This window comes from Paracoccus acridae (assembly GCF_014642735.1).
In the GTDB taxonomy this organism is placed as follows: Bacteria; Pseudomonadota; Alphaproteobacteria; order Rhodobacterales; family Rhodobacteraceae; genus Paracoccus; species Paracoccus acridae.
Genome location: NZ_BMIV01000014.1, coordinates 1 through 55859, shown reverse-complemented (window position 1 = coordinate 55859; position 55859 = coordinate 1). Strand labels below are relative to the sequence as shown.

At 62.2% G+C, this 55859-nt stretch carries 53 protein-coding genes and 5 pseudogenes (1 of these 58 running past the window's edge); 45 read left to right on the top strand and 13 right to left on the bottom strand.

Annotated features, from left to right (window positions below; translation table 11 throughout):
* From IEX25_RS15945 to IEX25_RS15890, 12 genes are all read left to right on the top strand, one after another.
* Window positions 1-498 carry the 3' portion of an SDR family NAD(P)-dependent oxidoreductase gene (locus tag IEX25_RS15945; RefSeq protein WP_229665326.1) on the top strand. It extends 240 nt beyond the left edge of the window, so the window shows 498 of its 738 coding nt (coding positions 241-738); its start codon lies beyond the left edge, outside the window; its stop codon occupies window positions 496-498.
* 55 nt (window positions 499-553) lie between these two features.
* Entirely contained in the window at window positions 554-982 is a 429-nt protein-coding gene (locus IEX25_RS15940) for a cupin domain-containing protein (RefSeq protein WP_188716297.1), read from the top strand.
* Between the two features lie 44 nt (window positions 983-1026).
* Window positions 1027-1551 carry a TRAP transporter small permease gene (locus IEX25_RS15935; RefSeq protein WP_188716295.1) on the top strand — a complete coding sequence of 175 codons (525 nt, stop codon included), beginning with the start codon at window positions 1027-1029 and terminating at the stop codon, window positions 1549-1551.
* A gap of 1 nt (window position 1552) precedes the next feature.
* Entirely contained in the window at window positions 1553-2836 is a 1284-nt protein-coding gene (locus tag IEX25_RS15930) for a TRAP transporter large permease (protein WP_188716293.1), read from the top strand.
* An 8-nt stretch (window positions 2837-2844) separates the two neighbouring features.
* Complete coding sequence (locus IEX25_RS15925) at window positions 2845-3681, top strand: IclR family transcriptional regulator (RefSeq protein ID WP_188716291.1); 837 nt, start codon at window positions 2845-2847, stop codon at window positions 3679-3681.
* Between the two features lie 31 nt (window positions 3682-3712).
* Window positions 3713-4498 (top strand): AttM family quorum-quenching N-acyl homoserine lactonase, encoded by a 786-nt coding sequence (gene attM / locus IEX25_RS15920; RefSeq protein ID WP_188716290.1) that lies wholly within the window; start codon window positions 3713-3715, stop codon window positions 4496-4498.
* Between the two features lie 41 nt (window positions 4499-4539).
* Window positions 4540-5382, top strand: coding sequence for a fumarylacetoacetate hydrolase family protein (locus IEX25_RS15915; RefSeq protein WP_188716288.1), 843 nt, complete (start codon window positions 4540-4542; stop codon window positions 5380-5382).
* Window positions 5383-5408: 26 nt separating this feature from the next.
* The gene (locus tag IEX25_RS15910) at window positions 5409-6182 is read left to right on the top strand and encodes an SDR family NAD(P)-dependent oxidoreductase (protein ID WP_188716286.1); all 774 of its coding nucleotides are present in this window, start codon (window positions 5409-5411) and stop codon (window positions 6180-6182) included.
* Window positions 6183-6214: 32 nt separating this feature from the next.
* Window positions 6215-6922 (top strand): SDR family NAD(P)-dependent oxidoreductase, encoded by a 708-nt coding sequence (locus IEX25_RS15905; RefSeq protein ID WP_188716284.1) that lies wholly within the window; start codon window positions 6215-6217, stop codon window positions 6920-6922.
* A 313-nt stretch (window positions 6923-7235) separates the two neighbouring features.
* Window positions 7236-7574: a helix-turn-helix domain-containing protein gene (locus IEX25_RS15900; protein WP_188716283.1), complete on the top strand. Its 339-nt coding sequence runs from the start codon at window positions 7236-7238 to the stop codon at window positions 7572-7574.
* Between the two features lie 161 nt (window positions 7575-7735).
* The gene (locus tag IEX25_RS15895) at window positions 7736-8425 is read left to right on the top strand and encodes a hypothetical protein (protein ID WP_188716281.1); all 690 of its coding nucleotides are present in this window, start codon (window positions 7736-7738) and stop codon (window positions 8423-8425) included.
* A gap of 92 nt (window positions 8426-8517) precedes the next feature.
* On the top strand, window positions 8518-10179 hold the full coding sequence (locus IEX25_RS15890; protein ID WP_188716279.1) for a BCCT family transporter: 1662 nt from the start codon (window positions 8518-8520) through the stop codon (window positions 10177-10179).
* A gap of 80 nt (window positions 10180-10259) precedes the next feature.
* On the opposite strand, the gene IEX25_RS15885 is transcribed toward IEX25_RS15890, so the two are convergent.
* Window positions 10260-11183 carry a LysR substrate-binding domain-containing protein gene (locus IEX25_RS15885; protein WP_188716277.1) on the bottom strand — a complete coding sequence of 308 codons (924 nt, stop codon included), beginning with the start codon at window positions 11181-11183 and terminating at the stop codon, window positions 10260-10262.
* Between the two features lie 110 nt (window positions 11184-11293).
* On the opposite strand from IEX25_RS15885, the gene mbhE reads away from it, so the two are divergent.
* The 15 genes and pseudogenes from mbhE to istB all read left to right on the top strand — a co-directional run bounded on the left by mbhE (window position 11294) and on the right by istB (window position 26082).
* Window positions 11294-13537 (top strand): hydrogen gas-evolving membrane-bound hydrogenase subunit E, encoded by a 2244-nt coding sequence (gene mbhE / locus IEX25_RS15880; protein ID WP_188716275.1) that lies wholly within the window; start codon window positions 11294-11296, stop codon window positions 13535-13537.
* Window positions 13534-13935 carry an MnhB domain-containing protein gene (locus IEX25_RS15875; RefSeq protein ID WP_188716273.1) on the top strand — a complete coding sequence of 134 codons (402 nt, stop codon included), beginning with the start codon at window positions 13534-13536 and terminating at the stop codon, window positions 13933-13935. Before mbhE ends, IEX25_RS15875 begins: the two co-directional genes overlap by 4 nt.
* Window positions 13935-14297, top strand: a complete 363-nt coding sequence (locus IEX25_RS15870) for an NADH-quinone oxidoreductase subunit K (RefSeq protein WP_188716271.1) — start codon at window positions 13935-13937, stop codon at window positions 14295-14297. Before IEX25_RS15875 ends, IEX25_RS15870 begins: the two co-directional genes overlap by 1 nt.
* Entirely contained in the window at window positions 14294-15796 is a 1503-nt protein-coding gene (locus tag IEX25_RS15865; RefSeq protein ID WP_188716268.1) for a Na+/H+ antiporter subunit D, read from the top strand. Before IEX25_RS15870 ends, IEX25_RS15865 begins: the two co-directional genes overlap by 4 nt.
* Window positions 15793-16278: a Na+/H+ antiporter subunit E gene (locus IEX25_RS15860; RefSeq protein WP_188716265.1), complete on the top strand. Its 486-nt coding sequence runs from the start codon at window positions 15793-15795 to the stop codon at window positions 16276-16278. The genes IEX25_RS15865 and IEX25_RS15860 overlap by 4 nt, the downstream gene beginning before the upstream one ends.
* Entirely contained in the window at window positions 16275-16571 is a 297-nt protein-coding gene (locus IEX25_RS15855) for an MrpF/PhaF family protein (protein WP_188716264.1), read from the top strand. Before IEX25_RS15860 ends, IEX25_RS15855 begins: the two co-directional genes overlap by 4 nt.
* Window positions 16564-16899, top strand: a complete 336-nt coding sequence (gene mnhG / locus IEX25_RS15850) for a monovalent cation/H(+) antiporter subunit G (protein ID WP_188716262.1) — start codon at window positions 16564-16566, stop codon at window positions 16897-16899. The genes IEX25_RS15855 and mnhG overlap by 8 nt, the downstream gene beginning before the upstream one ends.
* A complete protein-coding gene (locus IEX25_RS15845) occupies window positions 16896-17816 on the top strand; it encodes a hypothetical protein (protein WP_188716260.1) in 921 nt (306 codons plus the stop codon). The genes mnhG and IEX25_RS15845 overlap by 4 nt, the downstream gene beginning before the upstream one ends.
* 518 nt (window positions 17817-18334) lie before the next feature.
* Entirely contained in the window at window positions 18335-19336 is a 1002-nt protein-coding gene (locus IEX25_RS15840) for a TAXI family TRAP transporter solute-binding subunit (protein WP_103174713.1), read from the top strand.
* Window positions 19337-19416: 80 nt separating this feature from the next.
* Window positions 19417-21480: a TRAP transporter permease gene (locus IEX25_RS15835; RefSeq protein WP_188716258.1), complete on the top strand. Its 2064-nt coding sequence runs from the start codon at window positions 19417-19419 to the stop codon at window positions 21478-21480.
* Window positions 21481-21697: 217 nt separating this feature from the next.
* Window positions 21698-21811, top strand: a pseudogene (locus tag IEX25_RS20690) (integrase core domain-containing protein); the annotation flags it as partial.
* A 395-nt stretch (window positions 21812-22206) separates the two neighbouring features.
* Window positions 22207-22824 (top strand): DUF2231 domain-containing protein, encoded by a 618-nt coding sequence (locus IEX25_RS15830; protein WP_188716256.1) that lies wholly within the window; start codon window positions 22207-22209, stop codon window positions 22822-22824.
* 653 nt (window positions 22825-23477) lie between these two features.
* A complete protein-coding gene (locus IEX25_RS15825; protein ID WP_188716254.1) occupies window positions 23478-23834 on the top strand; it encodes an Hsp20 family protein in 357 nt (118 codons plus the stop codon).
* A gap of 107 nt (window positions 23835-23941) precedes the next feature.
* On the top strand, window positions 23942-25474 hold the full coding sequence (gene istA, locus IEX25_RS15820; protein ID WP_188716252.1) for an IS21 family transposase: 1533 nt from the start codon (window positions 23942-23944) through the stop codon (window positions 25472-25474).
* Window positions 25475-25517: 43 nt separating this feature from the next.
* Window positions 25518-26082 (top strand): annotated as a pseudogene (istB, locus tag IEX25_RS15815) (IS21-like element helper ATPase IstB).
* A 261-nt stretch (window positions 26083-26343) separates the two neighbouring features.
* Here istB and IEX25_RS15810 read toward each other — a convergent pair.
* The 4 genes from IEX25_RS15810 to IEX25_RS15795 all read right to left on the bottom strand — a co-directional run bounded on the left by IEX25_RS15810 (window position 26344) and on the right by IEX25_RS15795 (window position 30216).
* Window positions 26344-28020, bottom strand: a complete 1677-nt coding sequence (locus IEX25_RS15810; protein ID WP_188716251.1) for a chloride channel protein — start codon at window positions 28018-28020, stop codon at window positions 26344-26346.
* 402 nt (window positions 28021-28422) lie between these two features.
* On the bottom strand, window positions 28423-28899 hold the full coding sequence (locus IEX25_RS15805; protein WP_188716249.1) for an MgtC/SapB family protein: 477 nt from the start codon (window positions 28897-28899) through the stop codon (window positions 28423-28425).
* Between the two features lie 308 nt (window positions 28900-29207).
* Window positions 29208-29624, bottom strand: coding sequence for a DUF2238 domain-containing protein (locus IEX25_RS15800; protein WP_188716247.1), 417 nt, complete (start codon window positions 29622-29624; stop codon window positions 29208-29210).
* Between the two features lie 190 nt (window positions 29625-29814).
* The gene (locus tag IEX25_RS15795) at window positions 29815-30216 is read right to left on the bottom strand and encodes a four-helix bundle copper-binding protein (RefSeq protein WP_188716245.1); all 402 of its coding nucleotides are present in this window, start codon (window positions 30214-30216) and stop codon (window positions 29815-29817) included.
* Window positions 30217-30499: 283 nt separating this feature from the next.
* Between IEX25_RS15795 and IEX25_RS15790 the strand changes: the two genes are divergently transcribed.
* The 5 genes and pseudogenes from IEX25_RS15790 to IEX25_RS15770 form a co-directional block, all read left to right on the top strand.
* Window positions 30500-31564 (top strand): FUSC family protein, encoded by a 1065-nt coding sequence (locus IEX25_RS15790; protein WP_188716243.1) that lies wholly within the window; start codon window positions 30500-30502, stop codon window positions 31562-31564.
* A 113-nt stretch (window positions 31565-31677) separates the two neighbouring features.
* A complete protein-coding gene (locus IEX25_RS15785; protein WP_188716242.1) occupies window positions 31678-32409 on the top strand; it encodes a hypothetical protein in 732 nt (243 codons plus the stop codon).
* A 238-nt stretch (window positions 32410-32647) separates the two neighbouring features.
* On the top strand, window positions 32648-33064 hold the full coding sequence (locus IEX25_RS15780; RefSeq protein ID WP_188716240.1) for an ion channel: 417 nt from the start codon (window positions 32648-32650) through the stop codon (window positions 33062-33064).
* 37 nt (window positions 33065-33101) lie between these two features.
* The gene (locus tag IEX25_RS15775; RefSeq protein ID WP_188716238.1) at window positions 33102-33779 is read left to right on the top strand and encodes a hypothetical protein; all 678 of its coding nucleotides are present in this window, start codon (window positions 33102-33104) and stop codon (window positions 33777-33779) included.
* A 9-nt stretch (window positions 33780-33788) separates the two neighbouring features.
* Window positions 33789-34034 (top strand): annotated as a pseudogene (locus tag IEX25_RS15770) (DUF421 domain-containing protein); the annotation flags it as partial.
* Window positions 34035-34197: 163 nt separating this feature from the next.
* Here the strand turns inward: IEX25_RS15770 and IEX25_RS15765 are convergent.
* Complete coding sequence (locus IEX25_RS15765) at window positions 34198-35241, bottom strand: IS5 family transposase (RefSeq protein WP_103175182.1); 1044 nt, start codon at window positions 35239-35241, stop codon at window positions 34198-34200.
* A gap of 101 nt (window positions 35242-35342) precedes the next feature.
* On the opposite strand from IEX25_RS15765, the gene IEX25_RS15760 reads away from it, so the two are divergent.
* From IEX25_RS15760 to IEX25_RS15750, 3 genes are all read left to right on the top strand, one after another.
* Window positions 35343-35552, top strand: coding sequence for a YetF domain-containing protein (locus IEX25_RS15760; RefSeq protein ID WP_229665322.1), 210 nt, complete (start codon window positions 35343-35345; stop codon window positions 35550-35552).
* Between the two features lie 416 nt (window positions 35553-35968).
* Window positions 35969-37315 (top strand): PRC-barrel domain-containing protein, encoded by a 1347-nt coding sequence (locus IEX25_RS15755; RefSeq protein WP_188716233.1) that lies wholly within the window; start codon window positions 35969-35971, stop codon window positions 37313-37315.
* Window positions 37316-37906: 591 nt separating this feature from the next.
* On the top strand, window positions 37907-39568 hold the full coding sequence (locus IEX25_RS15750; RefSeq protein WP_188716231.1) for a BCCT family transporter: 1662 nt from the start codon (window positions 37907-37909) through the stop codon (window positions 39566-39568).
* A 159-nt stretch (window positions 39569-39727) separates the two neighbouring features.
* Here IEX25_RS15750 and IEX25_RS15745 read toward each other — a convergent pair.
* Both IEX25_RS15745 and IEX25_RS15740 read right to left on the bottom strand, forming a co-directional pair.
* Window positions 39728-40504: pseudogene (locus IEX25_RS15745) on the bottom strand (amino acid kinase family protein); the annotation flags it as partial.
* 58 nt (window positions 40505-40562) lie between these two features.
* Window positions 40563-40734: pseudogene (locus tag IEX25_RS15740) on the bottom strand (IS3 family transposase); the annotation flags it as partial.
* Between the two features lie 84 nt (window positions 40735-40818).
* On the opposite strand from IEX25_RS15740, the gene IEX25_RS20150 reads away from it, so the two are divergent.
* Window positions 40819-40959: a hypothetical protein gene (locus IEX25_RS20150; RefSeq protein ID WP_229665320.1), complete on the top strand. Its 141-nt coding sequence runs from the start codon at window positions 40819-40821 to the stop codon at window positions 40957-40959.
* Between the two features lie 36 nt (window positions 40960-40995).
* Here IEX25_RS20150 and IEX25_RS15730 read toward each other — a convergent pair whose 3' ends face one another.
* Window positions 40996-41586, bottom strand: a complete 591-nt coding sequence (locus tag IEX25_RS15730; protein ID WP_188716227.1) for an exopolysaccharide biosynthesis protein — start codon at window positions 41584-41586, stop codon at window positions 40996-40998.
* A gap of 95 nt (window positions 41587-41681) precedes the next feature.
* Window positions 41682-41882, bottom strand: a complete 201-nt coding sequence (locus tag IEX25_RS15725) for a hypothetical protein (RefSeq protein WP_188716225.1) — start codon at window positions 41880-41882, stop codon at window positions 41682-41684.
* Window positions 41883-41955: 73 nt separating this feature from the next.
* Here IEX25_RS15725 and IEX25_RS15720 point away from each other — a divergent pair, with 73 nt between their 5' ends.
* From IEX25_RS15720 to IEX25_RS15710, 3 genes are read left to right on the top strand one after another with little or no spacing between them, the layout of a single operon-like run.
* On the top strand, window positions 41956-44283 hold the full coding sequence (locus IEX25_RS15720) for an FdhF/YdeP family oxidoreductase (RefSeq protein ID WP_188716223.1): 2328 nt from the start codon (window positions 41956-41958) through the stop codon (window positions 44281-44283).
* A complete protein-coding gene (locus IEX25_RS15715) occupies window positions 44280-45008 on the top strand; it encodes a cytochrome c oxidase assembly protein (protein ID WP_167623805.1) in 729 nt (242 codons plus the stop codon). Before IEX25_RS15720 ends, IEX25_RS15715 begins: the two co-directional genes overlap by 4 nt.
* Window positions 45005-45520, top strand: coding sequence for a CopD family protein (locus IEX25_RS15710; protein WP_188716221.1), 516 nt, complete (start codon window positions 45005-45007; stop codon window positions 45518-45520). The genes IEX25_RS15715 and IEX25_RS15710 overlap by 4 nt, the downstream gene beginning before the upstream one ends.
* On the opposite strand, the gene IEX25_RS15705 is transcribed toward IEX25_RS15710, so the two are convergent.
* A complete protein-coding gene (locus IEX25_RS15705; protein ID WP_167623873.1) occupies window positions 45487-45996 on the bottom strand; it encodes a DUF2231 domain-containing protein in 510 nt (169 codons plus the stop codon). The genes IEX25_RS15710 and IEX25_RS15705 overlap by 34 nt on opposite strands.
* Window positions 45997-46101: 105 nt before the next feature.
* On the opposite strand from IEX25_RS15705, the gene IEX25_RS15700 reads away from it, so the two are divergent.
* The 6 genes from IEX25_RS15700 (at window position 46102) to IEX25_RS15675 (ending at window position 54566) form a co-directional block, all read left to right on the top strand.
* Window positions 46102-46752, top strand: a complete 651-nt coding sequence (locus tag IEX25_RS15700) for a cytochrome c oxidase subunit II (RefSeq protein WP_188716220.1) — start codon at window positions 46102-46104, stop codon at window positions 46750-46752.
* Window positions 46753-46766: 14 nt separating this feature from the next.
* Window positions 46767-49247, top strand: a complete 2481-nt coding sequence (gene ctaD, locus IEX25_RS15695) for a cytochrome c oxidase subunit I (protein WP_188716306.1) — start codon at window positions 46767-46769, stop codon at window positions 49245-49247.
* Window positions 49244-49564, top strand: a complete 321-nt coding sequence (locus IEX25_RS15690; protein ID WP_188716218.1) for a hypothetical protein — start codon at window positions 49244-49246, stop codon at window positions 49562-49564. The genes ctaD and IEX25_RS15690 overlap by 4 nt, the downstream gene beginning before the upstream one ends.
* Before the next feature lie 555 nt (window positions 49565-50119).
* Entirely contained in the window at window positions 50120-51898 is a 1779-nt protein-coding gene (locus IEX25_RS15685; protein WP_188716217.1) for a thiamine pyrophosphate-requiring protein, read from the top strand.
* Between the two features lie 1346 nt (window positions 51899-53244).
* Complete coding sequence (locus IEX25_RS15680; RefSeq protein ID WP_188716216.1) at window positions 53245-53913, top strand: TetR-like C-terminal domain-containing protein; 669 nt, start codon at window positions 53245-53247, stop codon at window positions 53911-53913.
* Entirely contained in the window at window positions 53856-54566 is a 711-nt protein-coding gene (locus tag IEX25_RS15675) for a DUF4167 domain-containing protein (RefSeq protein ID WP_308421448.1), read from the top strand. The genes IEX25_RS15680 and IEX25_RS15675 overlap by 58 nt, the downstream gene beginning before the upstream one ends.
* Before the next feature lie 71 nt (window positions 54567-54637).
* Here the strand turns inward: IEX25_RS15675 and IEX25_RS15670 are convergent, their stop codons facing one another.
* Together IEX25_RS15670 and IEX25_RS15665 are read right to left on the bottom strand one after the other, a co-directional pair.
* Entirely contained in the window at window positions 54638-55309 is a 672-nt protein-coding gene (locus IEX25_RS15670) for a sugar transferase (protein ID WP_167623792.1), read from the bottom strand.
* 99 nt (window positions 55310-55408) lie between these two features.
* On the bottom strand, window positions 55409-55588 hold the full coding sequence (locus tag IEX25_RS15665) for a hypothetical protein (RefSeq protein WP_188716214.1): 180 nt from the start codon (window positions 55586-55588) through the stop codon (window positions 55409-55411).
* Between the last annotated feature and the right edge of the window lie 271 nt (window positions 55589-55859).

Sequence of the window (55859 nt, the reverse complement as noted above, 5' to 3'; positions counted from 1 at the left end):
CATATTCTGGTCAACTCCGCCGGCGTTACGCAGCCGCGTCGGACGCGAGACATCACACCAGCGGACTACGATGCCGTCATGGACGTCAATCTGCGTGGAACCCTGATGATGTGCCAGACCGCCCTGGGAATGATGCAGCCAGGGGCGTCGATCATCTGCATTGCCTCGATTGCGGCTCAGCGCGGCGGCGGGCTGATGGGTGGACCTCACTATGCCGCTTCCAAGGCAGGAGTGCTGGGCCTCGTCCGGGCCATGGCCCGGGATGTTTCACCGCAAGGCATCCGGGTCAATGCCATCAATCCCGGTGTGATCATGTCATCGATGACACGCGATTTCTACGACGACGAGCTGACTGCCAAGGTCATGCCCCAGATCCTGCTCGGGCGGTTCGGCGAGACCGATGATGTTGCCAATGCGGCCCTTTTTCTGGCCTCCGACCTGTCGTCCTACATCACCGGGTCGAGCATCGATGTGAACGGCGGCATGCACATGAACTGAACTGCCCTGCCACAAGCCAGCTTCTACCGCTTACCCCAAACTCGAAGAGGTCTTCATGTCGGAACCGGTTGTTCCTGTCGTCACCCGAGCATCCTCGTTGGATGACAATACTGGCCAGTCAGGCGACTGCGTGCGTCGCTCTGGCGTCAGTCCACAACACACGCCCGCAACAAAAATTTGGTTCGGCCAGGTGACGAACGAACCGGGTTTCCGCTCGCCGCCCCATCATCATGGCGATGCCGAGACGGGGGGCTATGTCCTCAGTGGCCACGGCCGAATCTATTACGGCGAGGACTATAAGGAGTTCGTCGACATGACGACCGGGGATTTCGTGTTCGTCCCGCCGAACATGCCGCATGTCGAGGCAAACATGTCCACTACTGAAGGACTGACGTGGCTGACCTGCCGCACGCCAGACAATATCGTCGTGAACCTGCCCGATGTGCCAGACGAGATGCTGGCCGATTATCGGCGTCCCGACTGATTTCCAGCGCCGATACTGTCCAGCAACATCCACTGAGGTGAGCGATGCACCGCATCTTCCAGACATACCTGTTGATCCTGAAGTGGTTCATCGTCCTTTGCCTTGCCGGCATGGTCGTCCTTGTCTTCGGCAATGTCGTGCTCCGCTATGTCTTCAATTCGGGCCTGACCGTTTCCGAGGAGTTCTCCCGTTGGCTGTTCGTCTGGATGGTCTTCATTGGCAGCATCGTAGTCTTGCATGAGAACGGTCACCTCGGTCTCGACTTCATTGTAAACAGCCTTCCGCGTCCGCTTCGACGGGTCAGCTTGGCTTTAGCTCATATTCTGATGCTCTATGCGACCTGGCTGGTCGTAGTTGGAAGCTGGGCGCAGGTTTCCGTCAACACGAGAACCTATGCTCCGGCCAGTGGGCTGCCTCTCTCAATGTTCTTCGGGGTTGGCCTAGTGTTTGGCATTTCAACGGGCGGAATCCTGCTTTGGCGGCTCTGGCTTGTGATGACGGGGCGGCTCGACCGCCTTCACATCGAAGATGAAGAAACGGCAGCCCTGCGCCAGGCTGGGGTGAAGTAACATGACCCTGGTCATTTTTCTTGGATGTCTCCTGGGCAGCATGATCATCGGCATGCCCATTGGCTATGCGCTGATCATGAGCGGCATCGGACTGATGTGGTATCTGGACTTCTTCGATGCCCAGATTGTTGCGCAGAACCTCTTGAACGGAGCTGACAGCTTTCCGCTCATGGCCGTTCCCTTCTTCATGCTGGCAGGGGAGTTGATGAATGCCGGCGGTCTTTCGCGCCGGATCGTCAATCTCTCCGTAGCGATGGTCGGCCATGTCCGTGGCGGTCTGGGCTATGTGGCAATTCTTGCCGCGGCCGTTCTCGCAAGCCTGTCTGGTTCCGCAGCGGCCGACGCGGCGGCCTTGTCTGCAATCCTCGTGCCGATGATGATCAAGGCCGGACATTCTCCAGGCCGTTCAGCGGGCCTCATTGCTTCCGCTGGCATTTCTGCGCTGATCATTCCCCCGTCGATCGGCTTCATCCTGTTGGGCGTGGTCGGCAACGTGTCCATCACACGCCTGTTCATCGCCGGGATCGTTCCAGGCTTGCTGATGTGCGCCATCCTGGCATTGACATGGTTTGTCGTTGCCCGCCGCGATCCGGTGCAACCTTTGCCCCGACAGAGCTGGAGCAAGGTCGGCCGCGAGGCCCGTGATGGCATCTGGGCACTCATGCTTCCCGTCATCATCCTCGTTGGATTGCGCATGGGCGTTTTTACACCCACGGAGGCTGGCGTGATCGCGGCCGTTTACGCCTTATTTGTCGCGATGGTCATCTACCGGGAACTGAAGGTGTCGGATCTGTTCCACGTTTTCCTCGGTGCCGCCAAGACCACTGCCATGGTCATGTTCCTTGTGGCAGCGGCCATGGTGTCGAGCTGGATGGTGACGATCGCCGGATTGACCGATCAGATTGCCTCGATCGTGGAACCCTTCGCCCATGATCCCCGCCTGCTGATGTTTGCCATCGTTGTGCTGGTTCTTGTCATCGGTTGCGCCATGGACATGGTGCCCATCATTCTTATCCTCGTTCCGGTGCTGATGCCCACCGTCAAGGCTGCAGGCATCGATCCGATCTACTTCTCGGTGGTGTTCATGATCGCGACAGCCGTAGGCCTTCTGACGCCGCCGGTTGGAGCTGTCCTGAATGTCGTAGCCGGAGTTTCCCGAGTGCCTCTGGGGCGGGTGATCGGGGGCATCTTCCCGTTCATCCTGGCGCAGTTCATCGTTCTGGCGCTCCTGATCCTATTCCCTGCTATCGTGACGGTTCCCGCGCAATTCATTGGCGGACATTAGGAGACCTCATGGAGCACGATCCTTCAAGCGCTAAAACCAACAGTCTGGAGAAGATGCTCGCCATCCTCGACGGGTTTGATGAGCAGCAGGTGGTGATCGACATTGATCGCGCTGCAGAGCTGTCGGGCTCGTCACGGCCCAGCACCTATCGCTATCTTCAGGCGCTGACCCGGTCAGGCTTGCTCACGCCCGCGAGCGGTGGAACCTATGCCTTGGGTTCGCGGGTCATCGAGCTGGAAATGTTGCGCCGGGAAAACGATCCGCTCCATCGCGCATCGCATCATCTGATCCGTCACTATGCACAGACCACGGGACTGAACATCATGGTGTGCAGCTATTACGGGGACAAGGTGCTCTGCACCGACTTCGCCTGGGCTGACCGCAGCATGCCCGACATCTACCGACCTGGTCGTTCCATGCCGCTCTTCCGGGGCGCAATGGCTAAGGTGATCCTTGCCAATCACTCGCAGGCTCGCTTGCGATCGATCTGGACTTGGAATGAGGCTGCGCTGCGCGAGGCCGGGCTGGGGCACACACTGGCTGAGTTTCTAGATGCCATGGCCGCAATTCGATCGGCCGGCGCGATGATTACCAGTGGCGAAGTCTTCGACAGTCTGGTTGGGGTCGCCGCGCCCGTTTTTGATCTCGAAGAGGAGGTGCTGGGAAGCGTGGTGTTCGTTCTGCAGGCCGACCGCTTCGAAGCCTCAGATCCCGAAAAGCTGAGCGAGGAAATCCGGGAGTTGTCGCGCGGCATCCAACGCGGCATCGCGCGGGCAAGCCGTTTCAATGCAATCGCGACAGGTGCCGCTGCCAAGCCACGGAGATCGCCGGTGTATTCAGGCTGAAATCAAGCTCGCCACTCATCAGGGAAACGCCATGTCCGACGTCAAGCTTTACCTGTTCCAGACAGGAACGCTGAAGTGCAAGTATCACGACATCTACCTCAATCAGGGCGAGGGACGAGACTTCGAGATCCCGGTCCCGTTCTATGTGATCGACCACCCTAAAGGCTTGGTCGTCGTTGATGGTGGCACACCCGAGGAATGTGCGATTGACGCTCGTGGGCACTGGGGCCCTGTGGTTGATTTCTTCGAGCCTGTCCTCACTCCCGGTGACGGCTGTGTGGCACAGATGGAACGAGCGGGCTTGGACGTGTCGCGTGTTTCACACGTGGTGCTGTCCCATCTTCATCTGGACCATGTGGGGGCAGTGGGGCGGTTCCCCGGCGCCAAGCATATCGTGCAGCGGGCTGAGATGCACTATGCCCGGACACCTGACTGGTTTCAGGTTCTTGCCTATATCCGGAAGGATATCGACCGGCCGGATGTGGACTGGTTTCTCCTTGATGAAGCCTGGGGCGATTTCTACGACCTGTTCGGTGATGGCTCTGTCACACTGATCCGTTCTCCCGGACATACCACGGGCCACCAGTCCGTTCTGGTCCGCACGGCCCGGCAGGCCGTGCTCCTTGCCGTCGATGCCGCCGACACCCTTGATCACTGGGAAGAGCGGGCATTGCCGGGCGCGTTGCATTCGGCCGTGGATGCCGTGCGTTCGGTCCAGAAGCTGCGAGCGGTGCAGCGCAAAACCGATGCCCTGGTGATTGCGGGACATGATCCGGAGCAGTGGTCCACGCTGAAAAAGGCCCCTGATTTTTACTAATTACGTCACCAGCGGTCACCTGAAAGTCGAAAGGAGAAACTTTGAAACTCATGCGAATTGGGCCGGTAAGGCAGGAGCGACCGGCTATGCTGGACGGAGCCGGCAAGCTACGTGATCTCTCCGGATATGTGGAAGATATTGCCGGCAATGTTTTGGGGCCTGCTGGATTGGCCAAGCTCGCCGTGCTCGATCCGGTCCAGCTGCCGGAGATTACTGGCACCCATCGGATCGGACCCTGCGTCGGAAGCGTCGGAAAGTTCATCTGCATCGGCTTGAATTATGCCGATCACGCCCGTGAGACGGGAAAGGAACCGCCAGATGAGCCGGTGATCTTCGCAAAAGCGGTTTCTGCCATCTGCGGACCCAATGATGACGTGGAAATTCCGCGTGGGTCGGAGAAGACCGACTGGGAAGTCGAGATGGGTGTCGTCATCGGCAGCCGGGCGAAATACGTCTCGGAAGCGGAAGCGTTGGATCACGTCGCCGGATACTGCGTCATCAACGATCTGTCCGAGAGGGCCTTCCAGTCGGAGCGCGGCGGGCAGTGGACCAAGGGAAAGAGCCACGACACCTTTGGTCCCATCGGCCCTTGGTTGGTGACAAAGGACGAAATAGACGACATTCAGGCGCTCGACATGTGGTTGAATGTGGATGGCGAACGTCGCCAGACCGGCAATACGCGCACGATGATCTTCGGCGTGGCGAGTCTCGTCAGCTACCTGTCGCAGTTCATGACTCTCCTGCCGGGCGACATTATCTCCTCTGGCACCCCTCCGGGGGTCGGCCTTGGAATGAAGCCGCCCGTTTATCTGCGGGCAGGGCAGGTCGTCACCTTGGGTATTGAGGGGCTTGGCACCCAGCGTCAGAAAATGGTGCAGGCATGAGCACTCCCGCAGACTGGCGCCATGCCATGACCGATCTGTCCGGCCGCGCGGCCCTCGTTACCGGAGGCTCGCGCGGACAGGGTGCGGCCGAGGTCCGCCTTCTGGCGGAATGCGGTGCGCGTGTGATGATCTGTGATATCCTTGAAGGCGAGGGCATGGCCCTTGCCGAAGAAATTGGTCCCGCTGCGCAGTTCCGCCGCCTGGATGTCACGAGCTTCGAAGAGTGGGCTTCAGCTGCACGTGCGTTGCATGATTGGGCCGGCAGGGCCGACATCTTGGTAAACAATGCCGGCATCATCAACCGCACCCTCATCGCGAACACGGAGCCGGATGCCTGGCGCCGATTGCTGGACATCAATCTTACCGGAGCATTTTTGGGCATCCGCACCATGGCACCGCTCATGGCGGCAGGGCAGGGCGGAAGCATCATCAACATATCTTCGAACTCGGCCTTTTCCGGCCATTCCGATCCCGCCTACACGGCGAGCAAATGGGGTCTGCGCGGGCTGACAAAGTCGGCCGCGATGGAGTTCGCAGCGGACAGCATCCGCGTCAACGCGATCTGTCCTGGGCTGATCGTAACCGGACTGAATCGAGGCTCACCGCATTTGGGACCAATGATCGGACTGACGCCAGCAGGCCGAGCCGGCGAAGTCGAGGAGGTCGCGCAGCTTGCCCTTTACCTGGCTTCCGACGCCTCCATGTTTGTGACGGGTGAAGACTTCGTTATCGATGGGGGCTTCACCGCCGGAGCGGCCTACCGCCGAGTGGGTGTCGAAACCGGCATTATGGCACGCTGAACTGCAACCCATGGGGCATGGGAGGACACCTCATGAACGACATCGATCTTCGGGACCGGGTTGCCATCATCACCGGTGGCTGCGGCGGCATCGGGGCCGCAGTGCGCGCGCGCTTCCAAAAATCAGGCGCAACCGTTTTGTCTTGGGACTTGGCAACGACGGCAGATTCGCAGGTTGACTGCACCGACGAGATGTCTATCGAGCAAGCGTTGCAGGATGCACTCTCCAAACACCGACGAATCGATATCTTGGTGAATGCAGCGGGGATCACCGGTCCCACTCTTCCGATCCAAGACTACTCGCTGGCAGACTGGCGGCGCACGGTCGACATCAACTTGACGGGCACCTTCTTGTGCTGCAGGGCCGTTGTGCCGTCCATGCGTTCTCAGAACAGTGGGCGGATCGTCAATCTGGCCTCTACGGCCGGCAAGGAGGGCAATGCTGCCATGACGGCATATTCCGCCGCAAAGGGTGGGGTGATTGCCATGACCAAGTCTCTCGCGAAAGAGCTGGCCGACACCGATGTCCGTGTGAATGCCGTCGCGCCGGCGATGATAGAGACAGATCTTATAAGCCAGATGGCGCCAAAGGTCCGGAGCGCCATGATCGCGAAGATCCCTCTGGGCCGGCTTGGCAGACCTGACGAAGTCGCCTCCTTGATCGCCTGGTTGTCTTCAGACGAATGCTCGTTCTCGACCGGAGCAGTTTTCGACCTCTCCGGCGGGAGGGCTACGTATTGACGGGCGCATAGGCTGTTGCCGCCGCCGCATGACTCCTCTACCGCTCACGTGAAGCTGTTTAATTTCTTCGCACCCAGCAGCGGTCGTTTTCCGCATACGCGGGAACGAACCGGGGCGGGGAAATGACCGCGACAGCTAAAGCCCCTGTCCACCGCGTGCAGTAGGATAGATTGCAAGCCGCTCCATAAAACCCGTTAGACACTGGAGCGGCTGTAGGCGCAGAGTAGAATTGTCGCGAACTGGCAAAGTTGATTTGTCGCCCTTGCTCTGCTGCCGGAGCCTTGCGCGCAGGATGTGACACAAGGGCATCGGCATGGGACTTCTCCTGATCAGCGAACGCGAGCTTCAGCGGATCGAGGTTGTGGCGCAGGTTCTGGACGGCAGCTTGCGCTCAGCGACAGCTGCCAGCCTGCTTGGCGTCAGTCAGCGGCAGGTGCAACGCCAGCTTGGCCAGGTCCGGGACAAAGGCGCCATGGCGGTACGCCACAAGCTGCGCGGCCGACCCTCGAACATCCGCATCAGCGCTCTCAAGCGCGACTACATCCTTTCCCTGATCCGCAGCGTTTATCCCGACTTCGGGCCGACGCTGGCGGCTGAGAAGCTGGCCGAGCGGCATGGTATTCGCATCTCGTCCGAGAGCCTACGGCAATAGATTATGGCGGCCGGGCTTTGGCACAGCCGTGCGCAGCGGCGCCGTATCCACCAGCCCCGGCTGCGTCGGCAAGCTTTTGGCGAGTTGATCCAGCTCAACTGCTCGGATCATCGCTGGTTTGAAAAATGAGCCAGTGTCCGCCAGCGGTTCGGCGCTGGCCAATGGCCCTGCCTGCCGCTGGTCAACATCGAGACTGCCTGGAAAGCGCAACCAAACCTTCGCCTCTTCCGTTCAGCAGGATGTGGAACTGGATCTTGCAGAACGCCGCCGTCGTGCAGGCCATTGTCGGGCTGATCACGGCCGCAGTCTGGATCACCTATCTTCATGTCTTTGTGGAAAGCATGAGGCGAGGGCGCAGAAGCGAGATCCTCATCACCCTTGGTGGTGATCGCGGCCTTTCCGGGCGGATGCTGGTCAGCAATCTGGGACTGGAGCCGATCTATGTCCTCGACATCATGCTGACCGTTCACGCGAAGTCTGGCCGCAGGAGCCTGTCGGTCGCGGACCGGACAGAAATCGCCCCTTCCGAGCAGACCAGCACGGATCGCGCAACCCTTCAGCAGCCCTTGAAAAGCGGCGAATATGTCGAGATCGGCACCATCGACATCCTGCTGGACCGGGCCGCGCGGCAGTTCCGGACCGCCAGGCACGACCCCGATCTGGCCTGCATCGAGGTCACAGTGGCAGCGGTCACGGCGGCGGCCTCGGGGATCGTTGCCGCGCGCAGGGTTTTCGATGTCGAGCACTCGGAGGGCCGCTTGACCCTCAGGCCGAAGACCCTTTATGCCGAACAGATCCGTAACCGGCGAGGCCGGCAAAGGATCGAACGCCAGCTTGCGGACACCTTGTGATGAAGCGGCATCCTTATGGAAACCCGAAAACGCCGGCTTTCTCCCTGTTGCGTGACTGCGGGCAAGTCGGGTCATGGTAGAAGGACAGAATCTTGACCCAGAAGCCCGATGTTCCCCTTGATCCCGCGGCGCCTGATGCGATCCCAGCTCCCGAGGGCGCAACCCAGGTCATCGCTACCGATTACGAGATCGGCCAGGACAACATCAACTATCGCCGCCGGTTCGTCTTCGAACTAGACATCCACAACGTCGTGTTCAGCGTCTCGGCGATTGGCGTGGTCGCCTTCACCTTGCTGACGCTGATGTTCCAGAACACGCTCGACCCGCTTTTTTCGGGGCTGAGGGACTTCCTCACCTCCAGCCTGGACTGGTTCTTCATCGTCGTCGCCAACATCTTCGTCCTGCTGTGCTTCGCGCTGATCGTGCTGCCGCTTGGCCGGATCAGGCTGGGCGGGCCGGATGCGACGCCGGACTACAGCTATGCCTCGTGGTTCTCGATGCTGTTCGCGGCGGGCATGGGCATCGGGCTGATGTTCTATGGCGTGTCCGAGCCCTTGGGCAACTTCACCGCCGCCTTCCAAGGCCCGGAGGTCGGGTCGGACGGGACGCGGACCGACTGGGCCCCGCTGCAGGGCGTGCCGGGAGATGCCGAAGGAGCCAGGCGGCTTGCCATGGCCGCCACCATCTTCCACTGGGCGCTTCATCCATGGGCCATCTACGCCGTGGTGGCCCTGTCGCTGGCTTTGTTTTCCTTCAACAAGGGTCTTCCAATGACCCTGCGGTCGATCTTCTATCCGATCTTCGGTGAGCGTGTCTGGGGATGGCCCGGACACCTGATCGACATCCTTGCGGTCTTCGCCACCATCTTCGGGCTTTCCACCTCGCTGGGCATCGGGGCCCAGCAGGCAAGCGCGGGTCTGAACTTCCTGTTTGGGCTGCCGGCGACCACGGGGGCGATGATCTTCTTGATCATCATCATCACCGCGATCGCGACAGCCTCGGTCGTGGCCGGGATGGATAAGGGCGTGAAGCGGTTGTCCGAGATCAACATGGGCCTTGCCTTCCTGCTGCTGGTCTTTGTCATCGCCACCGGCCCGACGACGCAGATCGCCACGGGCTTCTTCAAGAACCTTTTGGCCTATGTCGAATACCTGCCCGCCTTGTCCAATCCCGTCGGGCGCGACGACGACAACTTTCGCCAAGGCTGGACCGCCTTCTACTGGGCCTGGTGGATCAGTTGGTCGCCCTTCGTCGGCATGTTCATCGCCCGTGTCAGCCGCGGCCGCACTGTACGGGAGTTCGTGATCGCGGTCCTGCTGATTCCGTCCATCGTATCAACCCTGTGGATGACCGCGCTTGGCGGCACCGCAATCAGCCAGGTGGTGAACCAGGGCCTGACCTCGGTGCAGGATGCGGCGCTTGAACTGCAACTGTTCGAGATGCTGTCCCACCTGCCGCTGACGGGGATCACGTCGCTCTTGGGGATCGTGCTGGTTATCGTGTTCTTCGTCACTTCATCCGACTCGGGCTCCTTGGTGATCGACACGATCAGCGCGGGGGGAAAGATCAACGCACCCACTCCGCAGCGCGTCTTCTGGGCTACCTTTGAGGGCCTGATTGCCATTGCCCTTCTGCTTGGCGGAGGGCTGGCCGCGCTGCAGGCCATGGCGGTATCGACCGGGTTTCCCTTTGCGATTGTCTTGGTAGGGGCGTGCTTTGCCCTTCTCAAGGGACTGACGGCAGAGCCACGATAGGAATGCCGGCCCAGCCACGAAGGTGGGAATGTCGGAGAAGCACTCATGCCTGTAAGCGAGCCTGCGAGGCGCGTCCCGCTTTACAAGCCTGATCCCGGACGCACATTCCAAGGCTTCAGGCAGCCACTGATCGCTTCGGCAAAATCGACATAGGTTTCTCCTCGCTGCGCCGACTTGCGCCAGGCCATGCAGATGTTCCGCGTTAGCGCGGGATCGCTCAGGGGGACGGCCACCACCAGTTCCTCGCGCATGACCTCGGAGCGGACGTAAAGGGCCGGCAGCAGGGCGATGCCCATGCCGGCGGCGACCATCTGACGCAGCGTGTCGAGCGTTGTGCCGACGTAATCGCTCGCCTCGATCGCGCCAACCTCGCGGCAAAGGCGTGCGATGTCATCGCTCGGTCCCTCGCGCCGTTCCATCGTCAGGATGGTCTCGCCCGCCAGATCCTGCGGCCTGACCGACTTGCGGCAGGCCAGCGGATGATCCTGCGGAACCACAAGGTGCAAAGGCTCGGTCACCAGCACGAAAGAGGCAAAGTCATCGCGCACCGGAACCTCGGGCAGAAGGATCACGTCATACTGGCCGTCAGCCAGGTGGTCCTGCAGCTGTTCCGGCTTTTCCTCGCGCACATGGATGCGGGTTTGGGGGAAGGTCTGGCGCAGCGTCGGCATCGCTATGGACAGGACATAGGCTCCCACGGTGTGGACCACGCCCATGCGCAGCAGGCTCTGCATCGCGCGGGGGTCTTCGCGCCGGGCAATGTCGCGGATGTCGTCGATCTCGGCCGCGATGGTACGGGCTCGGCGGGCGATCTCGGCCCCTACTGGGGTGAGAAGGACACGGGCCCGCGTGCGTTCCACCAGCCGGGTCCCCAGCCGCGCTTCCAATTCTTTCAGCTGGATGCTGAGGGTGGGTTGCGTGACGTGGCACTGCTCGGCAGCACGGCTGAAGTTCAGCGTGTCAGCCACCGCCAGCAGGTATCGAAGCTGCTGCAAGGTTGGCATTTCGACTCCTTATAGAGTGCGGCTATGTAACGTCACTTCATTATCAATTTCCATATCATGGAGGGTCTGTGATTAAAATTCGGGGCAATTAAACAGCCTCAGGACTTTCCATGACTCAGCACGCGACCACTGGCGCGGGGCGGCTATACGGCTATGCGGCATCTGGATTGGCCGCGCTGATCTTCGTCGCCTTTGCGGCGATGGCCCCCGGCGTTGTCGGGGGTCAGCCTGTTCTGGCAGACTGGCCCTGGGCGCCGTCGCTGAACATCTTGCTTGCCTTCATGGTGGACGGGCTGTCGCTGATCTTCGGCCTTCTGATCAGCGGGATCGGGTCGCTGATCTTTCTCTATGCCACTGGGTATATGGGCGATCACCCCCGTTTCGGCCGCTTTGTGCTGTTCCTGTTCGCCTTCATGATCTCGATGCTGGGACTTGTGATGGCGCGCGACCTGATCACCCTGTTTCTGTTCTGGGAACTGACCAGCATCACCTCATATCTGCTGATCGGCTTTGACCACGACAATCCCCGCGCCCGGCGCAATGCCTTGCAGGCGATGCTGATCACGGCCGGTGGCGGGCTGGCGCTGCTGGCAGGTTTCATCCTGATGGGTACAGCGGCAGGCGGATACGATCTGGCGCATATCTTGGCAGGGCAGGGGCTTCAGGAGCATCCTCTTTACGGACCGATCCTGGTGCTGGTCCTGCTGGGCGCCTTCACCAAGTCGGCGCAGTTTCCCTTTCATGCCTGGTTGCCCAATGCGATGGCCGCGCCGACACCGGTATCGGCCTTCCTGCATTCCGCGACGATGGTGAAGGCCGGGGTCTATCTGCTGGCGCGGCTGCACCCGACCCTGGGCGGCACCCCGTCCTGGACCGTGACGCTGACAGCTGCGGGGGCAGTCACGGCCGTTCTCGCTTCGGTTCTGGCGATGCGGCAAGGCGATCTGAAGCAGGCGCTTGCCTATACCACGCTGATGGCCCTGGGCATGATCACGATGCTTCTGGCCGGTTCGCATCCCTATGCACTGACGGCGGCAGTGACCTTTCTGATTGTTCATTCACTCTACAAGGCCAGCCTCTTCATGGTCGTGGGCGCGATCGACCACGGCACCGGCACGCGAGAGGTCGCGCAGTTGCGTGGCCTGGGCCGGGCGATGCCGGTGACGGCTGTGGCGGCCTTTCTGGCTTGTGCCTCGATGGCGGGGTTGCCGCCGATGATCGGATGGATCGGCAAGGAACTGATCTATGCGGGTGGTGCGACGATGACAGGCGCTCCCTTGGTCCTCGCCGCAGCGGTTGCGGCGAATGCCCTGGTTTTCGCGGTTGCGGGAGTTGTCGCGCTGCGCCCCTTCTTGGGAGCGCCGGTGCGAACGCCGTATCCTGCTCATGAGGCGCCCTGGCAGATGCTGGCGGGGCCGATCATCCTGGCGGCTTGCGGCCTGGTGGCCGGGGTGCTTGCACAGCCTTTGCTGGGTGCGGCTATCGGCAGCACGCTGACCGGAAGCCTGCTGCAGGATCGCGCGGCTGGTCTGCATCTCTGGGCCGGGTTCAACGCGGCCTTCGTGCTCAGCATCCTGACCTTCACCCTTGGGGTGATGCTTTATGTGATGCGTGACCGGTTCGCGACCCTGGTCGATCCGGTGCTGCGCCGTCTGCCGTCGCTCGACAACGGCTGGGACCAGCTGCTGGACGCCTTGCGCGACCTTGCGGCCTGGCAGACCAGGGTGCTGCAGACCGGCAGGCTGACGGGCTATATGCTGGCGGTCTTTGCCGTCACGGCCCTGGCGCTTGGCGCGACCATCCTCCACGGCAGGCCTGTCATCATGCCCGAGCTTCCGCGTTCGGCCTTCCTGTGGTTGACGGTGGGCTTTACCGCAGCCGGGGCGGTTGTTGCGCTGAACACCCATTCGCGGATCGCGGCCATTGCCGGCATCGGCACAGTTGGGATCGGGGTCGCGGTGATCTTCATCTTCGCCGGCGCTCCGGATGTCGCCACGACCCAGCTGATGGTCGAGACCCTGTCGGCGGTCATGTTCGCCATCGCGGCCTTGCGCCTGCCGGGCCTGGTCGAACGCCGCAGCCGCCAAAGGCAGCTGGCTCATGGGGCGGTGGCCTTGGCCGTGGGTCTTTGCGTGACGGTAATGGTGCTGTCGGTCACGGCCTCGCCGCTTGACCGGACTATCACCCAATACTTCGAGGAGAACTCCTATGTCCTGGCTCACGGCCTCAACATTGTGAACGTGGTTCTGGTCGACTTCCGCGCCTTCGATACCTTTGGCGAACTGATCGTGGTGCTGCTGGCCTCCTTCGGCGCTTATGCGGTCCTCAAGCGGAAGGGGAGGGCAGGGGCATGAACTCGCTGATCCTTTCGGTCGGCGCGCGGTTCCTGACGGCCCTGTTCCTGCTCTTCTCTCTGTTCGTGCTGCTGCGCGGCCATAACAGCCCCGGCGGCGGTTTCATCGGTGGGCTGATCGGCGCGGCGGGCTTTGTCCTCTACAGCTTTGCGGCAGGCGTCGATGCTGCGCGCAGGGCGGTGCGGGTCGATCCCCGCGCCATCGGCGTCTGGGGCATGGCGCTTGCCATCATCGCAGGATTGGCCTCGGCCCTGGCCAGCCTGGACCCCTTCACCGGGCTTTGGCTGATCCTGGCGGATCTTGCCCTGTCCACCGTCCTGGTTTTCGACATCGGCGTCTATCTGGCCGTCTTCGGGGCGATCCTGACGCTGGTCTTCGCGCTTGAGGAGACGCTCTGATGGAAACCCTTGTCGCCTGCCTGTCGGGTTTCCTGGTCGCGACGTCCATCTGGCTGATGCTGTCGGGCAACCTGATGCGCTTCCTGTTCGGGCTGCTGCTCTTGTCGAACGGCGTCAACCTGGCGATCCTTGCCGCCGGCCGCCTGACGCCCGGCGCGCCGCCTCTGCTGGGGGTCAAGGGCGAACTGCCCGCAGACACCATGGCCAATGCCCTGCCGCAGGCGCTGCTTCTGACAGCTATCGTCATCGGCTTCGGCCTGTTTGCCTTCGCCCTGGCCCTGACCATCCAAGCCTATCGAACCTTTGGCCATCTCGAAGTTGATCGAATGCGCATCGCCGAACCGGCGGAGGAGCGGGAATGAGCTGGGTTCTTGCGCTGCCCATCATGATCCCGTTCGTTACGGCGGTCTTGGCCTTTCTTCTGCGCCGGTCGCGGATGGGTGACTTGGCTTCGGTCGGCGGCTCCGCAGCCTCGCTTGTCGTTGCCGTGGTGCTGATCGCGGAGGTTCTGGACCAGGGTGTCATCGCCGGCCAGATCGGCGGCTGGCAGGCTCCCTTTGGCATCACACTGGTGGCCGATCACCTGTCGGCGGCGATGGTGCTGATCACCGCCATCATCGGCCTGTCGGTTGCCGTCTGGTCCCTGGCCGAGATTGGCCCCACATCCGCCCGGTTCGGATACCATGCCCTGTTCCAGTCGCTGCTGGGCGGCGTCACCGGCGCCTTCCTGACCGGCGATCTGTTCAACCTTTATGTCTGGTTCGAGGTTCTGCTGATCTCGTCCTTCGGGCTGTTGGTGATCGGAGGCAGGAAGTACGCAATCGACGGGGCCGTCAAATACGTCACGTTAAACCTGATCGCGACGGTGCTGTTCCTGGCGGGCGCGGGCCTGCTTTATGGCGCGACCGGCACGCTGAACATGGCGGACCTGCGCGGTGCCGTCGCGGCCTCGCCCGACCAGGGGCTGATGACGCTGATCGCGATGATGCTGATGGTGGCCTTCGGGATGAAGGCCGCGGTCTTTCCCTTGTTCTTCTGGCTGCCTGCATCCTATCACACGCCCCATTACGCGGTCTCGGCGGTTTTCGCCGGGCTTTTGACCAAGGTCGGCGTCTATGCCCTCCTGCGCGTCTTCACGCTGATCTTCGTGGGCGACGTCGGCTACACGCACGAAATCCTGCTCTGGGTGTCGCTGCTGACGATGCTGACGGGCGTGCTGGGGGCAGCCGCGCAGAGCGACTTCCGCAAGATCCTGTCCTTCCACATCATCAGCCAGATCGGCTACATGGTGCTGGGCCTGGCCCTGATGACGCCCCTGGCCGTGATGGGTGCAGTCTTCTATCTGCTGCACCACATCATCGTGAAGACCAACCTGTTCCTGATCGCCGGCGTGTCGCAGCGCCTGACGGGCTCGTCCGACCTTTACGCCATCGGCGGCCTTTACAGGACCGCGCCGCTGCTGGCCGCGCTGTTCATCATCCCTGCCTTCTCGCTGGCCGGTTTTCCGCCGCTCTCGGGCTTCTGGGCCAAGTTCGTCATCGTCCGGGCCTCGCTGGACCTGGGCGAATGGCTGGTGGCGGGGGTCGCGCTGCTGGTCGGGCTGCTGACCATCTTCTCGATGACCAAGATCTGGGCCGAGGCCTTCTGGAAGGCCCATCCCGAAGGGCGCCAGCCCGCCCTGGCCGATCTGCCCCGGTCCGCGCGGTGGCAGATGATGGTGCCGATCATCGCCCTGGCGGTCATGACCGTCGTGATCGGCGCCTTCCCCTCGGCCTTCCTGGAGTTCGCGACAAAGGGGGCTGAACAGCTTCTTGATCCCGCCGCCTATGTCGCGGCCGTTCTGGGGGAGGCACGCCGATGAAGCTTCTGGCCATCAATGTCCTTCTGGCCGTCGCCTGGGCGGCGCTGTGGAACGGGTTCTCGCTGGCAAATCTGCTGACAGGATTCGTTATCGGCTTCGGTGCCCTGTGGTTCGCCCGCGACCTGATCGCCCAAGGGGAGGAGCGGCGCTATTTCCGGGCCCTGCCGCAGACCTTGGTCCTGATTGTCTATTTCCTCAAGGAGCTGATCAAGTCCTCGATCATGGTGGCCCGCGATTGCATCGCGCCGCGCCCGAACCTGCACCCGGCCATCGTCAAAATGCCCTTGGACGCCCATTCGGATGCCGAGATCTTCCTGCTGGCCAATCTCATCACCCTGACGCCGGGCACGCTGACGCTGGATGTGGCGCCGGACCGCAGCTTCCTTCTTGTCCATTCGATCTATGCCACCGACGAAGCCGCCCCGGTCGCCGATCTGAAGTCGGGGATGGAGCGTCGCATCGGAAAGGTCTTCCGCCCATGACACCCACCGCCTTCATGCAGACAAGCGTCACCCTGGCCCTGATCATGGTCGGACTGGCGATCTTTATCGGCTTTATCCGGCTGGCCCGCGGACCCAGCCTGGCCGACAGGGTCGTGGCCCTGGATATGATGACTACCGCCGTCATCGTCGTGTGCGGCCTTTATGCCGTGCGCACCGATGCCGAGGCCTTTCTGGACATCGCGGTCGCGCTTGCCCTTGTCAGCTTCCTGTCGGTGGTGGCCCTGGCCCGCTACGCCGAACGGCTTGGCCGCAGGAACGACCGTGATGACTGAGATCCTCACCGGCATTCTTGCGCTTCTGGGCGGCGGCTTTGCCCTTGTCGCGGCCATTGGGATCCTGCGCTTTCCCGACGCACTGACCCGGATGCACGCCTCCTCGAAGGTTGGCAGCCTGGCAGGCTCGCTGGCTCTTCTGGCGGCGGCCGTCGATATCGGCGGCGTCAGCGCGGCCAGCCGGGCGCTGATCGCGATCCTGTTCTTGCTGATGACGGCGCCGATCGGCGCGCATCTTCTCGGCCGCGCTGCAGCCTGGCGGGCGGGGCAGAAGCCAGCCTCGCGGCAGCAACCCCAGCAGCCTCGTCCAAAGGACCGCAGCCCATGAAGGACATCGCCCTGGTTCTGCCCGAAAAGTGTGATGAGCCTGCCCTGCTTCAGGTCATGGCCCGGCTGTCACGCCGCCAGCCGCTGCGGGTCGGGCTGTGTTCGCGAAGCCCGCAGTTGTCGGACAGCCAACGGCAGCTCGTGGTAGGGATCGAGGCAATGGGGATGGGCGTGTCAACGCACCTTGGGGTCACCCCCGAGAGCCTGGTGGGGATACCGGCCGATCTGGTTCTTGTTGCCCGGCCCTCATCCCAGGCCCATCTGGCGTGGCGGAACTTCATTCGCGACCTTTCCCGGAAATTGCTCGCCCCGGTCTGGATCATGAATGGCCCTATGGATCCCCCTTCGGCCGTCACCGCCCTGATCGATCCCGATGGCGCGGACCGCATCGACCCCCATCTTGCGGCTGAGGTGCTGCGCGTATCGTTCACGCTCTCGCAGGCTCTGGATGTGCCTCTGGACATCATCAATGTCTGGTATTTCCGGGAAGAAGGCCTTCTGCGATCCAGGCGCCTCAGGACGCCCGAGCCGGAAATCATCGAGGGAAAGCGCCGGGCCGCCTGGATCGCCCAATCGGATCTGGCCCGCGCTCTGGCGACACTTTCGCCGGGTCTGTCCTGGCGCCGGCTGGACTGCCTGCAGGGGCCGGTGACCGACAGCCGGCAGAACCTTGTGTCAACCGATACCCTTGTTGTCACGGGCTCCGCAGGCCGGGACGGCTGGGCGGCACGGTTCCGGCCGAACCTGGCCGAGGACTTGTGCCGCCGGGGGCAAGCACCGGTCGTCATCGTCAAGAAACCTGACGCCCTGGCCATGGCCTTGCTGAACGGCACGACGCTGCAGGACCGTTCCGACACAGATACATCTCGGTGCGACTCTCCGGACAGCCACCGCAGAAAGAGGTCCGGTTCCTACTGAACAGGGATTGACCGCAGAGATGGGCAGCCAAGCCCATGTTCCTCGTCTTAAGGCAGCGGCAATGGAGCGGCCGCCAACCTTCATGCCGTCTGATGCGCAGTCAGGCTGGAGAGCAAGACCGCCTGACAAACCGCACCGGCTCACGCGGGATGAAAGCTCGCCTGTCGGGTGGTTGCTCAACCTGTGGCAACAGGCATAAACATCAACCAGGCTCCAGTCCTCCCGGATGAAGGTCCAATGACAGTTCAGGTAGGCAGATGGGATGCCCAAAGCTACCAACGCCGCCGTCCAGGAACATAAGACAGAGTCCATGCTGACCTGCATGGATGGCGTCATCCGCCAACTGCGCGAGATGCCAGAATTTGCCTTCGGCGAACGGACGGTGCTGCTGAACAACCTTTGAGCTCCCTTACAGGCCAAGGTCAGCAAAGCGCCTTGGTGACGAGCGTGCCGAATGGTTGTGACCGCCGCATCCTGTGCTAACGTGTTCTTGAAGTCGCAATAAACCAGGTAGGGATATGAAAATCAAAGCACTGTTTGCAGCATTCGCAATTGCAGCCTCGATGGGTCAGGCCGCCTCTGCGCAGGACATGTCGTTCTTTCGCATCGGCACCGGCGGCACCGCAGGCACCTATTACCCGATTGGCGGGCTGATCGCGAACGCGATCTCGAACCCGCCTGGATCACGGGCCTGCGAAGATGGCGGATCCTGCGGCGTGCCGGGCCTGGTTGCGACCGCCGTGGCCTCGAACGGATCGGTGGGCAATGTCAACGCGATCAATGGCGGCGCGCTGGAGGCGGGCTTCACCCAGTCCGACGTGGCCTATTGGGCGCAGACCGGCACGGGGCTGTGGGAAGGCCAGCCTGCGGTTGAAAAGCTGCGGCTGATCGCGAACCTTTACCCCGAAAGCATCCATCTGGTCACGCGCGCCGATGCGGGTATCGAGTCCGTGGCGGATCTGAAGGGCAAGCGCGTTTCGCTGGACGAACCCGGATCCGGCACGCTGGTCGATGCCAAGATCATCTTGGAAGCCTATGGCCTGTCCGAATCCGACGTGACGGCGGAATACCTCAAGCCCGATCAGGCGGCCGATCGGATGCGCGACGGTGCGATGGACGCCTTCTTCTTCGTGGGTGGCTATCCGGCGGGCGCGATTGCGGAACTGGCCAGCCAGCATGACGTGAAGCTGGTCCCGATCAGCGGTCCCGAGGTCGAGAAACTGTTGGAAACCTATAACTTCTTCGCTACCGACAACTTCCCCGCCGGCACCTATGACGGGCAGGACGCGGACGTTCCCACCATCTCGGTCGGCGCGCAGCTTGTCACCTCGGCCGATCAGTCCGAGGAACTGATCTACGGCATCACCAAGGCGCTGTATAACGAGAACACGCAAAAGCTGTTCGCAGCGGGCCACGCCAAGGGCAAGCAGATCACACTGGACAGCGCGACGCAGGGCGCAGGCATCCCGTTCCATCCCGGCGCCGAGCGGTTCTACAAGGAAGCGGGCAAGCTCCAGTAAGCACGGGTCCGATCCGGTTCAAAGGACGCGGATCACAGGTCCGCGTCCTTTTTCCGTTCCCTGAAACGCAGGAATGACGAATGAACGAAACTGCACGCCAACTGACCGACGCCGAACTGCGCGCGCTGGAGGAAGAATACGACCCCGAGGCCCGGTTCCGCACAGTCCTGCGACCGGTGGCGATCCTGACCGGGGTCATCCTGTTCCTGCTGTCGGTCTATCATTTCTACACAGCAGGCTTTGGCATCCCGCGCGCCACCACCCATCGCGGGCTGCACATGGGCGTGTCGCTGTTCGTGATCTTTCTCAGCTTCGCGGCCTTCGACAGAGGCCGCCACAAGACCACAGGCTTCGCCATTCTGGGCATTCCGGTCTATGACTGGCTGTTCGCCACCGCCGGGGCGGTCAGTTCCTTCTATGTGCCCTGGATTTATGACCAGCTTGCCTTCCGCGTCGGCAATCCTCTGACGTTGGACATCGTGATGGGCACGCTGCTGCTGGTCACGCTGATGGAGGCCGTGCGCCGGTCGATGGGTTGGCCCCTGCCGGTGATCGCGGCGCTGTTCATCGCTTATGCCTATTGGGGCCGGTCGATGCCCGGCATTCTGGTCCATCCCGGCGCAGACTGGAACACGATCATAAACCATCTGTATCTGACCTCGCAGGGGATCTATGGCACCGCGCTTGGGGTGATCGCCACCTATGTGTTCCATTTCGTCCTGTTCGGGGTGATGGCGCAGAAGATTGGGTTGGGGCAGTTGTTCATCGACCTGGCCACCGCGCTGACCGGGCGTTTCTCGGGCGGGCCTGCCAAGGTCTCGGTCGTGTCCTCGGCCATGCTGGGCACGATCTCCGGCTCGTCCATCGCCAACACGGTGACCACGGGCGCGCTGACCATTCCGGCGATGATCAAGATCGGCTTCAAGCGCCACTTCGCCGCCGCGGTCGAGGCGGCGTCCTCGACCGGCGGGCAGATCACGCCGCCGGTGATGGGGGCGGTGGCCTTCCTGATGGTCGAATACCTGGGCATCCCGCTGCGCACCATCCTGATCGCAGCCATCGTGCCCGCCTTCATGCATTTCTTCGGCGTGCTGGTGCAGGTCCACCTGGAAGCCAAGCGCCTGGGCATCCGCGGCCTGACGAAAGAAGAACTGCCCAAGGCCGGAAAGGTCCTGCGCGAAGGCTGGCTGTCGGTCGCGCCGCTGATCCTGCTCGTCTGGATGCTGATGTCGGGCCGCACGCCCTTCCTGTCGGCCTTCTGGGCCATTGCCGCCTGCATGGCCGTCTATCTGATCCAGCGGATCATGGCCTCCGGCGTCCTGGGTGGCATCAAGGAAACCGCCGCCGGCATCTTCGAGGGTTTCGTGTCCGGCGCACGCCAGTCCTTGTCGGTGACCGCTGCCGCAGCCCTCGTGGGGGTCGTCATCGGCATCGTCACGCTGACGGGCGTGGGCTTCAAGATCGCCTTCATGGTGACCTCGGTCGCAGCCAATGCGGCTGCAAGCTTCCATGCCTTCCTGGCCTTCCTGCCGTTCGAGCCTTTCGGCATCGATACGCTGACCCTGCTGTTCACCCTGATCATGACGGCGGTCGTCTGCATCCTGATGGGTTGTGGCGTGCCTACGACCGCCAACTATATCATCATGGTTGCCGTAGCCGCGCCCGTCCTGGGGATGATGAATGTCGAACCCCTTGTGGCACATTTTTTCGTCTTCTACTTCGGAGTTCTGGCCGACGTGACGCCGCCGGTGGCGCTTGCCGCGTATGCGGGGGCGGGGATCGCGGGGGCCAACGGCTTCAAGGCGGGCAACACCGCCTTCCGACTGTCGATGGGCAAGGCCCTTGTGCCCTTCGTCTTCGTCTTCTCGCCCTCGCTGCTGATCGTCACCCAAGCCTTCACATTGCCCGATTTCCTGCTGGCCTTCACCGGCGCGGTCCTGGGCATCATTGCGCTGTCGGCGGCGATCACCAACTGGCTGCTCGGACCGCTATGGGTGATCGAGCGGATCACCCTGCCGATTGCGGCGTTGCTGATGATCGCGCCCGAGCCGGTTTCGACTGCCTTGGGCTTCGTGATCCTGGCCGCCGTGACGGTACGGCAGTATCTGGGAAAGCGCGACACTCCCGCAGCCTTGGCACCCTGACAGGACAAGCCCGCTAGGGGGCAGCCTTTCCTGCCCTCTGGTGCGTGGATGCGTCCGGTAGAATTCGTGGGATCGATGGCTCTCATCGTAGTTTTTGCTGTGGATGCCGAGCACGTTCTGTTCCCCGCACACGCAGGCTTCGGGCCTTCACGAATACCTCCGAGATGCTGCTGCTCAGCGGCGGGGACGCACCGTCAGCCAGACGCCGCCTTGCGGCGAAGTGCAGCAAATCGCCACTGAATGGCTATGGACCTACAACCACCAACGTCCCAACAAGGGCATCGGCGGGATCACTCCTACCATGAAGCTGAAAATGGCCGCGTGGCTTTGAATGCATCATCCAGAACATCAAAATCGGCGGCAATACCTTGCTCCTTGCGGGCCGCGATCTGCAATGGCTAATCGGCCTCCATGCGGAAGCTGGTGATTTTGCTTCCGTCCACCATCACCTCCTTAGGCTGCGAAGACCCTTCCACCCAGAGGCATTCAACGCTGGTATCGTACTGCCAATCCACAAGGAACTTTCCAAAAGACCTCGCGTTGCCGATAGAGGGTATGGACCTAGGATTGACCCCATGCGCGCAAACCTCAAGCCGCTGGCTCGGCTGCCTTTGTCCTCTCGGGCGCAACGACAGGCGTGAAGGGATGGCACAGGGCGGAACCATCGCGCACTCCGCTTAGGGGGCACGGTACCGAACAATCTAACCCCTCACCAGGAGACCTCCCATGGCGATGCGCACCCACGAGATCCACCCCATGCTCGTCCACTTCCCGCTGGCGCTGATGCCTACGGCCATTGCAGCCGACGCAGTGGGTGCCATAACGGATAATCGAGCGCTCATGGAGACCGGCCGGATCCTGATGCCGCTGGCTGTGGTCAGCATGGCTGTAACCGGGGTGGCGGGCTTCGCGGCCCAGGAAGAGGTCCGCGCTGAGGGGGAAGCGCATGACATGCTGGTCACGCACCGCAACCTCAACGTGGGCCTTCTGCTCATGTCAGCGGGGCTTGCCGTCCTGAGATCGAGACAGGACCGGCCTGGGCCCGGCTACCTCCTTGCAGGTCTCGCCGGGGCGGCGCTGATGACCTACTCGGGATATTTGGGCGGCAAGATGGTCTACCGGCATGGCGTGGGTGTGGGCGCGGCTGGGGGCTATGACCCGGAGCGCTCGCCTCGGATGGAGCGCGGGAACTTGGGTGAGGCGGCCCGCACCGCCACGAAGGATGTAGCGCAGGGCGTAGTTCATGCGGCGCAGGACGTCACCCATGGCGAAATGGCCCCGCACCTGCGGCGAGAGGAGAACGTCGCTCCGGGCGTGCCCTCACCGACCAAAGCGGGGCAGTGAGGGGCATCCTCTGTTCCCGGAACGCTGACCTCGCCATTGTCGGAGATGCCCATCAGGGCGAGGTTAAAACGCTTGAGGATAGCGAAAGCCAGTCGCTACTCACTTCGCGGGTGCCCGGGTGAGGATAAAAAGGTACGGATCACACCGCCTAAACCTCGTTATGGAGCCTGACCCGCTCCGGCTGATATTCAGCCATAGAATCCGGCAGTTTCAACCGCCAAGTGGGCATCATGGCGCAGCCGGACAGCGTCAGATTTGCTGACTTTGTGCCGTTCGTATCCGGATACTGCCGTTCGCCGGTGGCACTATTGCAAAGCCACCCATCTTCTAGGGCTGCTCACGAGCACATTGTTCTGCCATTCAGGGCAAGCAAGCCGTCGGGATGAACCATGGTCTAACGGACAATACGTCTGCTCCCCATGCGTCCCTGTTACAGCACTGCCAAGCAGCAGCAATTGGAAATCGATGGATCAGACAGCGGCATGAGAGAGGCCGCCTCACAATCGTTTGACGTTTTCGCCCTCTTGAACTGCTAAGTTGCTGAACTATATCGACTTCTGCCAGACGCCCAAAAGGGGTCGGCCTGCCGGGCGGATGCTGAGGTCCGGCGGCAGAAATCCTTGTATCCATGTTGCTCAAAGGAGGATGTGGCTATGAGAACCACTTTCGACTTCACTCCCCTGTTCCGCTCGAGCATCGGCTTCGACCGAATGCTTCACGCGCTCGAAGCGGCAAGCCGGGTCGAGACGATCGATAACTGGCCGCCCTATGACATCGCCAAGCTGGACGAGAATGACTACCGCATTACCATGGCGGTAGCCGGCTTCAGCCAAGACGATCTGACCATCACCCAGGAACAGAACATGCTGATGGTGTCCGGCAGGAAGACTGGCGAGGACGGCGGCCAGTATCTGCATCGCGGCATTGCCGGGCGCGATTTCCAGCGGCGGTTCGAACTGGCCGATCATGTGAAGGTCGTGGGCGCCAGCCTTGCTGACGGCCTGTGTTGATTTCCACCCAGAACTGAGCCGGATAGGGGCGTAATTTCCACTGAGAATTGAGCCATGTGAACCTTTCCCCAAAGCGGTGAGCGGCGGGGGTAACGGGAGTGATCCACATGGGACTTTTGAACATCATTCGACGCATGCACTTGCGGCAGAAGCTGTCGGTCCGCGAGATCGCGCGGCGCACTGGCCTGTCGCGCAACACAATTACCAAGCACTTGGCGGAGGGCACGATCGAGCCGAAGTTCGCCACGCCGGATCGCCCGAGCAAGCTTGATCCTTTCGCTGAGAAGCTGGCCGGCTGGTTGAAGACGGAGGTCGGCAAGTCGCGCAAGCAGCGGCGGACGCTGAAGCAGATGCATGCCGATTTGGTCAAGCTGGGCTTTACCGGCTCCTACAACCGTGTGGCGGCCTTTGCGCGGGACTGGCGGACAGATCGCCAGCGGGAACAGCAGACCACGGGCCGCGGCACCTTTGTTCCGCTGTCCTTTCGCCCGGGCGAAGCCTTCCAGTTCGACTGGAGCGAAGACTACGGGCATCTGGCCGACGAGCGCACCAAGCTTCAGATGGCGCATATCAAGCTGTCTCACAGTCGGGCCTTCCTGTTGCGCGCCTACCCGCTCCAGACCCACGAGATGCTGTTCGATGCCCACTGGCACGCGTTCCGTGTGTTCGGCGGCGTGCCCGAGCGGGGCATCTACGATAACATGAAGACCGCAGTGGACCGGGTTGGTCGGGGCAAGGAGCGGCAGGTCAACCTCCGCTTCCTGGCCATGGCCAATCACTATGTCTTCGAGCCGGAGTTCTGCAATCCGGCCGCAGGCTGGGAGAAGGGTCAGGTCGAGAAGAACGTTCAGGACTCCCGCCACCAGATCCTGCAGGAGATGCCGGGCTTTCCCGACCTTGCCATGATGAACGCCTGGCTGGAACAGCGCTGCCTGAAGGTGTGGCAAGAGACCCCGCACGGCACGCTGCCGGGCACGATCGCAGATGTCTGGACTGCAGAGCGGGCCGCGCTGATGCCGTTGCCGCCCGCCTTCGACGGCTTCATCGAACTCAGCAAGCGTGTCTCGCCCACCTGCCTGATCAGCTTCGAGCGCAATCGCTATAGCGTGCCGGCGTCATTCGCAAACCGGCCTGTCAGCCTGCGGATCTATCCAGACCGGCTGGTCGTGGCGGCCGAGGGCAACATCCTGTGCGAACATTGCCGCATCATCCAGCGCAGCCACAAGCTGCCACCGCGGACGATCTATGACTGGCGGCATTACCTGGCTGTTCTTCAGCGCAAGCCCGGGGCGTTGCGCAATGGCGCGCCCTTTGCCGAGTTCCCGCCTGCCTTCCGGCAGTTGCAGGAGCAGATGCTGCGCAAACCCGGCGGTGATCGCGAGATGGTCGACATCCTCGCCCTGGTTCTTCAGCACGACGAACAGGCCGTGCTGACGGCGGTGGAATTGGCCTTGGCCGAGGGCGTGGCGACCAAGACCCATGTGCTGAACCTCTTGCACCGGTTGGTCGATGGAAAGGTCATTGGCGGGCCGCCCCTCGATACCCCGCAGGCCCTGGCCCTGCGCCGTGAGCCAAAGGCCAATGTGGAGCGCTATGACGGCCTGCGCACCTCCGTTGCAGGGGGCCGTCATGCGTCATGATCCCGCCAGCGGTGCCATCGTCATCATGCTTCGCAGCCTGAAGATGCACGGCATGGCACAGGCTGTCACCGACTTGATAGAACAGGCTGCGNCACCGCTGCGAGTTCATGGACGGGGCCCAGAACATCGTCCTGATCGGCGGCCCGGGCACGGGGAAGACCCACATCGCAACCGCCCTCGGCGTCCAGGCCATCGAGCATCACCGCCGCAAGGTCCGCTTCTTCTCCACCATCGAACTGGTCAATGCCCTGGAACAGGAAAAGGCCAAGGGAAAGGCCGGGCAGATTGCCGACAGCCTGACCCGCCTCGATCTCGTGATCCTTGATGAGCTGGGATACCTGCCCTTCAGTGCCTCGGGTGGGGCGCTGCTCTTCCATCTGCTGAGCAAGCTTTACGAACGCACCAGCGTCATCATCACCACCAACCTCAGCTTCAGCGAATGGGCCACAGTGTTCGGCGATGCCAAGATGACCACCGCATTGCTCGACCGCCTTACCCACCGCTGCCACATCCTGGAGACCGGAAACGACAGCTTCCGCTTCAAGACCAGTTCAGCCGCCGCAGCGCGCCAGAAGAAGGAGAACAATCACGCCTTGACCCTAACCTGAGCCGAAATCCATACTCAGAGGTGGCTCACTTCTCGATGGAAATGCCGGCTCAGTTCTGGGTGGAAATCAACACTCAGTGCCTTTCAGAGTTCCCAAAGAGCCACTGCCTTCGGCCGAGAAATCCTGGAGGTTTCGGAATGGCATCCGAATGTCGGGCATCGTTATCGGTTCAGCAGGAACGACGCCATCCAGCCTAGTGTAGGAGCTGAACCAGCGAAGAACAAATGATCGGGGCCGCGGGGAAGAGCGGGCGAGGGCGTCTCAGCCATGTTCTTCCGCAGCCGTCTCTTCCAGCGCTCGGTTCAGGGTGCGCAAGACGTCAACGTGATGCACGCTGCCGATCAGGCGCGACGGCGCGTCCGGGCCGTCAGAAGCCATGACAGGCAGGAAGGCAACGCCGCTGCGCTCGAACAAGGGCAAGGCTTCGGCCAGAGTGGTGGTGGGCGACAGGATCGGAGCCTTTTCGGCCAGTGCCCGGACAAGATCCTCGGCCGGGGCATCGTCAGCCTCCAGCAGGCGGACGACGGGCGTGATACGAAGCTGGTGGGGCAGCCAGGCTTGGGGGCCCTTTGAAAGACGGATGCCGCGTTGCTCGAGTTGGGTCAGGAAAAACGAGCGCCGCACAAGGCGCGAGGCCAGGGCCGAACTGAGCGATACCGCGGTCATCACCGCAATGCCGGTCTGCCAGTCACCCGTCATCTCGAACACGATCAGGGCTGTCGAGATGGGTGCGCCCAGAACCGCCGCTCCGACGGCGGCCATTCCGGCGAAGGCATAGACATGGACGCTGCCCGAGTGGCCGGGGACGAGGGCGGTGGCAATGATCCCAAAGGCAAGGCCGGTCAGGGAGCCCATCACCAACGCCGGAGAGAAGACACCGCCGCCCATCCGGCCGCCAAGCGTGATTGCCACGGCCAATGCCTTGACGGCGGCAAAGAGGATGGCTTCGGTCAATCCGATCTGCCCCGACAAGGCAGCGACGGTCGTCTGGTAGCCGACGCCGATGATATGCGGGAAGGGGATTGCGATCATTCCAAGCGCCAGTCCCGCCAGGGCGGGCAGAGACCAACGCGGCCAGCGGGTCAGAGCCATGAAGCGGATGGCAAGCCGATCAGCACGGAAGATTGCACTCATGGTAGCCGCTGCAACCAGGGCGGAGACAAGACCAAGCACCATAAAGGCGGGCAACTCGGCATAAAGGGCCATGTCTGGTTCAATCGGCAGGCTGTATTCGGTCAGTCCTCCGAACTGCAGCCGGTTGATGACCGTGCCTGCCACGGCGGCGATGGCGATGGGGGCGAAGGCGCGGGTTGCGAAGTGGCGCAGCACGACCTCATGCGCGAAGAGGGCGCCAGCAATCGGTGCGTTGAAGCTCGCTGCGACCGCGCCTGCGACGGCACAGCCCAGAAGCTCTCGTCCGGTCATCGGGCTTGCGTTGATGCGTTGGGCCACGGCGGTCGAAACAACTCCGGCCAGGTGTACAACGGGTCCCTCACGTCCTGAACTGCCGCCGGTACCAAGGGTGATCAGCGAGGCTGCGGCCGAGGCCAAGCCCTCCCGGATCTCTACCCGCCCTCCGTCCAGTGCCGCACCTTCGATCACGTCCGAGACGGCCCGAACGCGAGCATCCGGGGTGAACCGATCCAGGATGATTCCGACCGCGAGACCGCCGAGAGCCGGCACGACCAGCACCCAGGCCCAAGGCAAACCACCCGCAATACTGGCCAGCGTGACGTCGTCCGCACCATAAACCGCATGCTGAAGCTGCGAGATGCCGAGCCGAAAGCCAAGGGTGGCCAGACCCGCCCCAATTCCGATCAGCAGCGCCAGCAGCCAGAACTGCACTTTGCTGGGGCCACGCTCCCGCACGATGCGCAAGATCCGGCGAGTCCGCTGCTGGAGGGCGTGCCACGGTCGGACGCTGAACAAGTTGCACATCGGATCCTCGTCTCGAGGTTCGTTGTCAGCCGACCACAAATCCTGTGCGGGGTCCAGAAGGACCCTGATCTTCGGTCAGCGCATCGGGGAGGCAAAGCAGTCACACCGCCGGCTGCCGGGCAGATCATCTTTGTTGATGAGGTGGGGTATCGTCGGCCCCGCGGCAAGACGCTTGTGATCTCCGAGAACCGATCGGGTGCGACCTTGTACTCGGCGTCTGATCTGCGGTGATCCAGCTTGGGGATGAGTTAAACCGCTGCAGCCCGAGGCTGGCTCGAACTGAGCCTCGTTCTCAGCCGCTAGGGTTGGAATTTTATTGGTGACAACCCCGTTGAACCGGCAAAGAGCCTCCAACAGGCTTCTTTCCCAGGTAGCCAGCCAGTAGGAACCGCAGCGATCAGTCTAATCATCGTCATTGATATTGATGGTGTAGTCTTGGGTAAAAGGGCGGCTGATGAGCAGCACAGCCAACAGCGTGATGGTAAGGATTCCAGATAGCCAAAGAAATCCCAGGCCACAGATAAGCCCGATTGCTCCTGATGCCCATATAGAGGCTGCCGAACCCGCTCCATAGACGGTCTTGTCTTCGCGAAACAGGGCGCCCGCCCCTATAAAGCCGATACCGCTCATGACGCCGCTGAGCACTCTCCCCGGATCTACAGACATTGTTCCGTCCGTCGTGCCGTAGGCTAGCTCGATAATGCCGATGGAAAGCGCGCAAGAGGCCACAGAAATGATGACGAAGGGGCGGAAATCAATTGGTTTTTTCCTAAGGAAACGTTCAATGCCGAGGCTCAGCGACAAGACGAGTGCCCCTCCCATGCGCAGGAGCGCCTCCAGAAACGTGAGGTGACCGGGATGGAAGGCGTCGGTTTCCATGACAGCGGAACGCCGCCTCAAATTGACCAGTTCCTTTGCAGAAACTCTCCTGGATCCTCAAAGAACCAAGTGCGCCTTGTTTCTGACGTGGCACGACCCGTAAGAGAAGGCGCAGCCCCAGAGAGGTGTCGCTTTTCCTTGGAGTGTCGCCGTGACATCAATCTAGCCTTACACCCCAAAGATACGCAGCGCACTGGTTGTTTGTCCTGGCCATCGTTCACGACATATTTCCGCGTCGCAAAGAATTGCACCGACAGCATTAGAAAGATGATTTGATTGGACAGCCTTGGAAGAGATGGATTGCTCAACTATGAGCCGGGACGCTCCTGATCCGAGCGCAGGTAATGCGGCGCCAGAGCCGCGGCAAGGGCAGCACCGAATGTGTCCATGACGATATCAATAATGGTGTCGTTCTTGCCCTTGATGACATTGCCCGGTGACAACAGGTCAAAGGCCCACTCAGCCACTTCCCACCAAGCGCCAATGGCTACCCCCAGGCTTGTCACCAAGGCGGCGGCAAGTAAGGTCCGGCCCGGCAGGAAGACCGGTGCGAAGACCAAGAGCGCCAGCCAAAATGTTAGTGCGAAAAGTGTTGCCGCGTGCAGCACCCGGTCGAACCACCAAGCCGCAGCATAAAGGTTCAAGGCATAGCCCGCCACATTGGCCGCAAGCAGCAAGACCGCGAGGCTCCAGGCTATTTTGCGCCCCTGAGATGTCGCTTCCATCCTCGCTCCTTCTATATGCGCGGGCCGGTTGCGCCCTTATTGCTCAACGCGATCATGCAATTATTGGGTCTGACTGGTCGGGCAGGTTGTTTCAGGTGCCGACCCGACAACCCCGTCACCGGTGGCTGGCATGACGGCTGGCAGGTTGTTTCATCCGTCAACCGTCATGCCACCATTCCATGCCGGGACGTCAGTGCAGATCGGCCAATGCGTCGCGGCAGGCTTGCGCGCAGCGCACGCAGGCCTCGGCGCAGATGCGGCAATGCTCGTGCATTTCGGCATGCTCTTGGCATTCTCGGCCGCATGCCTCGCAAGCGACGGCACAAGCTTCGAGGACCGCGCAGATCACCGGAACGTTCGAGCCCGTGCGCCGGCTCGCCGTGGATCCCGCGGCGGCGCAGACGTCGGCGCAGTCCAGGTTGAGGCGGATGCACTGCCGAAGATGGTCAACCATATCCTCGGCGAGGCAGGCGTCGGCACAAGAGGTACAGGTCTGGGCGCAGCCGTAGCATTCCTCGATGCAGCGCAACAGGGCCTCTGCCGTGTTGCCTTGGACCTGGGGGTGACTTGCGATCATCTGGTGGACGTTCATGTCGCTCTCCTTCGGATGCATGGGACGCACAAGCGCCATAGAGCAATCAACAGTCCGAGCAGAAGGATGTTCCGAACCTTGGCGGCAGCGGCCCCCAGGGCGGTGAATGTTCACACGGAGTGTCCCGCACGTGGCTCGAGGAAAAAAAGCGCGCCTGCTGGAGCCTTCTGGCGGCTCTTGGCACTGTGGGGACCGCATAAATGACGGAATCGGCGGGCAGCCTTGTGCTTCCGGGTGGCCCACCGTTTGTTGGAGAACAGGGCAGGCAGTTGACGAGGCAGCGTTGTTCGAAAAGATCCTTTCCCAGTTTCGCGCGGGCGGCCGCGACATGCTGCGCCGCGCTCTGCAATCGGCGCTCGCGGGCTTGGTAACGTATCACCTGATGAGCCGCCTGAACTCGCAGGAAGCTTTTCTCGCCATCCTCAGTGCGGTATTGATCATCCAGCCTTCGGTGGGCGGCACGATGGGTGCGGCTTGGACACGCCTGCAGGCCACTGTGACCGGCAGCCTGATCAGTCTTGGCTGTGTTACGCTTCTTCCGGATATCTGGGGCAGCTCTGCGGCTCTTGCGTTGTCTCTGCTGGTCGTGGGCGGCATAGCGGGGCTGCGGCCGGACTGGGCCTACGGCGCCGTGGCGGCGGTCGCCATTGCCTTGGCTCCGGAGGCGGAAGCACCGGAGACGGCAGGCGTGAGGGCCCTGGCGATCTGCCTGGGCGCGGCCACAGGCGTGATCGTCTCGCTGCTGATCTGGCCAGATCGCGCGGAGTCGCGGTTCGACGGGCACTTCCGGAACGCCCTGCGCGCCACGGCAACGCGTCTTGATGATGCGCTCGAGGCTGCAACGAAGAAGGGACGGGAGGCGGCCCCGCCGGATCATGTCTCGGATTATCACAAGGCGCTCCAGCAGGCACAGGAAGCCCTGGGCGCCGTGAAGCTTGTTGATTGTGCGGACATGCAGCGCCGTCTTGATGCGCTTCGCCGGCTTTACAACTCGGTCATCATCCTCGACCGCGCCGCCGAGACCAGTGTGGCGCCAGTCTCGGAGAACTGCGGTTTGAAGGATGAGGTTAGCACCCTGCGCCGTGAGACCTGTGACATGCTGAGGACCTTGGCCGAGGGAAAGGAAGGATCCGCACAGCGGACCCGACAAATCGATGAAGCGCTGAGAAGGCTGAGGGCGGCGCTGGCAGAGGATGACCCTCGATCAGAACTGCATCAGAACCGCACGGCCCTGGCCTTTGGCCTTCATGAAGTGCGCAAGGCGCTGGCCGAGCTAATTGGTCTGTGCAAAAGGCAAGTTGATCCGGCTGAAGCAAAGCGTCCTTTCAAGGTTGGGGGCGGCGCTTAACCGGTGTGTCGGACCCATGCCGTAAGCGGCTTGGGTCCAGCGCACGACGGCTTCAGCGACAGCACCATGCCGCCCCGCCTCGGAACCGCAGACTTCCGGGCCCGTTGAAACGGATGCTGCTTCTGACACTCCTGCTCGCTTGCGGATTTGCCGCCATTCACCTCTTCATCGGTGCAATGAGGTTCCTTGCGGGAACCCCCCGCAGCCGTTGGCTGTCCGGTGCAGGTGGGGTCGCGGTCGCCTATGTCTTTCTCCACATCCTGCCAGAACTGGCGGTGCACCAGCAAACCTTCAGCGATGCGCTTGCTCTGTCGGAGCAGATGACGGACTCTCTTGTCTATCTTGTCGCCCTAGTGGGTCTTGCGACTTTCTACGGCCTTGAGCGAGCGGCCAAGGCTTCTCGCCTGCGCTCACGGGGAAGCCGCAGATGCGATGCCGTGGAAGCAGAACTGTTCTGGCTCCACATAGGGTCCTTCGTCCTCTACAATGCCCTGATCGGATACCTTCTGCTGCACCGCGAAGAGACGGGCCTGGTCCCGTTGCTGATCTACTTTGTGGCCATGGCGCTGCATTTCGTGACCACCGACTATGGTCTGCGCGAGGACCACAAGGACCGCTACGACAACAGGGGGCGTTGGATGACAGCGGCTGCCGTACTTGGTGGGTGGGCTGTGGGCGCTGTCACCGAGATCCCGCAGGTTCTTGTTGGCTTCCTTTTTGCCTTTCTTGCAGGCGGTGTCGTTCTGAACGTGCTGAAGGAGGAGCTGCCCGAGGAGCGGCAAAGCAACTTTGGCGCATTTGCGCTAGGCACCACAGGTTATGCGCTGATCCTGCTGGCGGCTTGAACATGGAAGGTAAACGCCAGCAAGCGCATCAGGCATTCTGGCACAGGCAAATCTTCAAGTCAGGGGCACTGGGTGATGACACTGAGGGCAACCGACCAAGCACAGTGGGCCGCTCCAGAAATTGCCTCAGGCAGCGCCGCCGCTCGTTGGCAGCCTTATTGAGTATCGTCATCTGCCGGGCTGCTCCTGGGCTCATAGAGAGGCCACCCGGTCAGCGCTACGAGACAGGAGGTTTGCAATGACGCTGCTGATCGGCTTTGGCCTTGTTGCCTTGCTGGGGATCTTTCACCATTTTGCGCTTCTTGGCCTGCGCCGGGTGACAGCGGACGCCAAGGAACGTCCCAACCGCGCCATCATCTCGGTCTTCATCGGCCTCCTCGTCATTCATCTAGCCGAGATCCTGTTTTTCGCCGGCGCCTACCGCGTGCTGCTGGACTGGCCATGGATGGGGCAGCTGAATGAGATGGGTACCCGCTGGTCCGGCCTGATCTATTTCTCGGGCATCAACTTCACCACATTGGGCTATACGCAGATCGAGGCGGCAGGACCAATTCGGCTGGTCAACATGATGCAGTCCCTCGGCGGGTTCATGATTTTGACCTGGTCCGCCACCTTCATCTACAGTGTCTGGAAGAAGGCGCTGGATGGGCTTTGAGCTCGTGCAGACCCGTTAAAAAGCAGGAGGAAAGAACATGCGGACGATTGCCTTGGTCAGCGCACTGGCGGCCGGCCTGCATACCGCGCCGGCCTTGGCCGGGGACTGTCCCGCGGCTGTTCCCTTCGAACCCCAGGACCGGCTTGCCGATCTTGCGGCGCGCTGCGGCGTCACGGCGGGCGCGATCCTGCGGACCAATGGGGTTTCCGACGAGGCTGCCCTGCGGCAGGCGGGTGCCGTCGCCATCCCCCAGCAGCAGGACGGCGATGAAGCCAACCCACGTCTTCTGGAGAGGGCCCAGCAGACACTCGAAGATACGGCGGAGCAGGTCGAAGGTATGGCCACACGGGCGAGAGAGGGCGCTTCGGATTTTCTGTCAGAAAGCGAACTGGGACGAGACCTGCGCGATCTGGGCCAATCCGCCGGCTTGCTCGCGGCAGAGGATGGGGAACCTGGGGACGTGCAGCTTGGCGCGGCCGCCCTGGACGGAGGGCGCATCCGCATTGCCGCGACGGGCCTGGCTGGCGATCAGCCAGTCACGGTTGTTCTGGTGCAGGGGGAGGAGACAGTGCCTCTGCAGGAGATGACGACAGAGCCCGACGGCACCTTGCTGGCCGAGATTGTCAGGCCCGAGACGCAGCCTGGCACCGAGATGCAGCTTGCGCTCCAAGCCGACGGCCGTCGCCTGGCGACCGCAGCCCTCGAACAGCGCTGAGGCCGCAGGATGTCCGAACCCATCTTCTTCGACAGCTGGCAGGGACTGCTTCGCGTCCTGGTCGTCGGCATCGCCGCCTATGCGGCGCTGATCCTCATGCTGCGCGGCTCGGGCAAGCGCACGCTGAGCAAGATGAACGCCTTTGACCTGATCGTGACGGTGGCGCTCGGCTCGACACTCGCGACGGTGCTGCTGAGCAACAGCGTGCCCCTGCTGGAGGGGATTCTGGGCCTGGCGCTTCTGGTTTATCTACAGGGCACCTCGATTTTTGACCGCTTGCGCTGTTCTTTGGCCGGTTCGACGGCTTGAGGAACACATGACGTGTCTGGGCAGGGTGTGGCGTGTTGGCTTCGCGGGCTTTACGGGCGGAGGACAGCGCCGCCTTTCGGCCCTTACGGGCTGACTTCGGCGCCCCGGATCACGCTGGGCAGGGGTTCAGGCGGCGCAGCTGGACGAGGCGACGCATGTTGTAGGCGAGGTTCTTCATCCCAATCTTGGCCTTCGCCCGCACCAGGCCGATGGTGCGCAACAGCGTGCCGCCCATGTCGTTGGTCTGCGCGCCGAAGACATGCTCGACCCGTGCGCGCACTGCGGATTTCGTGCGGTTGCTGCCTTTAGCCTGTTCGGTAAGCGGCTTGCCTCGCTTGCCCTTGCGGTGGATGTGGCTCTTCAGCTTGCACGCGCGCAGCCTGGCTTCCATCTCTACGGACCGATACGCCGGATCAGCCCAGACCCCTGCGCCAGTGTTGCCCCGCATCAGCAGATGATCCACTGCCTGGCTGTCATGCAGGGCCGCATCGCTGACGTGGTAACGGCGCACCAGCTTGTGCTGGCGGTCCACGTTGACGTGGTTTTTGTAGCCGTAGTGGGATTTCCCGTGCTTCTTGGTCCAGCGGGCATCCACGTCCTTCTGCGATCGCTTGGCCGGCTTTTCGGCCCAGCCCTCGGGCTCCTCGCCGGCCTTGATCGCCCGGTTTTCATCTCGCGTGTTGTGGTTCTTCGGCACCGGCACGATGGAGGCATCCAAGATCTGGCCGCCCCGCGCGATGTAGCCTTGCCGCGCCAGATAGCCGTCGAACTGCTGAAACAGCGCCTCGACCATGCCCGCCTGTGCCAGCCCCTCGCGATAAAGCCAGACGGTCTTTGCATCGGGCACGCGGTCCTCCAGCCCCAGACCAAGGAACCGCATGAAGGACAGCCGGTCGCGGACCTGATACTCGATCTGGTCGTCGGACAGGTTGTAGAGGGCACCCAACACCAGCGTCTTGAACATCACCACCGCGTCCATGGGCTTGCGCCCCGCCCGCGATTTGCGCTCCGCCTCCGGCTTGCGCCAAACCCGCTCCAGCGTCGGTCGGAACTCCTCCCAGGGCACAATGGCGTCGATCTCGACCAGCGGGTCCTTCTTGGCGTCTAGGCTCACGTAGCGGTCCGAAAGATCAAAGAAACCCATCTGCGCCATCGTCACGCTCCAGCAGCCGAATGCCCCGTGCGTCCTACCCCGGCGGCCCGGTTAGCGCAATTTTTCGAGGTGCCCTACAATACGTCATCACCTGGCTGTCGGTGCGGTCCGAGCGTTTCCAGAGCCTGATCAAGGCCGAACCCACGCTGCTGGTCCACGAGGGGCAATACCTGGATGCAGCTTTGCGCCGGCAGCGCGTTACGCGTGAGGAGATCGACGCCGCGCTCCGCCAGAACGGCCAGACCGACATTGCCAAGGTCATGTCCGTCGTCCTGGAAACCGACGGCTCTCTGAGCGTCGTGCCGCGCTGAGCCCGCACCGCCTTTACCACCTTCTCTGCCGTCTCGGGCGCGCAAAACCCGGCAGCCGGTGCAGCAGCGGCGGGGTAGGCTGGTCCACCCATGCCCGCCATCGCCCTCAGTGCTTGTGTAGGCGGGTCCGCAGCTCGATGATGGCAGCGCGGGCGATCGGACCAAAGTCAACTAAGAAAAGATTTCTGTCGCGTAGCAGCCCAAACATGCACAGCTGTGTCAGGCTTTTCCAAACCTGAAGCCTCTTGCCATTCTGTTTCTGAAAAAATCTTTCCTTATATGAGTGGCTTACAGGGACAACTAACAAAGGTTAATATATATAAGCGGAACATCGCCTGTGCCGATCCCCTTTGCCTGTGTCTGCTGCACATTGTTTTCCCCACGCAGCAGGCCGGATAGCAAGGAGGTCATTCGACATGAACAGTCCAGCAAACCTGAAAGCCCTTTTGGCAGGGTCCGTTCTGACGGCGGGATTCGCGGTGCCATCTTATGCGCAAACCCTGAATGTCAACATTGCCGAGCTTGAAGGAAAAAGCGAGGAATGCCGGTCCCTTGGCCAATTCATCGCCCAACAAGATGGCAGCATCGCTGGGGCCGAACCCACACGCGTTGCCGATGCCGTGAACAACGATGTTGCGCGGGAATGTGCTGATATCCAGACCCTGCTGACGACAGAAGCAGGCACCGCGCAAGATAGGGCGACAGCGGAAGCCGAGGCCAAAGCGACCACCGAATCCGTTGTGACATCCGAGGAAGCGACCATCGTTGGCGAGGCCGTTGTTCGCGTGCCCGAACCCAATATCGATGTGCGCGTCCCTCAGCCGGAAGTCACGGTACGCAAAGCCCCGCCGCAGGTCAGTGTGCAGGATGGGGCCGCCCAGATCGAGGTCGAGCAGGCACAGCCGGAGATCGCGGTCGAGATTCCGACAATCAACGTCCGCGTGACCATGCCGGCACCCAGCATCTATGTCCTGCAGGCCGATCCGCAGGTTTCGGTGACCGAGTCCGATCCGCAGGTCGAGGTTGTCCAGGGCGAACCCGAAATCATCGTCACCCAGCCCGATCCCGAGCTGGACATCGGCTTGGGCGTGGCCCAAGGCGAACAGGTGCCGACCGATCAGGCCCAGGAAACGGCAGAGGGCGACGGGGCGCAGCAGGTTTCCGGCAATGTCAATCTGGCCCAGCAACAGCCGGTCGTCAGCTTTGTTGCCTCGGCCGAAGAGCCGCAGGTGGAGATCACCCGCGCCGAACCTGAAGTATCCTTTTCGGGCCCCACCCAGCCGAACGTGACGATCACGATGACCGAGCAGCCGACGGTTGATGTACAAATGGCCGGAGAGCCGCGGGTGATGATCGAAACCCCTGAAGAACGGGAACAGCGGCGCGCCGGTCAGCAGGCAGCCGCTGCGGATGCACCGGCCGGCATGACTGGTCAGCCCGATGCTACCGCTGATGCAAGCGATGGCCAAATGACGGTCGGCGATGTGAAGGGGTTGACCGTGGTGACTGCCGACGGTCAGGAATTGGGCAATCCCGAGGGTGTTATCGACATCGAAGGCCAGCAGCACCTACTTCTCAGCTCGGGCGGGTTCCTGGACATCGGCGACAAGATTGTTCCCGTTCCCATGGCAAATGTCTCGATAAGCGGTGAACAATTGATGCTGGGCACCATGACGGAACAGGACATCCAGCGTGCCCGCGACTTCCAGTATGACGAAAACGCGGCGTTGAGCGACGATCAGCCGGTTGCGAGGGCGAACTGATCCGCTGATCCGCTGATCAGATGTCAGAGGCCCCGCATGGTTAGCGGGGCCTTTTTTCGGGCCTGCTTCATCTCGATTGGTTTTGGCTCGTATCGTGCAAGTCGATCTCGGCGCCAGGAAAGTGCGCTTTGTTTAGTGCTCGCAAGGCCGTGCAGCAAGGCTATATCACTCTGAACCTCTCCCTGCGCGACTGCTGCTGGAATTTGGGCTGAAAGTCGGCGCGATCTCCGTAGCAGGTTCGAACATCGCCTCCGGGAGCTGGTAGTACGCGATCCGATGCTGCCGACGCGAGCATCCCTTCGGTAGGAACTTGCGAGGCTGAAACACCATGCGTGTCAACTGGCGCAGCACATCCTGTCTGTACGATGGGCAAGTTCTGCCCGGTCGAGGCTGTGGCGCCACCCGACTTCGGTGCGCCTCTCTTTGGGAGCGTGGACCTTCGCCCAGTGTGACGCATCATCGGCCGAACCTTCAGTAAGTACAGGCGCCGATCAACAAGCTCATGGTCAAAGCGGCTGGCCATATTGCCAGGGAACGATTTGAAGCAACACGCGCTTGATCCCCGTATGTAAGGCGACAAGGGACAGGACGATGAACGAACTTGCCAACAGACTGGGGTTGCGAGTCGATCCGACAATCTTCTTTGTCTCGGCGGGATTCAGCCTGTTCTTCGTTCTGCTTCTAGTATTCGCACCAGGCTCGATCGGGGCCGCCTTCGCTGCAGGCCGAGCATGGATCGTGACCAACCTTGGCTGGTTCTTTATCTTGGGGGTCAATGTCTGGTTGGGTTTCTTGCTTTATGCCGCGATGTCGCGACATGGCCATATTCGACTTGGCCCCCGAAATTCCCGGCCTGATTATTCGAACCTGTCCTGGTTCACCATGCTCTTTGCAGGAGGTATCGGCACGGTGCTGATGTTCTGGGGCGTGGCCGAACCGATCAGCCACTATCAGTCGCCTCCCCTTCGGGGTGTCGAGCCCTTCACGCTCGAAGCCGCGCAGGATGCGATCTCGATCTCGCTCTATCATCTCGCGCTCCACACCTGGACGATCTTTGCATTGCCGGGTTTGGCATTCGCCTATTTCATCAATCGCTATGATCTTCCCGTGCGGGTCAGCTCGGTCTTCTATCCGCTGCTGCGGGAAGGCATCCACGGTCCGGTCGGCAAAGTGATCGACATTGCCTCGATCCTGGGGACGCTGTTCGGGGTGGCGGTGTCCCTTGGGCTGGGCTCTTCGCAGGTCGCGGCGGGCCTGTCGGCACTGTTCGGCTGGAGCAACGACACGCCTTTACGTCTGGCGATCCTCGGCAGCCTGACCGTCGTGGCAACGCTGTCTATCGTTGCCGGCCTCGACAAGGGGGTCAAGGTCCTATCCAACATCAACATCGGAATGGCCGTGGGCCTGATGATCTTCGTGCTGTTCACCGGCTCAACCTTGTTCCTGATGCGCGGTATCGTCGAGACCATGGGCCTGTATCTGTCCAATCTGCCTCGCCTGGCGTTCTGGAATGACATGCTGCACGGCGAGGGGATGGGTCGGGGGGACTGGGGCTGGCAGGGCAACTGGACAGTGTTCTACTGGACCTGGACAGTCACCTGGTCGCCCTTCATCGGCCTTTTCGTGGCCCGCATCTCGCGGGGGCGGACGATCCGCGAATTCGTCTTCGGCGTTCTGCTGGCACCTTCGCTGTTCACCGTCATCTGGTTCGCGATCTTTGGCTGGCAGGCGATGGCAATGGACGGTCTTGGCCAGGCAGCGCGCGAGGCGATGGGTCCGGCTGCTGGCACGATCAGCCGCGCAGTCTCCGAATCGGTTCCCTTGGCCATGTTTGCCTTTTTCGCGGAACTCCCTTGGGCACCCGTGATGCAGGGTCTGGCTGTGCTTGTGGTGGCAATCTTCTTCGCCACCTCCTCGGACTCGGCATCTCTGGTAGTGGACATGCTGTGCTCGGGCAGCGCCAAGGCGGGACCTGTCCACCAAAGGGTCTTCTGGGGCCTGGCCGAGGGCATGATTGCCGCGACGTTGATCCTCCTTGCAGGCGAAGCGGGCCTGACTGCCTTGCAGGAGGTCATCACCGTTGTGGGGCTGCCCATCTTCGTGCTGGTGTGCTTGATGATCCCTGCACTCCTGCGAGGATTCGCGGCCGAGGATATCGATCACATCACCATAGGGAAGCGTCCCGCGCTCAGCGAATTCGATCCGGGAACTAATGGCGGGTCCGGCCCCAACTATGGCTCAAGCAAGGGCTGACAAGGCTGAGAAAGCGCTCGGAGATGCAGGCTGGAACGAGTGTATCTTGTACTTAGCGTTCTCCGAGCAGGTTGCGACAGGTGATGAATTTATCCCAGCAACTGGATGAGTGGATCGCAGCGGCGAGATGGATGGCTCGTTGCGTTGCCGAGGTCCTGCCTAAGCGGCCTGCGGGACCCGCACAGAATCTCCTGCAACCAAAGCTGCGTGCAGGGCACATATGGCCGCTTGGCGGATATTGCGGTTGACGATAAACTGCACATCGACCTGACGAGGACGCTGAGTGGCGCCGATGGCCTCCAGCCCGGAACCGCTTAGCGCAGTCAAGCCGCGATGCAGGACGGAGAGGCCGCCCATATCGCGCCCGACTGCCGCCACCATGAAGATGGCTCGCGAGGTCACCTGCGCCGAAGGATAGGCGGCGGCCAGATCCTTTTCGACGCGGCGCAGCACCTTCATGGAGGCATCGACGTAATGGGTGATCGTGTTAGCGTTCGATACCTTGGACACGATGCGGACATTGTGCCGGGTGAGCGTGTCGATGATGCAGGCGTCATATCCTTTGACCCCGACCATGTCCTGTTCGAATAGCTCCAGCGCGAACAGGTCCAGCCCGGTAATGATCTCGACCTGCGGGCTCTCGGCCGGACAGTCGTCGATCAATGTGCCGGGATCGGCGGGCTGAAAGGCGTTGGTCACGCGCAGCGGGACACCTGACTGGCGAAGGGTCCTGGCAGCCTTGGGGTGGATGGCCTCCATTCCCAGGTTCGACAGCTGATCGGCCACGTCGTAATTGGTGCGCCCCAGCTTGCGGACCGCCCCGGCCCCCACAATCTTGGGGTCGGCGAATGAGAGGTGAAACTCCTTGTGGATGATCGCCTCCTGTGCGCCGGTCAGTGCTGCCAGGCGCGAGAACGTCACCTCGGAATAGCTGCGGTGTTAATTTCCACCCAGAAGTGCCCCCCGGGGGGGCGGACAAAAACCTGGACTGTTTTCACGGCATAAGGCCGAAGCTCTTACGGTATTCGATTGGGCTGCGGCCACCAAGTGACATCTTGATGCGCGTTCGTTATACCAGCGGATGTAGGCATCCACGGCGTCGATGAACTGAGCTACGGTGAAGGTCCGCCAATTACGCGGATAAAGAACTCGGTCTTGAGGCGGCCTTCGGCTGGGCCACCTTCCGCATCCCGGCTGAGACTAAGCTCGCGCAGACAGGCGACGGGCTGACCGCCCTGGCGGCGACGTTCGTGTCCTATGGCCTGACCGAGATGATCCAGTCCTACGGCTTCCTGTCGGTCTTCGTCACCGCCCTGACCTTCCGCCATGCCCATCGCAGCCACGACTTCCACCGCGAGATGCACGACCTACCTGGAGCGGTTCAGATATAGGCGCGCCGATGTTTTGGCAGAGTATCAAGCAAGACACTACTCGCCAAAGCCGAACTGCCAGACGACCACGGGTATCGCCAGCAGCAGGATCAGCGACAGCGCGACCAAGCCGCCATCGCGCGTCAGAAGGCCCGCCGCAAAAAGGGCGATCACCGCTGAGGCAATGGAGCCCGATGTCGGGATAACTTCCATAAAGGGCATGAACAAGGTCAGGACCAGGATAAGCAGCTGCGGCAGGTAAAGCCACGGGTGGTGCAGTAGCCATGTCAGACGTTCCTTCAGGAAGCGTTCGACAAAGCCTACAGGCTTTCGCAACCAGCCGATCCCCTTGCAAAGCTTATCCGTGGGAAGTTCGCGGCGCATGATGACGTCTGGCAGCCAGACACTGTCCCGTCCGAGGATCATCTGCAGCATCAGAATGAAGACGATCACCGCTACGATGGCCGTAAGTCCTGGGATAGCGCTGGCAGGCGAGGTCGAAACAAGCGCGAAGATCAGGATCAGCGAGGCAAATGATTTCTGTCCCAGCTCCTTGACCACCTCCTGCACTGTGATGCTGTCGCCATGAGCAGCAGTCTCCAGCTTATCAAGAACATCGCTGAGCTTGTGGGATTGGTCTTCGGCCATGCGCCACCTGTAAGGAGTCTGACTAACCTGACCGCAAGGCATCCGCGACAGGCTTGCGCGGAACCCGGGGCAGGACAGATTGTTCCGACGGATGCTCACACTAGGATAATGCTTCCAGCGCATCGATGCGGGATGGCCAAGATGAACAGGAAACGATCAAGCGCGTTGCTGAACTGCAGATAGCGCGGTCGGTTTCGGGACTCTCTTGCTGCAAGAACATTCTCAGCGTTGTCGTATTTGCCCGGTGCCTCTTCCTCATCAAAACTCGGCAGCCGCGTGTCGTCTTGCCCGACCATGGAACATGTCGCTGCATCCTGTGTTGCCAGTATGGCAGAGCATCAGCGTGGTCACCTGTCTGAGGAGGGTCTGATGAGCCAAGAAAAGCATCCGGGCGACGACTCCACCCGGCAGCGAGAAGATACGCCCTATTACACCAACGCCACCGGTGGCTGGGGTTCGCTGAAAGGAGTCGGGCGCATCCTGGCCGATCAGAGGCCGACAATGGGCGCGTTCCGCACGCTGATGCGGCAGAACAAGCCGGGCGGGCATATGTGTACATCCTGCGCCTGGACCAAGCCCAAGCATCCCCATCCCTTCGAGTTCTGCGAGAATGGCGCCAAGGCGACCGTCTGGGATTTGACCCGCAGCCGCTGCGGGCCGGATTTCTTCGCCGAACACAGCGTAACCGAGTTGCGCGAACTCTCCGATCATGAACTGGAAAAAGCCGGGCGGCTGACCCATCCGATGCGCTATGACGCGGCGACTGACCGCTATGTGGAAACGACCTGGGACGAGGCCTTCCAGGACATCGGCGCACGGCTTCGGACGCTGGATCCGAAAACGACGGTCTTCTACACCTCGGGTCGGGCAAGCCTGGAAGCATCATACCTGTTTGCGCTGTTCGCGCGGCTTTACGGGCACAACAACCTGCCCGACAGTTCCAACATGTGCCACGAGACGACCAGCGTCGCGCTGAAGAAGTTCATCGGCGTATCGGTCGGCACCTGCGTTCTGGACGACTTCGACCATTGCGACATGATCATCTTCATGGGGCAGAACACCGGGTCGAATTCGCCGCGCTTCCTGCATACGCTGAAATCCGCAAGGGACCGGGGTTGCAAGATCGTTACCTTCAACCCGATCCGTGAACGTGGGTTGGTGAAATTCGTCAGCCCCCAGAACCCTGTCCAGATGACGGTGACGCCGGCGACCACGATTTCCGACCTTTATCTGCAGGTGAAGCCCGGCGGCGATGTCGCGGCCCTCGTGGGCGTCTGCAAGCGCGTGATCGAGCAGGATGAGCGCTCGGGCGGAACCGTCATCGACCATGACTTCATTGGCAGCCACACCACTGGCTTTCAGGATTTCATGGCCCGGATGAAGCAGACCCCCTGGGACCGGATCGAGCAGACCTCGGGCCTTCGGCGCGAGGATCTGGAAACGGTGGGCGACATGTATTGCAAGGCCGAAAAGACCATCGGCATCTATGGCATGGGCCTGACGCAGCATGTCAAGGGTTGGCTGAACCTGGGAATGTATATCAGCCTGCTGCTGCTGCGCGGCAATATCGGGCGGCAAGGCGCGGGCATATCGCCCGTACGCGGGCATTCCAACGTGCAGGGACAGCGCACGGTCGGTATCACCGAAAAGCCGAAGCTGGTCCCGAACAACAAGCTGCGCGAGCTGTTCGGGTTCGAGCCGCCGATGGAGGAAGGGCGCAACACCACCGCCTTGGTCGAGGGTCTGCTTGATGGATCGGTCAAGGGGCTGATCTCACTGGGCGGCAACCTAGCCCGGTCAATTCCGGACCGTGAACGGGCCGAACCCTGCTGGGGCAAGCTGGACCTGAACGTGCAGGTCGCCACCAAGCTCAACCGCTCGCACCTGTTCCCAGGCAGGCACAGCTGGCTGCTGCCCTGCCTGGTGCGGGCCGAGGAGGATCGGCAGACCACCGGTCCGCAGGCGGTGTCGATGGAAGACAGCCTGAGCATGGTCCATGGGTCCCTCGGCAAGCGCAAGCCGGCCTCGCCGCAGCTGAAATCGGAAATCGCCATCATTGCGGGGATCGCCAAGGCGACCTTGCCGCCAAAGCCCCAGGTGAAATGGGACGAATGGACCGGGGATTATGCCCTGATCCGCGACCTGATCGAGGCGACTTACCCTGACAAGTTCAAGGACTTCAACGACCGGCTTTATACCCCCGGCGGCTTTCATCGCGGCAACAAGGCGCGCGAACGGATCTGGCAGACCGACAGCGGCAAGGCCGAATTCACCGCGCCCGACACCCTAAGCGCGCTTGGCAATGAAGCCCCAGGCGATCAGATGACGTTGGTCACGCTGCGGTCGAACGACCAGTTCAACACCACCGTCTATGGCTTTGCGGACCGGCTGCGGGGGCTGAACGGGCGCGACATCCTGTTGATCAACCCTGAGGAAATGGCACGCCTGGACCTGACCGAGGGCCAGGTCGTCACGCTGGAATGCGCGATCGAGGATGGCCATGAACGTGTGGTGCGCGGCCTGCGTATCCTGGGCTATGACCTGCCGGATGGATGCGTCGCGGCCTATTACCCGGAAGTGAACCCGCTGGTTCCGGTGCATTACCGCGACGAGCTGTCCCATACCCCGGCCTATAAAGGCGTCCCCGTCCGTATCCGGGCCGAGGGTGGTGCCGTAGAGATGAGGGCTGCGGAATGATCCATGATGCATTGATCGTGGGTGACCTGACCGGCCTTTACTGCGGCCCGGCCCCCGATCCGGGCGTGATCTGGGCGCGCTGGAACCTCGACCCGCTGCTTCTTGCGGCACTTGCCGTGTTGGCGCTGATGCTTGCACGGTCGCGGGCGGGCGGGGCGGCAGTGGTGGTGCTGGTTCTGGCCTTCGTCTCGCCGCTTTGCGCGCTGTCGGCGGCGCTGTTTTCCGCGCGGGTGGTCCATCACCTGCTGCTGGTGGCGGTTGCGGCGCCGCTGATCGCGCTGGCCTGGCCTGCACGGGTGCCCCGCGCCATCACGCCGGTGTTTCTGACAGCGACCGGGGCGCTGTGGATCTGGCACCTGCCGCAGGCTTACGACGCGGCGATGGCGAATATGGGCCTTTACTGGGTAATGCAGGCGACGCTGCTGGGCTCCGCCACAGCCTTCTGGCGCGCGATCCTGGCGCCCGGTCAGCCTGCGGGGCAGGCGGGCCTGGCGATCTTGGGGGCCTATATGCAGATGGGGCTGCTGGGCGCGCTCCTGACCTTTGCACCGGACGCGCTTTACGCGATCCATCAGACAGCACCGCTGTCCTGGGGGTTCACGCCGCTGACGGACCAGCAGCTTGGCGGGATCATCATGTGGGTGCCTGCGGGTCTTCCCTATGCCGCCCTGGGCCTGCTGGTGGCGCGGCGCGGCTGGCGGCAGTTGCAGGCCCGCCCGACATGATCTCCTGGCTGGAACCGGTCATTCCCCACTTGAAGGCCCTGCATGTGATTGCGCTTGCGCTGTGGGTGGGGGGCCTCTTTGGTCTGCCGGTGATGCTGGCGCGCCACGATCCGGCCATCGGGCAGGCCGACTATACCCGGATCCGGCTGGCCTCGCATGTCAGCTATGTCTGGATCATCACGCCAGCCGCCGTGACCGCCATCGTCGCCGGAACCTGGCTGATCTTCCTGCGCGAGGTTTTTACCGTCTGGATGTTCGCCAAGCTGGTCTTCGTCGCGCTGCTGATCGGCTTTCACGCCTGGATCGGCCATCACATCGTCAAGGTGGGCGAAAGCGACGGCCGTCACCAGACCCCACGCCCGATCGGACCGCTTCTGATCCTATTGGTGCCTGTCCTGGTCATCCTGACCCTGGTCCTGCTGAAGCCGGAGCTTGAGGAAATCCCCATGCCCGACTGGCTGACGCAGCCGCGAGAGCGTCAGTTGCCGGTGTCCGAGGTGCCCAGATGGTAATCGAAGACCAGCCTGCCGCCATGCCACCCCGTCGCGCCTACCATGACCACGCTGAAAGCGGACAAAAGGATGCCGTAGGGCAGCACCGCGTCCTCGTAGCCGTAAAGCCGATAACCCCAGTTGGCCCCCAGGATCGACAGCAGCACGACCGCGATCCCGGCATGGGTCCAGGCGGCAGCCCGCGCCCGGATGCCCGGCACGAACAGCAGCTCCAGCGTGCCCGTGAACGCCGCCGCAACGCCGATAAGGAAGGCCATGCCGGCGGCCCAGAGCGCCGCGCGTGCCCAGAAGACATCGCCCGTCCACCAGTAGAACAGATCGGCGCCGAAATTACAGAAGGTCAGGGCGATCGGAAAAGCCACGCTCATCGCGTGCAGGGGGTGGCCTGCGATTGCTATCCTGGACGAGGTCTGGTTGAAGCCCGGCAGGTCGGCAACCGGATCCTCGAAAAGGTCTGCCTTGCCTTCGCCCAGCATGTCGTCGGTTTCGTGCTTGGCCTGCTTGCCGCCCTGCGTGTCGTTCCCGTCCTTGGCCATAGGCGTCCCTTTCCCAGGATGGTGATCGGGGGAATAACGCCGCTGATGTTGGCAGGTTGCGAAGAGCGCGTTTCCGCCGTCCATCCGGCTGGTCCCGCGGCCGATATCATCGCCACCTTGTGGTGGGTCATGCTGGCGGGCGCGACAGCGATCTTTCTGCTGGTGACGATCCTGCTGGTGCTGGCCTTCCGCCGGGGCGGAGGACCATCCGGCGAGGCAGCGGACATCCGGCGCGAGACGGTCTGGATCAAGGGCCTGGGCCTGGGTTTCACGATGGCCGTGCTGGCGGCCCTGACCGTCTGGGGGCTGTGGATCGGCGAACGGCTGCTGCCGCGCCCCGGCCCGGACGTGGTCGCGGTCGAGGCCGAGGGGCGGCAGTGGGTCTGGCGCTTCACCTATCCTGACGCGCCCGGCCGCATGACCGAGGATGAGTTGCACATTCCCGCGAGCCGCCCGATCGATGTCCACATCACCAGCACCGACGTGATCCACAGCTTTTGGGTGCCGCGCCTGGCAGGCAAGCTGGACGCAATCCCGGGCCATGTGAACGTCTTGCGCATCGAGGCCTGGGAGCCCGGCGAATACGCTGGTTTCAGCGCGGAATTCAGCGGGACGGGGTACCGCCGCCACACCTTCACCGTCATCGCCCATGAAGCGGCGGCCTGGAATGCCTTCTTGGCTGGGGAGATGCCGTGACCGACAAGCCACGTTTGACCGCGCTGCGCCTGCACAAGGCCCTGTATCCGATCTGGAGGAACGATCCCGGCTGGAAGGGCATCCTGACCACAGTCAACAACAACACCATCGGCGGCATGTTCATTATGGGCGCCACCGGCATGTTCCTGGTGGGCGGGATCCTGGCCATGCTGATCCGCGCGCAACTGGCCTCGCCCAACTCGGCCTTCATGGGTCCCGAGGTTTATAACCAGATCTTCACGATGCACGGGACCATCATGATGTTCCTGTTTGCCATCCCCTTCTTCGAGGCGCTGACGATCATCCTGTTGCCGGGGATGCTGGGAACCCGCGACCTGGCCTTTCCCCGGCTGGGCGCCTTTGCCTTCTGGTGCTACATGATCGGTAGCACCAGCATGATTGTTGCCCTTCTAGCGGGGGTGGCCCCCGACGGCGGCTGGTTCATGTATCCGCCGCTGTCTTCCAGTGCCTATTCGCCCGGCATCAACACCGACATCTGGCTGCTGGGCATCAGCTTTATCGAAATCTCGGCCATCAGCGCCGCGGTCGAGATCGTCGTCAGCGTGCTGCGCTATCGCGCGGCAGGCATGTCGCTGGACAAGCTGCCGATCTTTGCCTGGTACATGCTGGTCGTGGCGGTGATGATCCTGACCGCCTTCCCGCCAATGATCCTGGGATCCTTGATCCTTGAACTGGAACGCGCCTTCGACATGCCTTTCTTCCAGGCCGAACATGGCGGTGACAGCCTGTTGTGGCAGCACCTGTTCTGGCTGTTCGGCCATCCTGAGGTTTACATCATCTTCCTGCCCGCGGCCGGCGTCGTTTCGATGATCCTGCCCGTGATGGCGCGCACGACCCTGCTGGGCTATGGCTGGGTGGTAACGGCGGCCATCTCGCTGGCGGTTCTCAGCTTCGGGCTGTGGGTCCACCACATGTTCACCACGGGCATCCCGCATATGGGTCTGGCCTTCTTCTCGGCTGTCTCGACCCTGGTGGCGGTGCCCACGGGGGTGCAGATCTTCGCCTGGATCGGCACCCTGTGGAAGGGCCGCCCCGAACTGCACCTGCCGATGCTGTGGATCCTGGGCTTCTTCGTGACCTTTGTCATGGGCGGGCTGACCGGAGTCATGGTCGCGATGGTCCCGTTCGACTGGCAGGCGCACGATACGTACTTCGTGGTGGCACATCTGCATTACGTCCTGATCGGCGGCTATGTCTTTCCGATGATCGCGGGCGTCTATTACTGGTTGCCGGTCCTGTCCGGGCGCAAGCGGTTCTTCCGAATGGGCGAGACCGCCTTCTGGCTGGTGATGGTCGGCTTTCACGGAACCTTTCTGCTGCTGCACTGGGCGGGCCTTCTGGGGATGCGGCGCCGGGTCGATACCATCGAGGCCGGATCGGGGTGGGAACTGATAAACCTGCTGGCCTCGATCAGCGGCTTTATCCTGGCGATAGGTTTCGCGTTGGTGGTCCTAGACGTGGCGGTGAATGCCGTTGTCGCGGTGCGTTGTCGGCGGAACCCTTGGAATGCCGGCACGCTGGAATGGGCCACGCCAATCCCGGGGCCTGCCTACAACGTCGCCTCGATCCCGGTGATCAGCAGCCGCTATCCCCTGTACGACAACCCCGATCTGCCCGTGCAGATCGCGCGCGGCGAAGGTTTCCTGGGCACACCGATCCGCAACCGGCGCGAGACATTGGCCGTCAGCGTGTCCCGTGCCGAGCCTGAGTTCATCGCCGTCTTTCCCCACAACTCGATCATCCCCTTTGCCATGGCGGTCGTTACCAGCATCGTGTTCCTGGCGCCGGTGTTCAAATGGTGGTGGCTGATGTTCGCCGCCGCCGCGGGGGTAACGGTTCTGGCGCTGTGCTGGGTGTGGCAGGGTGGATCGCGCCAGGATGAAGGGTTGCTGGACGCAGGCCGGGGCCTGTCCTTGCCCACCCATGCCGAGGTTCCCTATCCTCCCGGCTGGTGGGGAACGCTGTTCCTTTTGCTCGCCAATTCGGTGCTGTTTGGATCGCTGCTGTTCGGCTATGCCTTTCTATGGACCGTTGCCCCGAACTGGCCGCCGCCTGCGATCCTGCAGCCCGGCTTCTGGGGACCGGTCCTGGCGATTGGCGGCGGCGCTTTTGCCAGTGGCGGCATTCGCCTGGCCGACCGCGCGATCCGAAATGAAGGTGCATCCTGGCTGGGCCTGCTGGCCAGCCTGGCCGGTCTTGCAGGCCTTGGCGCCGGTGCTTGGACGATCTTTGCGGGCACGACCTACAACGCCCACGCCTATGACGCGACGCTGTGGGTGATTGCGGGCTATGTGACCTTCCACGCGGGTCTTGCGGGGTTGATGGTGCTGTTCCTGACGGCACGCATCCAGGCGGGCTTCATCTCGGCCCGGCGCTGCGGCGATGCGCGCGTGGTGCAGCTGTGGATCGACTATGCCGTGTTGGTCGCGGGGCTTGGGCTTGGCGCCGCCTGGCTGCCGGGGTGGCTGCCATGAAGGACATCCTGCGCCTTTCGCTGCCGCTGTCCGTCTGGATCGCCGCCTTCAGCGGGGTTTATGGGCTGGAGGGGGTCGTCTGTTCGGATCGGGGGGCCGGTGCAGGGCTTGGCTTGGGCCAGGGCCGCGCCGTGCTGGTCGTTGCCTGGGTAGTGGCCATTGCCGTGCAGGTCGGGCTGATCTTCGGGCTGCGGACGCCGCGCTTTGCCTCTGCCCAGCCTTGGGTGCAGCGGGTCAGCATGATCCTGGCCTGCGTGGCCCTGGTCGCGACAGTATGGAGCCTTCTGCCGGTCGTGACCACCTCGTTATGTCTGTAGGCGAGGGGCCTTGGGCCAGGGACGCGCTTGTCAGCAGACCGGAACAAAACCTTGGCGTTCCGGTTTCCAAGCCATGACACAGCTGTCCCCGCACGCGTGCTTTCCAAAGGTGAGGAACCCCGATGCACCATATCTCTCAGGACAGGCAGGTCTGGCTGAATGCCTGCCGCCGCTGGGCCGAAAGCTGCCAGGCCATGGCTGCCTGACCACTGCAAGGGCTGTGCCCCGGCGGCGCAAACGTGTTTGACAACTTGAGACCAAGGAAACCATTTCCATGCAAAGCGCATCCCACCCATCAATCTGCCCGACGATCTTCGCCGCGGTCTGGACATCGCGGCTGGCGAGGCGGGCAAGACGCCCTCCGACATCGTCGTGGAGGCACTTGAAAGCTTCGGGATTAAGCGCCTGAGCGAGGACCAGTTCAAGAAGCGCATGACAGGATCGCAATAGCGCGACAGGATTGCGGTAGAAGCTTCGTTGCCGCCCGCTAAGCGGCAGGGAACCTCGTCGCCCCGCCATGGTTGCCCCTGCGGATGGTGCGAATGGGGGTAGGCGATGTCGATGACAGTGGGGGATTTCTTCTGGCAGCGGCTGTGGGACTGGGGTGTCCGGCGCGTCTTCGGCTATCCCGGCGACGGCATCAACGGGCTTCTGGGCGCGCTGCGGCGACGAGGGGGCGATATCGACTTCGTGCAGGTCCGGCACGAGGAAATGGCCGCCTTCATGGCCGTGGCCCATGCCAAATTCACCGGAGAGATCGGCGTCTGCCTGGCAACATCAGGTCCAGGGGCGGCACATCTTCTGACCGGGCTTTATGACGCAAGGGCCGATCACATGCCGGTCCTGGCCATTGTCGGCCAGCAGGCGCGCACCGCGCTGGGGTCGCATTACCAGCAGGAAATCGACCTTGTGTCGATGTTCAAGGACGTGGCGGGCGATCACGTCCACACCGTCACAGTGCCCCCCCAGGTTCGCCATCTGACCGACCGCGCCATGCGCGCCGCCATCGGCCAGCGGCGCGTGTCGGCCCTGATCTTTCCCAATGACCTGCAGGAACTGGACTATGCCGATCCGCCTCGCGCGCATGGCTCGGTCTTTTCCGGGGTCGGCTATGCCCCGCCCGTGGTGGTCCCGCAGGAGGCCGACCTGCGCCGCGCGGCCGAAATCCTGAACGCGGGCGAGAAGGTCGCGATGCTGGTTGGGGCCGGCGCCTTAGCCGCGCAGGCCGAGGTTCAGGCCGTGGCCGAACGGCTGGGCGCGGGCGTGGCCAAGGCGCTGCTGGGCAAGGCGGTCCTGCCCGACGATCTGCCCTATGTCACGGGTTCCATCGGACTTCTGGGTACGTCAGCCAGTTGGGACATGATGCAGCACTGCGACACGCTGCTGATGGTCGGATCGGGCTTTCCCTATTCCGAGTTCCTGCCCGAGGAAGGCAAGGCGCGGGGCGTGCAGATCGACATCGATCCTACGATGCTATCGGTGCGCTATCCGATGGAGGCGAGCCTGACCGGCGACAGCGCGGCCACCTTGCGCGCCCTGCTGCCGATGCTGGACCAGAAGCCCGAGGGCCGCTGGCAGGACCGCATCCGGCGCAGCATCCAGGCATCGTGGGAAACACTGGAACAGCGCGCCCATGCCCCGGCCAATCCGGTCAACCCGCAACTGCCCTTCTGGACGTTGTCGAAGCGCCTGCCCGATCATGCGATCCTGACTTCGGACAGCGGGTCTTGTGCCAACTGGTTTGCCCGCGACGTCAGGATCCGGCACGGGATGATGTGTTCGCTGTCGGGAGGCCTCGCCTCGATGGGGGCGGCGGTGCCCTATGCCATCGCGGCCAAGATGGCCCATTCCGCGCGCCCCGTGGTGGCCATGGTGGGCGACGGGGCCATGCAGATGAACAACATGGCCGAGCTGATCACGGTGGCGAAATACTGGCGCGACTGGGACAGTCCGACCTGGATCTGCCTGGTGCTGAACAACGGCGACCTGAACCAGGTCACATGGGAACAGCGGGTGATGGAGGGGGACCCGAAGTTCGAGGCGACCCAGAACATCCCCGACGTGCCCTATCACCAGTTTGCCAGGATGATCGGTTTGCACGGCATCCTGGTCGATGATCCGGCCCAGGTCGCGGATGCCTGGGACCAAGCCTTTGCCGCCGACCGCCCCACGGTGATCGAGATCAAGGCCGATCCCGAGGTGCCGCCCATTCCCCCGCATCTGACCTTCAAGCAGATCAGGAATTTCGCCATGGCAACAATGCGCGATCCCGAAGGCGCGGGCATCCTGCGCAATGCCGCGCGGCAGATATTCGGATCGGTACCGGATCAATAATAGTGGGGCCAGCGGCTCTCGCAGGAAGCAGCGGGGGCGTTCAGGTCACGGACCGGTCGTGACTGAAGTGGGGCAGGCGCCCGCCCGAATAGATCAGTGTGCAGTGATTGAAGGTGCAATCGCGAAACGCGGTGCTATCGAGGCAAATCGCTGAGCGACCCAAAATGGCCCTGTCAGTGAAGTGTATGTCGCCAGGATGATTACTGTCGGTTATTGCTTGTCGCCCCAGTTTGTAAGTCCCATTCCTCCATGGGCTGCGACACCAGACGCGCCCACCCGGCCTGCACGCAGTGCGCAGCGCAGAGGAAGGCCAGGGAAACCCCTTCGTCCCGTCAAGCGGACGGCCTTGCGTGGGGGAACCGGCGGCTCCCATGACACGGACGCGCGCCCTTCGCGCGTGCCCCCACAAAGGCAGGGGCGTTCGGCTTGTCCGAATCCCCTGGCCAGGCGCGGACACGCGCCTTTGCCTCGATCCCCGCCCTTTGCGGGGATCTCGCCATCATCTTTCCCGGTCGAAACTATCCAGCCTGCCGCCTCTCTACAGGAGGCGGGCCTTGCAAGGCGGCGAGCTGGACGCGCCCATCACGGAGCGAAGGGAAGTGAGCCGCCCTGTGGGAAGGTTCGGCAGGATTGTGCCACCCAGCAGAGCAAACGACAGGAAATTTGGCATACGACTTTTGTCGTGCTAGGCTCTCTCCGTGCAAAGGAGGGTGTGACATGTTGCATTCGCCCGAGCAGCACGACATCCGTTGGTCGAGACCCAAGGCCGAGACGGAAATGTCAGACGATGAGGTCAGGCAAGTGTTCGACGCCTTGGTCGCAAAGCTCAACAAAGAAGAAAGATCAGCGTCAGGTAAGCGGTCAGTCAGTTCGATATGAAAAGTCCCCCTCGCCGACCGGCGGGGGTTTGGACCGGATCACCCAACTGCCCGCACGGGTGACCACAGGCTGTTTGCTCGATCCCTGTGGTCTCGCTTACAGCCTGCTGCAGCCTCCCGCCTCCACTCTCAAGGTCGTTCCGGCGCGGGGCTGGACAACCGGGCTACCCCGCAAGCGATCTTCACCCAGCACGGGCCGAGACGGGGCCGCTGAACCGACGATTGCAGCCCCGTAAAGGCTGGCTCGGGACGAGACGGAGGACGCGGGAAAAGCTGCAAAGGAGGGGCAGGGGTCCAGGCTCAGGGCGCAGGCCGGCGCCAGACGGCCGAAGCTTGGAGCGCAGTCCCGGCCATGCAGGGATGCGGCATATAAACCATAGGAACCAAAAAGATTTTCCTTCTCTTTCGCTTTGTCCCGCATTGCCTTAGGCGCGATTGGGAAACCATTCCATTACAGGTTGAAGTGTCATGAACGCTCCCTCCCACTTCGGCCAACATCTGCTCTCCGAGGCCATCAACACGGCCAGCCGTCTCGCTGCCAAGACAGGTGAGCTGCCGGATCTGAAAACACTGGCGACAGAACTTGGGGTCGAAGAGCATCTACTCAAGCAGGTCATCTTCGACCGCGAGCATCTGCTTGTGGCGATGGCCGATGTGGCCCTGCAACGGTTGCTGCACACCATCACGCAGGAGCTAGCCCGCTGTTCGTCTCCCGTCGATCAGCTTGAAGCAATCGCTGTGGCCTATATTGACTGGGCGCGTCTCTACCCGCAGGAGTTCCGGCTTGTCGGTGAAATGCCTGCTCCTGTTTTCGAGGCCCATCCTCGTCTTCTGCGATATGAGCAATCGGTCCATGAGCTTGTCATGAAGATCCTGCATCGTGCCCGAGAGGAAGGTTATCTTGATCCGGATGAAGACCTGGTGATGCTGCGGGCCATGGCCCACACTTACCTGTATGGCGTCATCACCAAGATGCTGCTCGGGGACTTGGGCCGCTGGACGCCCGGCTCGACCGACCAGGACGCCGCAAGGGCGGCTGTGTGCGTGTTCAACAGGAAAATGTTCAAGCCTGCGCCTTCATGCCCCAATTCAAGGACGGCAGGGACCGGGTCACAGCATCACCTCAGACCTGTGTGACCCTGATCCTAGAAAAAGCTGCCAAGCCTTCATGTTTTCTTGTTGAGGAGGCCGGTTCAGCATATCTCGGCAGGGTGCAGCCCTCCATTTCGGCTGCCTCATCAAATGGGCTCATGAAACCATATCACAGACGGCGAACCGGCAAACCCCGCTTGCCACAGCAGCAGCAGGGTCCCGGCAACCGTGTATTCGAGAGCACGAGCGCGAAGGGCAAGATCCGAGGGACTGCTCAACAGCTCGTCGAGCGCTATCGTCAGTTCGCGGAAGAAGCGCGGCTTGCAAATGACCGCGTAGCCTCGGAGGCCTTCCTGCAATCGGCCGAGCATTATGTTCGCGTGGGCAAACCAGCCCATGATGTGGAGGACCATCCTGTAAGGGACAGGTCGTCCAGAAGAGCCTCGATCATCCAAGAAGCACCGTCGTCCACCGATGCGAAGCAGAGGGACGAAGCCGTGCCTGCGGCGGGCACAGGACAAGCCCCCAACTCCGAGGTGATCCGCCTGGACAAGGCACGCAAGTCCGTCACCGCCGAGAAACGAAGGCAGACTGAAGCTGCCGAGGAACGCGCAGCGGCGGCGGCGGATCTTGAACGCATTGCCGGACAGCACGGCTATACCTTGGAGCAACTTGGCCTGGTACTTCGGCCAGCCTGATGGGCGACCCGCAAGGGCAGGTGAGCGTCTTCTGGAAATCTGGGCCTGTCTTCAGCCCTTCATGACAGGGATCAGAGGCCTGTCGCCCTCAGCACGACGCCGATGGTGCGCCAGACAACCAGGGCATCCGTGCGCAAGCTGATCGAACGATCGTAGCTGTCGTCATACATGGCGCGAGAGGCGAATGTGGACTGGTTGCGTTCCGAGACCTGCCACAGACCAGTCAGGCCCGGTCGCAGTCCATAGTAGCTGGAGCCAGGATAGAGGGCCTGCTGTTCAGGCAGCATCGGCCGGGGACCGACCAGGCTCATGTGACCAGCGAGGACGTTCCACAACTGGGGAAGCTCATCCAGAGAGCTCTTGCGCAGCAGACGACCGAACCGCGTGACACGCGGATCGTGGCGCAGCTTCTGGGTCTCTTCCCACTCGGCGCGCGCCTCGGGATGGGTGTCCAGATGACCCTGCAGCCGCTTGTCGGCATCGACCACCATGCTGCGCAGCTTCCACATCTGGTAGCGGCGCCCGCCACGACCGACCCGGTCCTGCGCGTAGAAGGGATTACTGCCATCGATGAGCACGACCAGGGCCAGCACCAGCACCAGCGGCAAGACGACTGGCAAGGCCATCAGCACCAGGAGGATATCAAGCGGCCGCTTGAGCGAGCTGCGGTAAAGTCCGTGACGCGGAGCAACGGTGGAGACATAGGCCGGGCCATCAGCCAGGAGCTGCTGCTGAACAAACATGACAAACTACTCTTTACGAACAAAGGCTTAAAATAGTGATGGAAACCCCCATCACTCTCCGAAGTCAGTCTGACTTCAGCGCACGCGCAACCGTCGATGTCAGGAAAGTCGAGGCGCGGGCAATGTGATCCCGTTGACCTTCGCCTGGCGCTCCAAGCGACCCAGAAGCTCACGGTACTCTGCATTGTGGGAGTAAGCGCTGATTGCCGACATGATGACCTTCCAGTCATCGACAGACACAGCGGGACGAAACGCGAAGGTGGTTTCAGAAGCAAACATGGAAATACCTACAACTGTAACGAACATCCTCTCCATAACCGGAGGTTGTCTCTTGGCCAATTTGCACTTTTGTATAGGCTAATGAACTGGCGGATGATCAGGCGAAGGCAGATGGCCTCATCGCCTTGTTCCATAAAACGAATTACTGTCGAAAATTGCTGTAGAGGGTGGATTCACAAACGAAGTGCAAATGCCAAATTATTACAGGTATTTGCATGAGGTTGACGAATGGCTTCCCACTACCAGCACCTGAGCTTTGAAGAACGCCGAA

What these genes read in the sequence shown, in the direction of transcription:
- IEX25_RS15840 (WP_103174713.1), top strand. Translation starts at nt 18,335, where the DNA reads ATGAAAATCAAAGCACTGTTTGCAGCATTCGCAATTGCAGCCTCGATG.
- IEX25_RS15865 (WP_188716268.1), top strand. Translation starts at nt 14,294, where the DNA reads ATGAGCTGGGTTCTTGCGCTGCCCATCATGATCCCGTTCGTTACGGCG.
- IEX25_RS15895 (WP_188716281.1), top strand. Translation starts at nt 7,736, where the DNA reads ATGGCCCTGCCTGCCGCTGGTCAACATCGAGACTGCCTGGAAAGCGCA.
- istA (WP_188716252.1), top strand. Translation starts at nt 23,942, where the DNA reads ATGGGACTTTTGAACATCATTCGACGCATGCACTTGCGGCAGAAGCTG.
- IEX25_RS15930 (WP_188716293.1), top strand. Translation starts at nt 1,553, where the DNA reads ATGACCCTGGTCATTTTTCTTGGATGTCTCCTGGGCAGCATGATCATC.
- IEX25_RS15670 (WP_167623792.1), bottom strand. Translation starts at nt 55,309, where the DNA reads ATGTTTGTTCAGCAGCAGCTCCTGGCTGATGGCCCGGCCTATGTCTCC.
- IEX25_RS15700 (WP_188716220.1), top strand. Translation starts at nt 46,102, where the DNA reads ATGTTGGCAGGTTGCGAAGAGCGCGTTTCCGCCGTCCATCCGGCTGGT.
- IEX25_RS15940 (WP_188716297.1), top strand. Translation starts at nt 554, where the DNA reads ATGTCGGAACCGGTTGTTCCTGTCGTCACCCGAGCATCCTCGTTGGAT.
- IEX25_RS15885 (WP_188716277.1), bottom strand. Translation starts at nt 11,183, where the DNA reads ATGCCAACCTTGCAGCAGCTTCGATACCTGCTGGCGGTGGCTGACACG.
- IEX25_RS15855 (WP_188716264.1), top strand. Translation starts at nt 16,275, where the DNA reads ATGACACCCACCGCCTTCATGCAGACAAGCGTCACCCTGGCCCTGATC.
- IEX25_RS15795 (WP_188716245.1), bottom strand. Translation starts at nt 30,216, where the DNA reads ATGAACGTCCACCAGATGATCGCAAGTCACCCCCAGGTCCAAGGCAAC.
- IEX25_RS15775 (WP_188716238.1), top strand. Translation starts at nt 33,102, where the DNA reads ATGCGGACGATTGCCTTGGTCAGCGCACTGGCGGCCGGCCTGCATACC.
- IEX25_RS15665 (WP_188716214.1), bottom strand. Translation starts at nt 55,588, where the DNA reads ATGTTTGCTTCTGAAACCACCTTCGCGTTTCGTCCCGCTGTGTCTGTC.
- IEX25_RS15810 (WP_188716251.1), bottom strand. Translation starts at nt 28,020, where the DNA reads ATGTGCAACTTGTTCAGCGTCCGACCGTGGCACGCCCTCCAGCAGCGG.
- IEX25_RS15690 (WP_188716218.1), top strand. Translation starts at nt 49,244, where the DNA reads ATGAAGGACATCCTGCGCCTTTCGCTGCCGCTGTCCGTCTGGATCGCC.
- IEX25_RS15925 (WP_188716291.1), top strand. Translation starts at nt 2,845, where the DNA reads ATGGAGCACGATCCTTCAAGCGCTAAAACCAACAGTCTGGAGAAGATG.
- IEX25_RS15835 (WP_188716258.1), top strand. Translation starts at nt 19,417, where the DNA reads ATGAACGAAACTGCACGCCAACTGACCGACGCCGAACTGCGCGCGCTG.
- IEX25_RS15830 (WP_188716256.1), top strand. Translation starts at nt 22,207, where the DNA reads ATGGCGATGCGCACCCACGAGATCCACCCCATGCTCGTCCACTTCCCG.
- mnhG (WP_188716262.1), top strand. Translation starts at nt 16,564, where the DNA reads ATGACTGAGATCCTCACCGGCATTCTTGCGCTTCTGGGCGGCGGCTTT.
- IEX25_RS15935 (WP_188716295.1), top strand. Translation starts at nt 1,027, where the DNA reads ATGCACCGCATCTTCCAGACATACCTGTTGATCCTGAAGTGGTTCATC.
- IEX25_RS15685 (WP_188716217.1), top strand. Translation starts at nt 50,120, where the DNA reads ATGTCGATGACAGTGGGGGATTTCTTCTGGCAGCGGCTGTGGGACTGG.
- IEX25_RS15785 (WP_188716242.1), top strand. Translation starts at nt 31,678, where the DNA reads ATGCTGCTTCTGACACTCCTGCTCGCTTGCGGATTTGCCGCCATTCAC.
- IEX25_RS15800 (WP_188716247.1), bottom strand. Translation starts at nt 29,624, where the DNA reads ATGGAAGCGACATCTCAGGGGCGCAAAATAGCCTGGAGCCTCGCGGTC.
- IEX25_RS15905 (WP_188716284.1), top strand. Translation starts at nt 6,215, where the DNA reads ATGAACGACATCGATCTTCGGGACCGGGTTGCCATCATCACCGGTGGC.
- IEX25_RS15675 (WP_308421448.1), top strand. Translation starts at nt 53,856, where the DNA reads ATGCCCCAATTCAAGGACGGCAGGGACCGGGTCACAGCATCACCTCAG.
- IEX25_RS15705 (WP_167623873.1), bottom strand. Translation starts at nt 45,996, where the DNA reads ATGCTGGGCGAAGGCAAGGCAGACCTTTTCGAGGATCCGGTTGCCGAC.
- IEX25_RS15680 (WP_188716216.1), top strand. Translation starts at nt 53,245, where the DNA reads ATGAACGCTCCCTCCCACTTCGGCCAACATCTGCTCTCCGAGGCCATC.
- IEX25_RS15860 (WP_188716265.1), top strand. Translation starts at nt 15,793, where the DNA reads ATGAAGCTTCTGGCCATCAATGTCCTTCTGGCCGTCGCCTGGGCGGCG.
- attM (WP_188716290.1), top strand. Translation starts at nt 3,713, where the DNA reads ATGTCCGACGTCAAGCTTTACCTGTTCCAGACAGGAACGCTGAAGTGC.
- IEX25_RS15725 (WP_188716225.1), bottom strand. Translation starts at nt 41,882, where the DNA reads ATGGTCGGGCAAGACGACACGCGGCTGCCGAGTTTTGATGAGGAAGAG.
- IEX25_RS15710 (WP_188716221.1), top strand. Translation starts at nt 45,005, where the DNA reads ATGATCTCCTGGCTGGAACCGGTCATTCCCCACTTGAAGGCCCTGCAT.
- IEX25_RS15750 (WP_188716231.1), top strand. Translation starts at nt 37,907, where the DNA reads ATGAACGAACTTGCCAACAGACTGGGGTTGCGAGTCGATCCGACAATC.
- IEX25_RS15730 (WP_188716227.1), bottom strand. Translation starts at nt 41,586, where the DNA reads ATGGCCGAAGACCAATCCCACAAGCTCAGCGATGTTCTTGATAAGCTG.
- IEX25_RS15780 (WP_188716240.1), top strand. Translation starts at nt 32,648, where the DNA reads ATGACGCTGCTGATCGGCTTTGGCCTTGTTGCCTTGCTGGGGATCTTT.
- IEX25_RS15805 (WP_188716249.1), bottom strand. Translation starts at nt 28,899, where the DNA reads ATGGAAACCGACGCCTTCCATCCCGGTCACCTCACGTTTCTGGAGGCG.
- IEX25_RS15845 (WP_188716260.1), top strand. Translation starts at nt 16,896, where the DNA reads ATGAAGGACATCGCCCTGGTTCTGCCCGAAAAGTGTGATGAGCCTGCC.
- IEX25_RS15825 (WP_188716254.1), top strand. Translation starts at nt 23,478, where the DNA reads ATGAGAACCACTTTCGACTTCACTCCCCTGTTCCGCTCGAGCATCGGC.
- IEX25_RS15720 (WP_188716223.1), top strand. Translation starts at nt 41,956, where the DNA reads ATGAGCCAAGAAAAGCATCCGGGCGACGACTCCACCCGGCAGCGAGAA.
- IEX25_RS15765 (WP_103175182.1), bottom strand. Translation starts at nt 35,241, where the DNA reads ATGGCGCAGATGGGTTTCTTTGATCTTTCGGACCGCTACGTGAGCCTA.
- IEX25_RS15900 (WP_188716283.1), top strand. Translation starts at nt 7,236, where the DNA reads ATGGGACTTCTCCTGATCAGCGAACGCGAGCTTCAGCGGATCGAGGTT.
- IEX25_RS15910 (WP_188716286.1), top strand. Translation starts at nt 5,409, where the DNA reads ATGACCGATCTGTCCGGCCGCGCGGCCCTCGTTACCGGAGGCTCGCGC.
- IEX25_RS15755 (WP_188716233.1), top strand. Translation starts at nt 35,969, where the DNA reads ATGAACAGTCCAGCAAACCTGAAAGCCCTTTTGGCAGGGTCCGTTCTG.
- IEX25_RS15715 (WP_167623805.1), top strand. Translation starts at nt 44,280, where the DNA reads ATGATCCATGATGCATTGATCGTGGGTGACCTGACCGGCCTTTACTGC.
- IEX25_RS15875 (WP_188716273.1), top strand. Translation starts at nt 13,534, where the DNA reads ATGAACTCGCTGATCCTTTCGGTCGGCGCGCGGTTCCTGACGGCCCTG.
- mbhE (WP_188716275.1), top strand. Translation starts at nt 11,294, where the DNA reads ATGACTCAGCACGCGACCACTGGCGCGGGGCGGCTATACGGCTATGCG.
- IEX25_RS15870 (WP_188716271.1), top strand. Translation starts at nt 13,935, where the DNA reads ATGGAAACCCTTGTCGCCTGCCTGTCGGGTTTCCTGGTCGCGACGTCC.